This is a genomic window from Paracoccus sediminicola, assembly GCF_027912835.1.
Classification (GTDB): Bacteria; Pseudomonadota; Alphaproteobacteria; order Rhodobacterales; family Rhodobacteraceae; genus Paracoccus; species Paracoccus sediminicola.
Genome location: NZ_CP115768.1, coordinates 3095143 through 3150636, shown reverse-complemented (window position 1 = coordinate 3150636; position 55494 = coordinate 3095143). Strand labels below are relative to the sequence as shown.

Sequence of the window (55494 nt, the reverse complement as noted above, 5' to 3'; positions counted from 1 at the left end):
GCCGTCGATCGTCACCGTCGCGACCTGATCGTTTTCCACCCGCTCGATGAAGTTGGAATAGCTGATCTGCCTGCTGTTCATCTGCGACGCGCCGTCGCTGAACAGGTTGAACAGCATCAGGATCATCAGGAACAGGACGACCCAGAAGGCGATGTTGCGTGCGTTACCCAAAGGGCTTCCTCCGACGGGATTTGGAAAATGCTTTGCCGAGAAAATAGGGATTCGCAGCCGGGGTTCAATGGCCAAGCAGGATTCGGCGGAAATCCGTCATGTTGCGGAGAGGCTCTGCCGACACCCCCTGTTGCGGGGCAAGGGCGGGCAGGACGCGCATCTCGCCGCGCATGACGGCGGGCATCGCCTGCGCCTCGAGATGGGTGTGACCGGCGCTGCGCCAATCCGCGCCGGACAGATCATCGCCAGCTGCAGTCACGGAATCGCCCGGTTGCAGCCCGCCGATCCGCCAGCGATCATCCCAGAGATCGCCGCTCAGCACGCCGCGCAGCGCGGCGGCGGGCTCGCGATGGATCAGCAGGATGCGTCCCGGGTCAAGCACCGCGCCATCCAGTGTGACCCGCGCGCCGTTCTCCAGAGATTTCAGCGCATTCTCGACCCCAGCGCGGCGCGGAGGATAGGCAGCGCCGGTGACGAATCGCACCGCCGCGACGATCAGCCGCCGCCGCAGCTCCATCGCCGCCGCATCGAACGCGGCCCGGTCGAGCCGCAGCGCGCCCGCCTGTGCCTCGGCACCCGCCAGCAGCGGCGCCATCGCCGCATCAAGCGCCGCGCGCGCCGTGGCGAGATGCCCCGCCGATTGCGCCAGCTGCGCTGGATCCAAGCCGAGCGTCGCCATCGCTCGGCGGATTCGCGCGCGTTCAAAGCTCAGATTCTCGTTGCTGGGGTCCTCGATCCAGGTTGCGCCCTGGTGTCTCAGCCAGTCGCGCAGCTCTTCACGGCCGATTTCCAGCAATGGGCGCAGCCACAGCATCCCCTCCGCCTCGCGTCGCGCCGACATTGCCGCCAGCCCGTCAATCCCCGCCCCGCGCGACAATCGCATCAGCAGGGTTTCGGCGACATCGTCCCGGGTGTGGCCAAGCGCCACCGCAGCAATGCCCTGCCTGCGCGCCCATGCGCCAAGCAGCCGCAGCCGCGCCGCGCGGGCATTGGCCATGAGATTGCCGTCATGCGTGAAATCGCGCCAGGGCAGAACCTCATGCGCGATTCCCAGCGTTGCCGCGCTTTGCCCCGCAAACCCGGCCTCCCGAGCCGATTCGGGGCGCAGCCCGTGATCGACCGTCGCCGCACTCAGCCGGACACCCGAGCGCGCGGCCCAATCTGAGGCAAGCCGAAGCAGCGCCACCGAATCACCGCCGCCCGACAGCGCGATGCCCAGATGCGACGCCCCCGCGCTCAGTTGGTCCAGCGCCGCGAAGGCGCGAAGCGTGACCGTTTCGGGAACAGCCGTCACCCGTCCCGGTCCGAGGGCGCAAAATCCTCGCAGCCCGCGTCCGCTTCGAGGGTCGCGGCATCCGTGGCTTCGGGCGCGTCGGGAAAACGGCGCGTCAACTCGCCCAGATACGGACAGGCATCGCTGGCATCGCCAATCTGCGCCACGGCCCGCGACAGCGCGATCAGGCTGCGCGGCGCGAAAGCCCCATCCGGCTCGGCGGAAAAAGCCCGCAGCCAGGCCTCGGCGGCCTGTTCCGTTGCGCCGCCCTCCTGCCGGGCGACGCCCAGCAGAAACAGCGCCTCGGCAGTCAACGGGCCGCCGGCATGAGCCTGAACCAAATGGTCAAGCTGTTCGCTCGCCGCTGCCCATGCACCCTCGTCGATGGCCGCGCGCGCCGCAGCGATCTCGCGCGCCTCTTCTTCGGTCGGAGGCGTGCCATTGCCCGACGGCTCCTCGGGCGGCGGCAGCGTGGCGGTGCTGATGTCCGAGGGCAGATCCGCCGGCGGCGGCACCTGCCCGAGAAGCGCCTCACCCGTGGCCTGCCGACCCAGTTCGCGCGTCATCAGCGCGCCCAGATCGCAATTTTCATCCAGCTCGCACAGGCGGAACTCGATATCGCCCACCCGGTTCGAACCATCCGCGACGACCTTGCGGATGCGGTTCGACAGAAGTTCGGTCTGCTCGGTCAGAATGGCGATGCGCGCTTCGAGCGCGTTCATCCGGTCAATCGCGCTGTCGCCGCCCGCGGCGGAAAACCCCTGCGCCCCAGAAGCAATCAACTCTGCTCTCAGCGATTGCAGATCGGCGGCGACCGCGCGCAGATCCTCCTGCATGTCGGCCAGGGTTGCGGGATCAACGTCCGGGCGGGCGGCCGCGTTCGCCTCTGCCACCTCTCCCGCCAGCTCGACGTTGTCGGGCACAGCCTCCAGCCCTTCGATCAGGGCCGGATCATCCAGCGCGGTCGCGCCGGGCATCTTGACCTCCTGCGCGATGAGCGGCAAGGCCAGCCCCGACATCAAGGCCGCGATAGCCAGGCTGCGCATCAGACGCCTGCTTGGCTCTGCTGGACGACGGTCACGGCGCGGCGGTTTCGCGCCAGGCAAGATGCCTCGGACGCGCAGATCGATGCCGGACGTTCCTTGCCATAGGATACGGTGCTGATCCGCCCGGCCTCGACACCTTTCGACACGAGGTATTCGCGGACCGAGGTCGCGCGCCGCGCGCCGAGGGCGAGGTTGAATTCACTGGTGCCGGGTTCGTCGGCATGGCCTTCGACCGTGGCCCGCGCGCCCTGGTTCTGCGCCAGCCACGCCGCCTGGCGGGTCAGCGTCTGACGGGCATCGTCGGATAAGGTGGCCTGAGTTTCTTCGAAATACACCGTGTCGCCCACCGCCGCGAATTCGGTCCCCGGGTCGGGCGCGACCGGCACCGGATCGCCCGGCAGACGCTGCCCGGCCACATTCACATCGCCCCGATAGACGGCCACGCCACCAGGCCCCGTCACATAGTTGTCGGTCACGGGTGCAGAGACGATCTGCCGGTCACCGGGCATATCGCACGCCGACAGCACCGCCACGGCAGCGATCGTCGTCAAGGTCACTCGCATCTGTCTGTTCCTCGGACTGTTCACGGCAGCAGCGGACCCCAGGCAGGGTCGGATGCCGCGTCATTCAGCGCCACAGGTCGCATGTTTCGCCCCGTTATGTCTACAGAATGCAACCTCGGCGTCGCGTCTTCGCCGCCAGAGCGTGTGAAGATCAACACACGCCCGTTCGGTGCCCAGCTCGGACCGCTGTCGGTTTCGCCCTCGGTCAGCAGACGCTCGCCCGAGCCGTCGGGGCGCATCACGCCGATGGCCGAGCCGGTCTTGCCGCTGCGGGTGAAGGCGATCCGATCTCCGCGCGGAGACCAGGCCGGCTCGCCATATCCCCCGCCGCCATTGCCAAAGCTGATCCGCGTTACCTCGGCTCCGTCGGCGCGCATCACGTAAAGCTGCGAGTTGCCGGAGCGATCGCTTTCAAAGACGATGCGCTGCCCATCGGGTGACCATGACGGCGCGGTGTCGATCGCCGGGCCGTTGGTCAGCCGCTTCACGAATCGCGGATTGGACACGTCCATGATCCAGATATCGGTATTGCCCCCGGTCTCGCGCGAGAAGGCGATCCAGCGTCCGTCAGGCGAATAGCGCGGCGCAAAGCTCATGGCCTGAGGGTCGTTCGTCAGCGGCGTGGCATCCACAGTGTCGATATCCAAGGCCATGATCTGCGGCATCCCGGCGGCAAAGCTGGTGTAAAGCACCGTCTGCCCATCAGGCGAGAATCGCGGAGACAGAGCCAGATCATCCTTTCCGGTCAGCCATTTCACCCCGGCGCCGTCATAATCCATCACGCCGACGCGCTTGATCCGCCGCGTCGCCGGGCCGCTTTCGCCGATAAAGGCGATGCGGCTGTCGAAATAGGGCGCCTCTCCGGTGAGCCGCGTATAGACCTGATCGGCAAGCTTATGCGCCATCCGCCGCCACCCCTCGCGCGGCGCCTCGAACTGGATGCCGTCACCGAGCGGCTGTCCGGCAAACACGTCGAACAGACGGAACCGGACGGAAAGCGCGTCCTCCTCGATCCGGATCACGGCTGTCACCAAGGCCTCGACCTCGGTCGCCTTCCAGCCGACATAATCGATGGCGGCGTTAAAGCTCGTTTCGGGTGCATCCTCGGGCGTGGCGATCTCGAACAGCCCGGTGCCGCGCAGATCTGCGGCGACGACCGAGGCGATGTCCTGTGCCAGATCCCCGGCGGTCGGGCCGCCCTCGATGCGCAGCGCCACCGGCATCGGGCGGGACACACCCTCGGTGATTTCGATGCGCAGCGGCTCGTCCTGTGCCGCCGCGTTCTGCGGCAGGGTCAGGAAGGACGCCAGACCCAGAGTGGCTAGCGCCACCAATTTGCGCAGGAAACCCGTCATTCGAACCCTTCGACACCATCCGGGGTGAATGTCATCTCGACATCGTCCCACTCGTAATATTTGTCTTCGGGCAGATCATAGCCGCCCTGCTCGGCGGCGCAGCGGATCACGGCGCGACGCGCTGCCTCAAAGGCGCGGTCCCGGTCCGGATCGGGTTGCGGATTGTCAACGATGCGGAAGCTGTCGGGATCGGGCATCCCATCGCGGTCCATCTCGAAACCGACCACGACGCGCATCGCAGCGGCGTCGAGGGACAGGTTATCCGGTGTCCAACAGCTCTGGACCGCGTCGCGGAACCCGTCTTTTTCGGCTTCGGTCATCGGCACCGAGGCGATCTCCACCGATTCGCCGCGCTCGATTTCCGAGGGTCGCGTCTCGCCCATTGCATCGGCGAGCGCATCGTCCAGCACATCCGCCTGAATCGCCGAGGCACCCGCCTCGTTCAGCGCATCTGTCAGCACATCCGAGCCGCCGCCTTCGCCCGTGCCCTCCGGAGCGTTCCCATCCACGGGGCTCGGCGTGGCCTCCTGCGCATTCGCCGCCTCGCGTTGAAGCCGTTCAATCTCGGCGAGGCGTTCTGCGAGATCGTCCTCGCGGGCGAGTTCAGCTTCGGCGCGGGCGCGCGCTGCCTCGGCTTCGCGCTCGCGGGCTTCGCGGGCGATCCTTTCCGCTTCCCTCTCCGCTTCCTCGCGGCGTGCGGCCTCGGCCTGACGACGGCGTTCTTCTTCGGCTCGGCGCGCTTCTTCCGCACGGCGTTCTTGTTCTGCCTGACGCTCGGCCTCGGCGCGGCGGCGTTCCTCTTCCAGCCGCTCTTCCTCGCGGCGGCGCGCCTCTGCGGCAAGACGTTCCTGTTCGGCCCGCTCGGCGGCAAGGCGCTCGGCTTCGGCGGCTTCGGCTGCCGCCTGCCGCTCGGCCTCTTGGCGGGCGCGCTCCTCGGCGAGACGACGCTCTTCGGCTTCCCGCGCGGCTGCTTCCGAGGCCAGTCGCTCCTGCTCCCGCCGTTCGGCTTCGGCTGCGGCGGCTTGACGCTCCGCCTCGGCCCGCTCTTCGGCCTCGGCAAGACGCTGCGCCTCCGCCTGGGCCTCTGCTTCGGCGCGCGCCTCTGCCTCGGCCTCGGCGGCTTCACGGGCCGCGAGCACCGCCTCTCGAAGCCCCTCGGGACGGTCCGGCGGAGGCAAAGACCGGGTCAGCGCCAGCTCCGACACGGGCGGCGCTTCGGGTTGCTCGGTCACCGCGGGAGCATCGGGACGGGCCGGAGCCTCGGTCTCGGGGGCGGTCTCGGCCTCGGGCGTCTCCGGCGCTGAATCCGCAGCATCATCAGGCTGCGCGGGTTCGGGCGCGAGCGTTGCCACATCGACCGGCGGGGTCTGGTTTTCGACCTCGCTCAGATCCGGCGCAGGTTCGGCCGTGGTCGCGGGCTCCGGCAGGGTCGTCGCGGTGCTGTCAGGCTGAGGCACATCCAGCGCCAGATCCGGCCCCTCGGGCGCGGTGGTGTCGCCGGGCGCCTCGGGCTGCTCGGGCGCCTCGCCATCGGCCTGACCGACCGGGCCAGCACCACGCGACCGCGCGGCCAGCTCTTCGAAATCCTCGGCCGAGATCGTCACCACCTCGGTGACCTGCTGCGGCGGGTTCTCTCGCGCGGCGAACAGCGCGCCGCCGATCGCCGCCCACAGCACCAGCCCGGTATGGGTGACGCCAGACACCCAGAAACCGACGCGCTCTGCCCGGTCCCGCCTGTGCTCGCGGTCGATCTCATGAGGATCCAGCATCGGATCAGCCGTCCATCCGCGGCCCGCCAGTGTCGGTCACCAGCACGATATCGTTGAACCCGGCTGCGTTCAGCGCACCCATCACCTGAACGACGCGGGCATAGGGAATCGAACCGTCCGCGCGCAGGAAGATCTTGGTCGATTGACGCCCTTCGGCCATTTCGCGCAGCCGGGTGACAAGCTGATCTTCCGCCACGCTGTCTTCCATGAGCATCAGCGGCCCCTCGGCCGGCACCGACACGGTCAGCGGCTCTTGCGGCTCGGCAGCGACGGCATTGGCGGCACTGTCGGGCAGTTGCAGCGGCACGCCCACGGTCAGAAGGGGCGCGGCCACCATGAAGATCACCAGCAGCACCAGCATCACGTCGACGAAAGGCGTGACGTTGATCTCGGCCATGGGCTGGCGGCGGCTGCGTCCGCGGCGTCCGGGCCGGTTGCGCGACTGCACCTGCATGGCTCAGCCCTCGTTCAGCTGGCGCGAGAGGATGGTCGAGAACTCATCCGAGAAATTCTCGTAATTCGCGCCGAGCCGATCCGCATCGGCAATGAACTTGTTGTAGAAGATCACTGCCGGAATCGCTGCCAGAAGGCCGAGCGCGGTGGCCAGAAGCGCCTCGGCGATGCCGGGTGCGACCACGGCCAACGAGGTATCCTGCGCAATCGCGATCTGCTCGAACGCGGTCTTGATGCCCCAGACCGTGCCGAACAGGCCGATGAAGGGCGCAGTAGACCCGATCGTGGCAAGGAAGGACAGCCCGCGCGTCAGCCGCGCCTCTTCCCGGCCGATGGCGACATTCATTGCCCGGTCGATGCGCTGCTGCGTGCCGGGTATCATGCCGCCCGTGTCGTCCTGCGACTTGCGCCATTCGCCCATCCCGGCGGCAAAGATCCGCTCGGCCGCGCTGCGTGGCGTGTCGCCGAGCCGGTCATAGAGATCGTCCAGAGGCTCGCCCGACCAGAAGGCGCGGTCGAATTTCGACGCCTCGGCGCGCGCGGCGGTGAATTTCATCAGCTTCTGCACGATGATCGCCCAGGACCAGAAGGACGCGAGGATCAGCACCACCATGACGATCTTCACGATCAGCGAGGCGCGCATGAAAAGCGCAATCAGCGAAAAGTCGAGTTGTTCCATGATCTGCCCGTAGCTCCGCGGCCGGTTTCCAGCCTTTGGCGGGCCTTCTAGCAGAACTCGCAGGCGGCGACCAACGAAATGCCGTTCAACTTCGCATGAGTTGCGCGAGTTCGCCGGGCAGACGGCGCGGGCGCATATCGGGGCCGAGACAGGCCAGCGTCACCTTGGCCGAAAAAAGCACCGCATCATCGCGCAGAACCTGCTGCACAAGCTCGATCCTTGCCGGGGTGATCCGCTCGGCAGCGGTGGTCACGATCAGCGCATCGTCGAACAGCGCGGGCGCCAGGTAATCCGCCTCGACACGGCGCACGGCAAAGACCAGCCCGTCCGTCGCCTTCAGCGCCGACTGGTCGATGCCCATCTCGCGGATCCACTCGGTGCGGGCGCGCTCGATGAATTTCAGATAATTGGCGTAATAGACGATCCCCGCCAGGTCGGTGTCTTCGTAATAGACCCGGACCGGCCAGCGATGCATCAGTCCCGGCTCCGCACGATCTCGGCGAACTGGCTGAAGAGCTGAGCGTTGGCGCATACGATATTCCCCGCATCGACCACCGGACCCTCGCCACGGATCGCCTCGACGAAACCGCCGGCTTCCTTGACCAGCAGGATGCCCGCCGCCACGTCCCAGGGCTGCACGCCGCGCTCCCAATAGCCGTCGAACCGGCCCGCCGCGACATAGGCCAGATCCAGCGAGGCCGCGCCAAAGCGCCGCACCCCGGCGGTCAGCGGCATCAGCCGGGCCAGATCCTTCAGCGTCGCGGGCAGCGTGCCGCGCCCGCCGAAGGGAACACCGGTGGCGAAGATCGATTCGATCATCTGCCGCCTTCCCGACACGCGCAGGCGCTGGCCGTTCATCCAGGCGCCACCACCCTTTTCGGCCGTGTACAGCTCATCCTTGGCGGCATCGAACACCACCGCGGCAACGATCTCTCCCTTATGTTCCAGCGCGATCGAGACCGCCCAATGCGGCAGGCCGTGCAGGAAATTCGTGGTCCCGTCCAGCGGATCGACGATCCAGCGGCGGGTCGGGTCCTCACCCGCCTCGGCCGGGCTTTCCTCGCCGACCCAGCCGTAATTTGGACGCGCGCCGCGCAGCTCTTCCTTGATGATCTTTTCGGCCTCGCGGTCGGCGCGGCTGACGAAATCGCCTGCACCCTTCACGCTGACCTGGAGATTTTCGACCTCGCGGAAATCCTTGACCAGGCCGCGCCCCGCCTTGCGGGCAGCCTTGATCATCACGTTCATATTGGCGCTCGGCATCGCGCAGCTCCTGCAACTCGGTTTGGCGGGGGTTTAGGGCGATTGGCTTGCAAAGGGAAGCCATAGGCTGCAATTGCCCGCGCCGCCCCGTTCAGGTCAGCGGCCGCTTGACCCGCACCCCCTCTGTCCGGGCGAGGCGCAGGAAATGCTGCATATAGGGCTGCGCGAGATCGCCCTCGCGCGCCGCCGCATAGACCCGCCGCCGCATCCCCTCGGGGCCGAGCCGCAGAAACGCCAGCTCGGGGTTGCCGGCATGGCGGCGCAACACCCAGTCGGGCATCACCGCGACACCGCGCCCCGCCGCGACCAGCATCAGCGCCACATCGGTCAGCTCCACCTGCCGTATCTCGCGCGGCTCGACCCCGGCGGGAGAGAGGAATTGCGAAAACACATCCAGCCGTTCGCGGTCCATCGGATAGACGATCAGGCTTTCATCGGCGAGATCCCCGGGCGTGGCAAAGCCTTTTGCGACCAGCGAATGCCCGGCGGAAACAACCAGCGTCGGCGCATAGTCGAACAGCCCCTCGAACCGGATCCCCGCCAGATCCTCGGGGTCCATCGAGACGACCAGATCCACCTCTTCCCGCTGGAGAGCGGGCAGCGCGGCAAAGGCGAGGCGCTGGCGAATATCCAGATCGACCTCGGGGAATGTCCGGCGAAACTGGTCGAGCACCGGCAGAAGCCAGTCGAAACAAGCATGGCATTCCAGGGCGATATGCAACTGGCCCACCCGGCCCGCCTCCACCCCGCGCAGCTCGGCCTCGGCAGCCTCGATCAGCGGGATAACCTGCTCTGCCAGCCGCAAGAGCCGCATTCCCGCCGCCGAAAGCCGCATCGGACGCGCGCGGCGCACGAACAACTCGACCCCGACCTGATCCTCCAGCGCCTTGACCTGATGGGACAGCGCCGACTGGGTGATGTTCAGCATTTCAGCCGCGCGGGCGAGCCCGCCCTGTTCATGGATGGCGCGGACGGTGCGAAGATGGCGCAGCTCTAGATGCATCGCTCTCATGAAAATCATGCGGATTATGAATTTGTCTCACGCCGCCGCGCGTGGCACAAGAGCGCGAGAAAAAGGAATCCCATAATGAATACGCCCGCTGTCAGTTTCGAGTTCTTTCCTCCGCGCAATCTGGATGCCTCCTTCCGGCTGTGGGACACGGCGCGCGCCCTGTCGCCGCTGCATCCGGATTTCGTGTCGGTGACCTATGGCGCGGGCGGGACAACGCGCAAGCTGACCCATGAGGCGGTGACGGCGCTGTCGAACCATTACGGGCTGAATGTCGCGGCGCATCTGACCTGCGTCGATGCCAGCCGCGCCGAAACGATGGAGATCGTGGATGCCTATGCCGAGTCCGGCGTGCGGGAAATCGTGGCGCTGCGCGGCGATGCCCCAAAGGGGCAGCAGCGATGGGAGGCGCATCCCGATGGTTTCGCGTCGTCTGTCGAACTGATCGAGGCGATCGCTGCGCGCGGCGACATGACCATTCGCGCCGGCGCCTATCCCGAGCCGCATCCGGATTCCGGCGGCTCCAACGCGGCCGATGTGTCCTTCCTCAAGCGCAAGATCGAGGCGGGCGCGTCTTCGGCAATCACCCAGTTCTTTTTCGACGCCGAAACGTTCTTCCGTTTTCGCGATGCCTGCGCCGCCGCAGGAATCGACGCGCCGGTGCTGCCCGGTATCCTGCCGATCCAGAGCTGGAAGGGCGCACGCAAATTCGCCGAGAGCTGCGGCACCTCGGTGCCGGATTGGGCGGTCGAGGCGTTCGAAGAAGCCGGGCCCGAGGGCGAGCAGGCCCTGGCCGAGGAGCTTTGCGTCAAGCTCTGCCGCGATCTGCTTGATGATGGCGTCGGGCATCTGCATTTCTACACGCTGAACAAGCCCGACCTGACGCTCGCCGTCTGCCGCGAACTGGGTGTCACGGCGAACGGCCTCGCCGCCTGAGCCCGCTCGCCGCCTGAGCCCGTCGGGGAAGTGCTTCCAACTGGCGCGGGATCTGGCCTGAAAGCCGCGCCTGGGTCGGGTCGCCGCGCCGTCTGGGCGACGCAGAGGCGATGTTAGGTCATGGCGGACGAAACGCGCGATGCCCAGAAAGCGCGGCGCGTTTAGCCAATGATAACCTCGGTGCTTCTTTCTCCGGATCGCGCATGACGATTGACCCGCGCGGATGTCGGGCGCGGATGCAGCTCATCCCTCTCGGCCAGTGGGTTCGCGGTCATTTCGTCCGGCAAACGGCTCGCCGATCCGGGCGCCCTGCCCGCGCCCAGTTGGGCCGGTCGCGCGGTATCCCGGCTTCCGCTCATGGTCAGTGATGGGTTTGTCCGGCGCGGCGCAGGTAGCGGTCGCGTCGCTTGGCGCGGCGGCCCCCGACATCTTCGGCCAGCGGCGCGAGATGGCCTGCCAGCACCGCCGGACCGTCATAGGGGCGCGCGACCGAGACATGCAGCGCCTCGCTTTCATCCAGCCCTGCCACACGGGGACCGCGGGCCAGGAAGGCCTTGCCCCAGCCACGCCAATTGCCGACCGGCGGCGCGTCGGCGTCGCGGCGGAACCAGCAACGCCAGCCTTCGGGCAGTGGCATCCCCGCCTCTTCCGCCTGTTCCAGCATCCAGACCAGAGGGATATTGGCCAGCGGACGCGCGGCATCGTTCCGCCAGAGCTGGCCGCCGATATCGGAATGGAAGCCGCGGAACCACATCTGTGTGATGGCGCCCGGCGGATGCTCGGCGCTGTTCCACAGGATCGGCCGATAGGCGGCACGATTTTCGTTCAGCGCCAGCGCCTGCACGCCGCGGCGCACATCATGGCCGAGATGCTGGTCGTGAAAGCGGAAGCGCGGTTCGGTCAGCATCCAGAACAGCGGCAGACGGATGCCCAGCGCCATGACTGTGTCGAAAACCCCGACCATCTCGATCGGGGCCGTATCATGGCAGAAGCGGCTGCGGAAATCGGCGCGCAGACCACCGTCGCCCCCGTCGCGATACATGCGCCAGACCGAGCGTATATTGCGCGACGTGGCTGCGTCATGGCGGAGGAGCCCGACTCGGCCGATCATTGCGGCGAGGGAGCGGACGGCGAAGGCACCGCGCGAATAGCCGAGCAGGAAGATCCGGTCGCCGGGCCGGTAGCCCGAAGCGAGCCAGCCATAGCTGTCGCGGATGCGCGCGCCCATGCCGTGACCCATGGCGATTCCCAGCAAGCTGCCCCACGCTTCGAGCTGTTGCCCGGCGGCGTAGCGCACCCGGAGGGAGGCACCGCGCATGGGTCGCAACATCCTGTAAATATTTCCGATATTCGAGTGTCGGCCTTCCATCAGAGAGGCGAAAGTGCCGTCGATCAGCACGATATGGGTGACGGGTGGGCGATCCATGACAACAGCGTAGCACCGATTACTTCAAAGGAAATGAATCGCACGGAAACTCGGTTCCATGTGCGTGAAAACCATGTGAGCGGTTAATCTTTAGCGCCGTAACAGCCGCCGGAAATCGGCGTCACCGCCCGTTCCCAGCCCCGACACCGGACGAGCCTGGCCGCGCCCCGCGACGGTGCGAAAGCGCGGCACGCGGGGCGGGGTCAACCGAGGTTGCGGACCGTGGCGCGGGCCATCTCTCCGAAGCCGTTGAAGCGGGTATTGGTCACAACCGAATAGGCGCCGGCGCCGTGGAAAATCAGATAGTCGCCCTCGGCCACGTCGCCGGGAAGGGTCAGCTCGCCGGGAAGCCGGTCGACGGAGTCGCAGGTCGGGCCGAAAATGACCCGCCCGGTCTCATCGCCGCCGCGCGGGGTGCCGTCGGCGGCGAGAAGCTGGATCCGGTCGATATTGCCGACGATGGGCAATTCGGCCAGCCCGCCATAGACCCCGTCATTCAGGAACACATGCCCGCCATCGCGGACCGCCTTGACGCGGGTAATCAGCGAGAACGCATCGGCGCAGATGCCGCGCCCCGGTTCGCAGACGAGATGGGGCGCATCGGCGCCGAACGCCTCGGCGGTGGTGTCGGAGATGAGGGTGAAGATGTCTTCGAGCGCGGGCTCGACCCCGTTGACCCGATGCGAGGGGAAGCCGCCTCCGACATTCAGCCGCCGCGCCGTCACCCCGGCCATCTCGCATATGTCGCGGGCGGTGCGGATGTAATGTTCCCACGCGCCGGGATCGGTGCATTGCGTGCCGGGATGGAAGGTGAGCGAGGGGATGAAACCTGCCTTCGCCACCCGCGCCAGAAGCTCGGCTGCGTGTTCGGGCGAGGCGCCGAATTTCGATCCGAAATCATAGATCGCGCCCGCCACCGGCAGCTTGAAGCGCGGCGAGATCTCGCAATTCTCGGAGGGCACCATCTCGATCAGCTTGTCGAGTTCGGAACTGCTGTCCACCGACCACGCCCTGACGCCGGCCTGAACTGCATGGGCAATCTCGGCCCGGGCGCGGACCGGGTTGTGGTAATGCCGCGCCGCATCGGGGGCGAGGCGGCCGATCAGGTCGATTTCAGCCGGTGAGGCCACGTCGAAGCCGCTGATCCCGGCCTGCACGAGATTTTCGATGACGCTCTCTTCGGGATTGGATTTCACCGCATAGGTGACCAGCCCGGGGAAGCCGTCGAGAAACCGCCGCGCCGTGTCCTGCAACACGCTTGGCGCGAAGGCCATGACCGGGTTTTCGGGCTGCGTGTTGCGGATGATTTCGGCGGGGTTGTCCCAGACGGTATCGGCTTTCGTCATCACGGCATCCCTGTATCGCAACTGTCGGTGGGCGATCCGCCCGGCGCAGAAATATCGCATCCGCGCCGGGCTTTCAAATGCGAACGCCCCGGTCCAGCCGGGGCGTTGCAACGGCAAGAGGCGAAGGATCAGTCCTCGTCGCGGATCTCTTCGGCCACTTCCTCGCGCTGCTCCAGCTCTTCCTGGCTCAGCGCCGAGACGACGGCGATCTGGTCTTCGGTCATCACGATGGAGACCTCGGAGGGGTCCAGCATGACTTCTTTCTCGCCGAGGCCGAGGAAGCCGCCAACTTCTGCGATGGCGCCGACGATGTCGCCGTTCACGTCCAGGACGAGGTCTTCGACCTCACCGATCTTTTCCCAATCGGCATCAACGGCCTGATAGGCCATCGAGTCGTCCCAGGTGGTCGCGCCGGTCACGTCCACGGTGTAGATATCCGCCCCGTCAAGCGCCTCGGCCCGCAGCAGTCCGGTCTGCATCGCCTCGCCGGGATCGCTGGCGGCAGCCTCCGCCGAGGTGGCAGCCGGGGTCATGTCGTCCGCAGGCGCTTCTTCGGTCGTTGTCTGAGCGACAGCAGCCCCGCCGAGCGCAAGAATCATCGCGGAAGTCAGATAAAGATTTTTCATGGCGATTGTCCTTTCCATGTCTTGGACCGGGACAACCCGCACCGCGCCCGAGTGTTTCATCGGATCACGGAAATGTCGGGGCGGTAAGCAAAGATCAACCGATCCGCGCCGGGTCACGCGCGATGCTGAACAGGTCGATAAAGAGTTGCGCGGCGATCAGATCGCCGCTCGCCTGCGCCGTGCCTTGCGAGATCATTTCGGACAGCGGCGTCTGGCCATAGACGGTGAAGGCCAGCGCATTTCCGGTCCCTGTAAGGATGAAAGGCGCATTGGGCTGCTGCACCGCATCAACGCGCAGCCCGCTGTCAGAGATCCGCGCCTCGAACGCCTCGCTGCCGAAATCGAAGCCGCCGCGCAGTTCGGTCCCGGGCGGGCGGTCGCGGCGCAGATTGACCCCCATCGAGATCATCAGCGCCGAGGGCGAGATGAAGCGGCGCGGATCATGACCGGGGGTGATCAGCGCCCATTCGCACAGCGCCTCGAGCACCGGAAGAAGGCCGCGCCCCATCGGGGTCAGGCTGTAGAGGCCAAGCCGCTCGTCATGGGCGATGACCCCTGCCTCGCGCAGCTGGCCGAGCCGTCCTGTCAGCACGCTGGCGGTGATCCCTGACAGCCCGGCGCGAACCATCTGGAAGCGCTTGGGGGCGAACATCAGCTCACGGACCACCAGCAATGCCCAGCGATCCCCGATCAGGTTCAGCGCGTGGGCGGCGAGGCAGCCATCGTCATAGCGGAGGCGCGGTGATTTGCCGTGTTCAGTCATGTTTTAATACTAACAGTTGCTTTTTAATACTTCAACTGGCACGATGCGATTCGGGAAAACTCTCTGGGGACAGGACAAAAATGACTTTTATCAATGGAATGATTGCGGCGGTGCCGACGAAAGACCGTGAAGCCTATATGGCGCATGTGCAGAAGGCATGGCCGATCTTTCGCGATCTGGGCGCGACCCGCATGGTCGAGGGCTGGGGCGTCGATGTGCAGAAGGGCAAGGTCACCGATCTGCTGAGCGCGGTGCAGGCGAAGCCGGACGAAACCGTCGCCTATAGCTGGATCGAATGGCCCGACCGCGCCACTGCTGACGCCGCCTGGGCAAAGATGATGTCGGGTGAGGCCGGTCAGGAGATGGGCGAGATGCCTTTTGACGGCAGCCGGATGATTTTCGGCGGGTTCGAGCCGATCTATGAACAGGGCAGCCTTGACGGGGCCGGCTATGTGCAGGGTTTCCTCGCAGCCGTGCCCGAGGCGAACCGCGAGGCTTACGTGAAGATGGCCGATGACGCCTGGCCGATGTTCGAACGGCTGGGCTGCGTGGCCAATGTCGAGAATTGGGGCGTGGACGTGCCGCGCGGTGAAAAGACCGACATGTATCGCGCCACGAAGGCCGAGGATGGCGAGGCGGTCATCTTTTCCTGGAACGCCTGGCCCGACCGCGCCACCTGCGACGCGGCCGCCGAACAGATGATGGAGGAGATGAAGGATTTCGATGCCTCCGACATGCCCTTTGACGGGATGCGCATGATGTGGGGCGGGTTCGAGAAGATCTTCGACAGCGCAGAGGCCGGCTGAGGCCCCGAAAAAGGAGCGGACAGATGAGCTTTCACGGAAATCCCTGCTGGTATGAGCTGACCACCAGTCGGGGCAAGCTGAACGATGCCGGGGCGTTCTATGCGCGCGTCCTCGGCTGGGACGTGGTCGATTCGGGGATGGAGGGGTTTGCCTATCATCTCGGGAAGATGGGCGACGCGATGGTGGCCGGGCTGATGGAGATGCCCGAGGATGTCTGCGACATGCCGCCGATGTGGATGATCTATTTCGCCGTCGATGATTGCGATGCGTTCTGCAAGGACGCCGTTTCGCAGGGCGCGACGGTGCATCGCGAACCGGCGGATATTCCGGGCACGGGCCGGTTTGCCATCCTCGCCGATCCGCAGGGGGCGGGGTTCGGTGTGCTGACGCCCGATATGAGCGAGATGCCCGCCGACACGGTGGCGAAGATCGAGGCGGGCGAGATCGCGAGCCCGTTCGACCAGAACAGGGCCGGGCATGGCAACTGGAACGAGCTGATGAGCGCTGACCCCGAAGCCGGTTTCGCCTTCTACGCCGGGCTGCTCGGCTGGGAGAAGGGCGAGGCGATGGATATGGGCGAGATGGGCACATATCAGCTTTTCCGCCGGAAGGGTGCGGATATCGGCGCGATCATGGGGCTGGGCAATGCGCCGGTGCCGTCATGGCTGCCCTATTTCGGGGTGAATGGCAGCGTGGCGGCGAAGGTGGAGGACATCGCGTCGGCGGGCGGCACGGTGCTGCACGGGCCGGTCGAGGTGCCGGGGCCGGCCTGGATCGCGGTAGCGCAGGATCCGCAAGGGGCGGGTTTCGCCGTGGTCGGGCCGGAGGCGTAATGCTGCTCTGACGCGCAACAGAGGGCCAGCGCCCGACCGCGGGGAAACGCTTCTGACCGGGCCGCAGGGGCGCTTTATGGGGCAGCCCCGCTAAGGGCTTGTTTGCTGCGCGGCGGCGGAGAAGCGTCCGCCCGTGGGGCGGTCGGACGCTGGCCCGGCTGCGCTGCGCGCCTTGTTCCGAGCCGGGCGGAATGGTCCGCGCCGATGCGGGTAAGGTCGGGTCTGATTGACAGAACGAAGTTACGAGAGACAAGCCAAGGAGGGTCTCCGATGGAACAGTCCCATGCAGAGATAGAGGCACTTTTGCACGCCCAGTCACGGGATCATGCAGCAGGCGATGCGGCTGCGGTGATGAGCGCCTATCGCAGCGATGCCGTGCTGTTCGACCTTCCGCCGCCTTTGCAGGTCAAGGCCGATGCGGATGGCTTGCAGGAATGGATCGACGGCTGGGACAGCCCGCCGACGATCAGCTATCACGGTCTTAGCATCTCCGTTTCGGGTAAGATGGCGATGGCCTGGGGCTTCGTGCATACGAAATTTCGCCGAAATGGCGAGGACGGCGGATTCTGGACCCGAGCCACCTGGAGCTTCCGGCGGGAGGCACGCGGCTGGAAGATCGTCCATCACCACAACTCGGTCCCGTTCTACATGGATGACAGCCAGCGTGCGGCGCTGGATCTGGAGCCCGGCAGCGGCAAAGCGCAGATATATTGACACGTGCAGAGGAGCGCGCTCGATGAACGTCAAGCGAACAGAATTGATGACGATGATGGCTGTTGCCGCGCTGGCACCGCCCGCTTTTGCCGAGACGGTCAGCACTGGCGGGCACGAGGTCTAATACGAAGTTCACGGCGCGTTGTCTGCGGATACGGTTCCGGTGCTGGTCCTGCATGGCGGGGCGATGAATATCCAGTCCAGCTTCGGCGATCTGATCCCGGCCTTGTCCGGGGACCGCGCCGTGATCGGGGTAGAGCAGCAGGGGCACGGCCACACCCCGATCCATGAAGGACCATTCACGCTGGAGACGATGCGCAGCGACACGCTCGCCGTTCTCGACGCGCTGGAGATGGAACGTGCGCATGTGATCGGATTCTCAATGGGCGGAATGCTGGGGCTGGAACTGGCGGTAAATGCGCCGGAGCGTGTTGCCTCGCTGACGGCGATTTCGGCCAGCCAGAATGGCGGTGGCATGTTGCCCGATCTGGTCGAGATGAACCGCGATCCCACGCATCAACCATCGCCCGAGGTCGCAGCGCTGCTGCCCAGCGAGGAGGAATTCGCGCGGATGGCCTCCGATATGGCCGAGATGAACCCCGGCGGTGCCGCGGCGTTTGATCAGATGATGGCCAAGACCGGAGCCCTCGTCGCCTCTGACTGGGGGTGGACAGATGAGGAGTTTGCCGCGATCCCGGCGCCGGAGCAGATCCTGCTGGGCGACAACGATTTCGTGAGGCTGGATCATGCGCTTCATATGCGGCAAGCGATCCCGGAGGCGTGGCTGGCCGTGCTGCCCGAGACGACCCACATGAACATTTTGGCGCAGCCGGAGCTGCCGATTCTGTTGAAACGGCGGATCTCGTCCGCAGAATGGCCTTGAATATCATGGGCGAACGCCTCGAGGGTCAACAGAGGCCAGTGTCCGACCGTGGGTCGACGCCGGTGGCCGGACCGGTTTGGGTTTTATGGCTCAGATCCGCTGAACATCCGTTCTGTGCGTAGAGCCTTGCTCCGATCCGGGAGCACTCAAACCGTGGCGGCGCGGCGCTTGTTCAGCGCGATGCGGCGCAGGAAGGCGGCGATAAAGATCGCGGTCAGGACCAGCACGATGGTCGCCGCCGGGGCGCTGTCGAAATAGAAGCTGGCATAGGTGCCAAGCAGCATCCCCGCGACATTCACCGCGACCGACACCGCCAGCATCTGCCCGAAGCTGCGGGTGACCAGAAAGGCGATGGCGCCGGGCGCGATCAGCAGGCCGACGGCGAGGATCAGCCCGGTCGCGCTGAGCGTGGCGACGATGCTCAGCGACAGGATGGTCAGCAGCCCGTAATGCAAAAGCCCCACCGGCAGGCCGGAGGCCCGCGCCTGCGCCGGATCGAAAGCATGCAGCATCAGGTCTTTCCATTTCAGCAGCAGCGCGGCGCAGACCAGCGCAGAGATCCAGCCCGCATTGATCAGATCGGCGGCGCCGATGCCCAGCATATTGCCGAACAGGATATGATCGAGGTCGATATTGCTGCGCACCGTCACCACCATGACGATGCCCAGCCCGAACATCCCCGAAAACACCACACCCATCACCGTGTCCTGCTTCACGCGGCTGTTCTCGGCCAGATAACCGGTGGCCAGCGAGGTCACCATGCCCGCCGCGAAGGCACCGAGGATCAGCGGCAGACCCAGCAGATAGGCCAACACGATACCGGGCAGCACGGCATGGCTGACCGCATCGCCCATCAGCGCCCAGCCTTTCAGCACCAGAAAACAGCTCAGCAACGCGGTGGGCGGGGCGACCAGCAGGCAGATCAGGAACGCCTTGTTCATGAAGGGAAAGGCGAAAGGATGCAGCAGGGTCTCGATCATGGCATCGGCTCCAGCGCGGCGGCGGCGCGGCGGCGGGCGGCCAGCATCCCGTGTTTCGGCGCCCAGATGAAGGCGGCAAGGAAGATCAGCGTTTGCAGCACGACGATGATGCCGCCGGTGGCTCCGTTCAGGAAAAAGCTCGCATAGGCGCCGACGAAACAGGTCACGGCGCCGATGGCGACCGAAGTCAGGATCAGCCGGGGAAAACGGTCGCAGAGCAGATAGGCGGTGGCGCCCGGCGTCACCACAAGCGCGATGACCAGAAATGCGCCGACCGTCTGCATCGCCGCCACGATACAGGCCGAGAGCAGCACGAAGAATAGGAATTTCAGCAGCCCGGCGCGCAGCCCGATGGAACGTGCATGGCTTTCGTCGAAGAACACCACCATCAGGTCCCGCCATTTCGCGCTCAGCACGATCAGCGAGACGATGCCGATGATGGCCATTTGCCGGGTCTCGGCAGGGGTGACGGCCAACAGGTTGCCCATGGTGATGGCTTGCAGGTTGACCGAGATCGGGTTGATCGAGACGATGAACAGGCCAAGCCCGAAAAACGCGGTGAAGATCAGCCCGATCACCACGTCGACCTTCAGCCCCGAGCGATCCGACAGGAACAGCATCGCCCCCGCCGCCAGCCCGCCCGACAGGAAAGCCCCGGCAGCCAGCGGGAGGCCCAGCAGATAGGCGCCCGCCACGCCCGGCACGACGGAATGCGACAGCGCATCCCCGATCAGCGACCAGCCCTTGAGCATCAGATAGGCCGAGAGAAACGCGCAGACCGCGCCGACCAGTGCCGCGACCAGCATGGCGCTGAGCATGAAGCCATAGGTGAAGGGATCGAGCAGCAGGCTCATTCTGAACCGCCTTCAGCGTCGCGGAGGCGCGCGGCGTCGCTCGCGGCCTCGTCGCGGCGCTGCATCTGTTCGCCGTAATGGACCAGCGGGCGCTCATCGTCGGAATAGATCGTCACCGCGCGGGCGTCGTCATCGTCATGCAGCGTGTCTCCGCCCAGCGTGAAATGCCGCAGCACGCCGCCGAACGCTTTTTCCAGATTGGCATGGGTGAAGGTGGTCTCGGTCGGGCCGTATTCCAGCACCGTGCCCTTGATGAGTACCACGCGGTCGCAGAACTCGGGCACCGAGCCGAGATTATGGGTCGAGACCAGCATCACCCGGCCTTCGTCGCGCAGCTCGCCCAGCAGGCGGATGATCTGCTCCTCGGTCTTCACATCGACGCCGGTAAAGGGCTCGTCCAGCAGGATGACCTGCCCATCCTGCGCCAGCGCGCGCGCCAGGAAAACGCGCTTCTTTTGGCCACCGGACAGCTCTCCGATCTGGCGGTGGCGGTAATCCTGCATGTTGACGCGAGCAAGCGCAGCCTCGACGGCCATGTGATCGGCCTTCGACGGGATGCGCAGGAAATTCATCTTCCCATAGCGGCCCATCATCACCACATCCTCGACCAGCACAGGGAAGGACCAGTCGACCTCCTCGGATTGCGGGACATAGGCCACGAGATTGCGTTTCAACGCCTCGCGCACGGGAATTCCCAGCAGGCGGATCTCTCCGGCGGCCTCTGGGACAAAACCCATGATCGCCTTGAACAGCGTCGATTTGCCCGCCCCGTTTACCCCGACCAGCGCGGTGACCGTGCCGCGCGGGATGGCGAAGCTGGCATGGCGCAGCGCGGTATGGCCGTTGCGATAGGTGACGGTCACGTCACGGGCGCTGATTCCGCCCTCTGGGGAGTCGTCGTAATGCTTCATGATCCGGCTCCGTCTTCCAGCCCGTCGGCGATGGTTTCCGCAGTGACGCGCAACAGGTCGAGATAGGTCGGGACCGGCCCGTCCGGGGCCGAGAGACTGTCCACATAAAGCTCGCCCCCGTAATGCGTCCCGGTTTCGCGGGCGATCTGGCGGGCGGGCGCGGTGTTGACCGTGCTTTCGCAGAACACGGTGGGAATGGAATTGTCGCGCACCCCGTCGATCACGCTGCGGATCTGCTGGGGCGTGCCCATGCGGTCGGCGTTCATCGGCCAGAGATAAAGCTCTTGCAGGCCGAAATCGCGGGCGAGATAGGAAAACGCGCCCTCGCAGGTGACCAGATAGCGGCGATCCTCGGGCAGCGCCAGAATGCGGTCGCGGATCGGGCCGATCTCGGCCCGGAGGCGCTGCTTATAGTCGTCGGCATTGGCGAGATAGGTCGCGGCATTGGCCGGGTCGTGATCGCCAAACGCTGCAGCGATATTGTCGATATAGATCAGCCCGGTCTCGATCCCCATCCACGCATGCGGGTTCGGATTGCCCTGATAGGCGCCCTGCGCGACCGGGATCGGAGTGATGCCGTCGGTCAGCGTTACCGAGGGGATGTCGCCGAGATTGGCGAGGAACTGCTCGAACCAGATTTCCAGATTCATGCCGTTGCGCAGGATCAGATCCGCGCCCTCGGTGCGGACGAAATCGCGCGGAGTCGGCTGATAGCCGTGGATCTCGGCGCCGGGCTTGGTGATCGAGACCACATCCGCCGCCTCGCCCGCGACGTTCTGCGCCATCTCGGCCAGCACGGTGAAGGTGGTCACCACTTTCAGCCGGTCACTGTCCTGCGCCGCCTGTTGCGCCGTCGCCTGCCCTGCCATCAGCAGCGCGGCGGCAAGCCAGTTGGACAAAGCGGTCGGTCGCGCCATGCGGGTTCCCCTGATTGCGTTGGCTTCTGTAAATGCAATTCATTCGCAATAGTCAAGCGCAAATGAGAGGCAGTCGCATCTCCTTGTCACAACGCCGCGCAGCCGCTAGACCGGGGACACGGCAATTGCGGACAGGGTCATGAGCGCAGAGAATACTGATTTCGCCAAGGCGCTGCGCGAGGCCGGGCTGCGCGTGACGCAGCAGCGTCTGGTGCTGCTGTCGATCCTGATGGATGCCGTCGATCACCCCAATGCCGACGAACTTCTGAACCGTGCGCGCGAGGCCGATGATTCGGTATCTCTGGCGACGGTCTATCGCACCATTTCGACGCTGGAAGAGGCCGGTCTGATCCGCAAGCTGTCCTTCGAGAACGAGCCGGCCCGCTATGAGATCGCGCCGGTGGCCGAACATGACCATATCGTCGATATCGACACGGGCGAGATGATCGAGCTGGCCAGCGATGAGATCAACCGGCTTCGGGCCGAGCTTGCCATGCGCCTGGGATATGAAATCGTCAGCCAGCACACGCTGATCCGCGCCCGCAAGATCCGCCGCGACTGAGCAGCCCCTAGCCGCGATAAAGGGCGCGGAACCGTTCCAGCGCGGCGGCGAAATCGTCGCGCAGGGCGGGGTCGGGCCGGATCTCGGCCGAGATGGCAGGCGGGGTGCAGATGGCCGCCGGATCGGCGCCCGTCGCCGCCATCAGCCCCAGCCGGGCGGCCCCGAAGGCGGCGCCGAAATCGCCGCTTTCAGGAAGCTGCACCGGCAGATCGAGCGCGGTCGCCACCGCTTTCAGCCAGTATTGCGACCGCGCCCCGCCGCCAAGCGCCAGCAGAGATCGCGGGTCGGCCCCCGCCTCGCGCAGAGCGGCGAGGCTGTCGGCGAAGGCGAAGGCCACGCCCTCCATCACCGCCTGAGTCATTTGCGCGCGGTCGCTGCGCGCCGAAAGACCGTGGAAGCTGGCGCGGGCGCGGGCATTGTTGTGCGGGGTGCGCTCGCCCGAGAGATAGGGCAGGAAGCTGACCCGCCCCGGCGCGCGCAGATCGGGACCGAGCTCGGCGGTCAGATCGGCAGGTTCGCGGCCCGAGACGGTGGACCACCAGCTCATCGCGGCGGAGGCTGACAGGATCACCCCCATCTGCTGCCAGCGCCCGGGCAGCGCGTGACAGAAGGTGTGGACAGCGCTTTCGGGGCGCGGCGAATAACGGTCGGTCGCGGCAAAGAGCACGCCCGAAGTGCCGAGCGAGACAAAGCCCTGCCCCTCGATCACGGTGGCGGCCCCGATGGCGGTGGCGGCATTGTCGCCGGCCCCGCCTGCGACGGGGATGCCGGGCGGCAGCCCCAGCTCGGCCGCGATGCCGGGACGCAGACGGCCCGAGACCTCGTTGCCCTCGATCAGCGCCGGCATCTGGTCGCGGCGCATTCCGGTCTTGTCCAGCAGGCGGTCGGACCATGCCCGCGCCCCGACATCGAGCCAGCTCGTCCCGGCGGCATCCGACATCTCGGAGACAAGCTCGGTGGTGAGCCAGAGCCGCAGATAATCCTTGGGCAGCAGCACGGTGCGGATGCGGGCGAAGTGTTCCGGTTCCTGTTCGGCCATCCAGACCAGCTTGGGCGCGGTGAAGCCGGGAAAGACGATATTGCCGGAAATGGCGCGGAAATCGGGGTCGGCATCCAGTCGCGCCGCCTGCTCATAGCTGCGCGAATCGTTCCAGAGGATCGCCGGGCGGATGACGTCCAGCGCGTCGTCGAGAACCACCGCGCCATGCATCTGGCCGGAAAGGCCGATGCCCCGCACCGCGGAAAGATCGCGGTTCCGGGCAAGATCGGCCATCGCGCCGCGCGTCGCCTTCAGCCAGTCGGCGGGGTCCTGTTCGGACCAGCCGGTCTGCGGGCGCGACACTGAAAGAGGCCCGGTCGCCACGCCGGTCACGCGCTGATCTCCGTCGATCAGCAACAGCTTTACCCCGGAAGTGCCGAGGTCGATCCCGAGATACATGCGCGCCCCTGCTCAGACTGTGGTCATCATCCCACGCAGAGTTTCAGGCAATTCCTCTGCCGCCGCAATGACCGCATCGGGAGAAAGCGCCCGCACCCGGATCTCCAGCCCCGATGCCTCGGCATGGCTGCCGCCGGTCAGCGCGACGACGCGCATCCCGGCGGCCTGAGCGGCCTCGATCCCGGCGGGGCTGTCCTCGATCACGATGCAGTCGCGGGGTGCCACGCCCAGCCGTTCGGCGGCGAACAGGAACAGGTCCGGCGCGGGTTTGCCGCGCGCCACCTGGGTCGCCGAATAGACATGCGGGGCGAAATGGTCCCACAGCCCGGTGAGTTTCAGCGTCTGCGCCAGCCGCGGCAGGGTCGACGAGGACGCGACCGCCTTTGGTCCGCCCGGCAGCTTGGCCAGCGCCTCGGCCATGCCGGGCAGCGCCCTCAGCTCGTCCTCGAAACGTGCGGCAAGCCGGGTGCGAAATTCGGGCAGAAACGGCGTTGCGTCGGTGCCATGTTCGCGCGCCACGATGCTGACGATTTCAGCGATGGGGCGGCCGATCATGCGGGTGAATATCTCGGCATCGGTGATCCGCGCCCCGGCAAGCCGCAAGCTGCGCCCGAGCTCGGTCACCGAGAGGGTTTCGCTATCGACGAGCACCCCGTCGCAATCAAAGATAAATGCCGTCATGTGTCGAGGTAACGGCACAGCGTGGCCTCGGTTCCGTCAGCCCAGAGCGCGGTCAGCCAGCGCGAAAACGCCTCTGCGAAAACGGGATTCTTGCCGACATCGCCGTAGATCTCGGACATGCCGAGCCAGTGTCCGGGCGAATTGCGCGCCGCCTGCGCGGCTTTGGTCAGGCGTTCCCAGTTCGGGTCGTTGGGTGCGATCTCGGCGCCCGAGTCGGTGGTTCCGGCGCAATAGCGGCACCAGAGCGCCGATTCGAGCGCCAGCCCCTCGATCCCCTGCCCCGCCGCGATGCGATCGGCGATGGTCGGCACGATGAATTTCGGCTGCCGATTCGAGCCGTCGAGGCACAGCCTGCGCACGGTGTCGCCGATCTTGGGATTGGCGCAGCGTTTCTTGACCTTGGCGAAATAGGCCTGAAGGTCGGTATTGGGCACGGGCGGGACGGCGGGGATGATCTCTTCCTGTTCGATCTTGTCCAGAAACCCGCGCACGAATTCGTTTTCCATCGCCTCATGGACGAAATGGATATCCATCAGCCCGGCGGGATAGGCCATCACGGCATGGCCGCCATTGAGGATGCGGATCTTCATCAGCTCATAGGGGGTGACGTCCTCAACGAATTCGACGCCGACATCTTCCAGGGCCGGGCGTCCGGCAGGGAAGTTGTCCTCGAGCACCCACTGAATGAAATCCTCGCAGAAGACGGGGCTGCCATCCTCGACCCCCATTTCCCGGATGAGAGCGCGTTCGCGATCCGAGGTGGCGGGCGTGATGCGGTCCACCATGCCATTGGGGAAGGCAACATGCCCCTCGATCCACGCGGCCAGCTCCGGGTCGGAGAGGCGGGCGGTTTCGACGACGGCCTCGCGTGCGATGACGCCGTTATGGGGAATGTTGTCACATGACATGACGGTGAAGGGAGGAATTCCCGCATCACGCCGCGCCTTCAACCCCGCGACCAACAGACCGAACACCGTGCCGGGAGATGCAGGGTTCTGTCCGTCCGCCACGATTGCGGGATGGGCGGGGTTGAAATGTCCGGTTGCGGCGTCGATGAAATATCCGCCCTCGGTGATGGTCAGGCTTGCAATCTTCGTGTCCGGATCCACGAGACGCGCAATGACTGCGTCCGGGTCTCCGGGGGCGAGATAGCCGATCAGCGCGCCGATGACGCGGGGATCGGATGCCTCGGCGGATTGCTCCACGACCGTGTAAAGAAAATCCTGTGACGCGAGAATATCGCGCGCGGCCGCGTCGGCGGGCATGACCCCGGCGCCGATAATGGCGAAATCATGACCCGCCCCGGCATTCATCAGCCGGTCGAGATAGACCGCCTGATGGGCACGGTGAAAATTGCCGAGACCGAAATGGAGAATCCCGCCGCTGAGCGCCGCCCGGTCGTAAGACGGGGTAGCGACGGGCAGATCGGGCAGGTTGGCGCTGTTCAGTTTCATCTCAGCTCATCCAGTTTCCGCCGTCCACATTGAAACACTGGGCGACGATGTAATCGGCTTCGGGCGTGGCGAGGAAAATCGCCATGCCGGTCAGATCTTCGGCGGTGCCCATGCGGCCATAGGGGACGGCGGAACCGACCTCGGCCTTCTTCTGGCCGCGGGGCTTGTTTTCATATTCGGCGAATTTGGCATCCACGCCGTCCCAGTGCGCGCCATCGACCACGCCGGGCGCGATGGCGTTGACGTTGATGCCGTGGGCGATCAGGTTCAGCCCGGCGGATTGCGTCAGGCTGATGACGGCGGCCTTGGTCGCGCAATAGACCGCGACCAGAGGCTCGCCGCGCCTGCCCGCCTGCGAGGCCATGTTGATGATGGTGCCGCGTCGGCCGGTGTCGATCATGTGGCAGGCGACGGCCTGCATGGTGAACAGCGTCCCCGCGACATTGACCGAGAACAGCCGGTCATAGCTGTCGCGGGTGATCCCGGTGATCGGGGCCAGATCGAACAGGGCGGCGTTGTTGATGAGGATGTCGATCCCGCCCATCCGCGCCGCAGCCTCTGCCACCCCGGCCTCGATGCCCGGCTGGTCGGTCACATCCATCACCACCGGCAGCGCTCCGATTTCCGAGGCCGCGGCGCGAACGCCCTCGGCATCGATATCGGCGATGGCCACCGTCGCGCCCTCGCGCAGATAGGCTTCCGCAAAGGCCCGGCCGATGCCGCGCGCGGCCCCGGTGATCAGTGTTGTCTTCCCCTGCAAACGCATCGCGATGCCCCCCTGCCCGGCCCTACGCAGCCAGACCGTCCTGACCGAAGCGATAGATCCGGCCCTCTTCCGGGGTGAGCCAGATCCGGTCGCCATGGCTGACCGGGAACTCGCCCTCGGCCCGCGCGATGACATGTTCGCCGCTGTCGAGATCGACATGCAGGAACGTGTCCGAGCCGAGATGTTCCGCCACGCCGACCGTGCCGGCAAACGCCCCGTCAGTGGTCGACATCTGCCAGTGCTCGGGGCGCACCCCGATGGAATGCGCGCCATGGCGCTGGGCCGCCTCGCCCTCGATGAAGTTCATGTTGGGCGAGCCGATGAAGCCGCCGACGAATTTGTTGGCCGGGCTGGAATAGAGTTCCAGCGGCGAGCCGACCTGTTCGATCCGGCCCGCGCGCAGCACCACGATCTTGTCGGCCATGGTCATCGCCTCGACCTGATCGTGGGTGACATAGATCATCGTCGTGGCGAGCTTGTTGTGCAGATCGCTGATCTCTACCCGCATATTGACCCGCAGCGCGGCGTCGAGATTCGACAGCGGCTCATCGAACAGGAAGGCTTCCGGTTCGCGCACGATGGCCCGCCCGATGGCGACGCGCTGACGCTGACCGCCGGAAAGCTGGCCCGGCTTGCGGTCCAGATAGCTGTCAAGGTTCAGGATCTTAGCGGCCCGTTCGACGCGGGCCTGCTGCTCGGCCTCGGGCATCTTTGCCATCTTCAGCGGAAAGGCGATGTTCTTGCGCACCGACATATGCGGGTAGAGCGCATAGGACTGGAACACCATCGCCAGCCCGCGCCTGGCCGGACCGGCCTGGGTCACGTCCTGACCGTCGATCAGGATCTGACCCGAGGTCACATCCTCCAGCCCGGCGATGAGCCGCAGCAGGGTGGATTTCCCGCAGCCAGAAGGACCGACGAAGACGACGAACTCACCCTCGTTGATTTCAAGATCGACACCGGGGATGACCTCGACATCGCCGAAGGATTTGCGGACATTCTTGAGCGTGATGGAACCCATCTGTCGTTCCTCCTTATTTCACCGCGCCGAAGGTCAGGCCACGGACGAGTTGTTTCTGGCTGAACCAGCCCATGATCAGGATCGGCGCAATCGCCATGGTCGAAGCGGCAGAGAGCTTTGCCCAGAAGAGACCCTGCGGGCTGGAGAAGGATGCGATGAAGGCCGACAGCGGCGCGGCATTCGTGGTGGTGAGCTGGATCGTCCAGAACGCTTCGTTCCATGCCAGGATGATGTTCAGCAGCACCGTCGAGGCGATACCCGGCACCGCCATCGGCGTGAGCACATGCACGATCTCCTGGCCCAGCGTCGCACCGTCCATCCGCGCGGCCTCCAGGATCTCGCCGGGGATTTCGCGGAAATAGGTGTAGAGCATCCAGACCACGATCGGCAGGTTCATCAGCATCAGGATGATGACCAGCCCGATCCTTGTGTCCATCAGCCCCGTCTGCAGAAAGATGAGATAGATCGGCACCAGCACCGCCACGGCGGGCATCATCTTGGTGGACAGCATCCACATCAGGATGTTCTTGGTGTGCTTGCTGGGCGAAAACGCCATCGCCCAGGCCGAGGGCACCGCCACGATCAGCGCCAGAAGCGTCGAGCCGACCGCGATCACCACCGAGTTGATGAAGGGGCGGACATAGTCGTTCTGGGTCTGCACCTCCTGATAGCTCTGGAAGGTGAAGGACGGGATCAGGTCGAACCCGGCAATCGCCTCCTGCTCGGTCTTCAGGCTGGTGATGATGGTGTAGAGGATTGGGAAAAAGATCAGCAGCGCCACGATCCAAGCGGCGATGGTCCATCCGACCTTGGTGCGGGTTGGGACTGCACGAGCCATGAGTTCTCCTCCCTCAGTCCAGGTTCTTGCCGACGGCGCGCATAAGGAAGATGGCGACGATATTGGCGAGGATGACGGCGATGATCCCGCCGGCGGCGGCCATGCCCGCGTCGTAATCCAGCCGCGCGGCGCGATAGATCAGATAGGTCAGGTTGGTCGAGGCATTGCCCGGCCCGCCACCCGTCGTCACCAGGATCTCGGCATAGATGCTGAGCAGGAAGATCGACTGGATCAGGATGACCACGGTGATCGCCCGCGACATATGCGGCAAGGTCAGATAGCGGAAGCGGTTCAGCGCTGATGCGCCGTCCATCTCGGCCGCTTCCATCTGCTCGCCATCCAAAGATTGCAGCGAGGTCAGCAGGATCAGCGTCGCGAAGGGCAGCCATTGCCAGGCCACGATCAGGATGATCGAAAACAGCGGATACTGCGCGAACCAGTCCACCGGGCTGGCCCCGAGGAACTGCGCCACATCGGCCAGCACGCCATAAGAGGGGTGCATGATCATGTTCTTCCAGATCAGCGCCGCAACCGGCGGCATGACGAAGAAGGGCGAAATCACCAGAATACGCACGATCCCCTGCCCGAAGATCGGCTTGTCGATCAGCATGGCGATCAGGATGCCGCCGCCGACAGTGATGACCAGCACGCCGAGCACGAGGACCAGCGTGTTGACGATGGCTTCCCAGAATGCGGGATCGGTGACGAAGAATTCATAGTTGAGCCAGCCGATCCATCCCTCGGGCGTCGGCGAATATTGCAGGCGGAAATCCTGAAACGAATAGAACAGCGTCAATCCCAGCGGGACGATCATCCAGATCAGCAGCAGAATGATCGCGGGCGCGTTCATGAGCCGGGCGAGGCCCTGAGTCTGGCGCGTGGCCATGGCATGTCCTCCGATCGGCGCGGGGAAAGCCGCGCGGTCTCAGCCAGCGGGTGCCGCCCGGCACAAGACCGGGCAGCAGGGGCGATGGGGATCAGTAACGGGCGCGTCGCATTTCGCGCTCTGTGTCCGACTGGGCCGAGGCAAGCGCCTCTTCAGCCGAACTCTGCCCGGCAAGCGCGGCAGCGAAAAGCTGGCCGACAGCCGTGCCGATGCCCTGGAACTCGCGGATCGAGACGAACTGACCGCCGGTATAGGGCACCTCCTGCACAGAAGGCGACTTGGTGTCGGCGGCCTCGATCGCGGCGAGGGTGGTTTCCGCGAAGGGCGCGGCCTCCTGATACTCGGCGCTCTCATAAAGCGAGCTGCGGGTGCCCGGAGGTGCGGCGCGCCAGCCCTGCGCTTCGGCGATCATGTTGGTGTAGTCCTTGCTGGTCGCCCAGGCGACGAATTTCTTCGCCGCATCCGGCGCGTCCGACGAGGCCGGGATGGCGAGGTTCCAGGACCACAGCCAGTTGCCATGATTGTCGACGCCTTCCTTGTTCGGAAACTTGGCGAAGCCGACGCTGTCCGCGACCTGCGACTCGTCGGGATCGGTCACGAAGCTCGCCGCCACCGAAGCGTCGATCCAGATGCCGCATTTGCCCTGCTGGAACAGAGAGAGATTCTCGTTGAAACCGTTCGAGGACGCGCCGGGCGGGCCGTAATTGGTCATCATGTCCAGATAATCGGTCAGCGCAGCGCTCCATTCCTCGCTGTCGAATTGCGGGGTCCATTCCATGTCGAACCAGCGTGCGCCATAGCTGTTGGCCATAGCGGTCATGAAGGCCATGTTCTCGCCCCAGCCCGGCTTGCCGCGCAGGCAGATGCCGTAGACCTCGTTGTCCTTGTCAGTCATAGCCTCGGCGGCGGCGCGGATCTCGGTCCAGCTCGGCTCGGCGCTGATGGTCACCCCGGCCTGTTCGGCCAGGTCGGTGCGATACATCACCATCGCCGATTCGGCGTAGAACGGCACCGCATAAAGCGTGCCATCGACCGACAGGCCGTCGCGCACGGCAGGCAGCAGGTCGTCGGCATCGTAACCTTCGGGCAGGTCGTCCAGAGCCAGCAGCCACTCGCTTTCGGCCCAGATCGGCACTTCGTAATTGCCGATGGTCACCACGTCATACTGGCCGCCATTGGTTGCGATGTCGGTGGTCACCCGCTCGCGCAGGATGTTTTCCTCCAGCGTGACCCATTCCAGCTCGATATCCGGGTTCGCCTCGGTGAAGTCGCCGGTCATCTGCTGCATGCGAATCATGTCGCCGTTATTGACGGTCGCGATGGTCAGCGTCTCGGCCGCGACAGGGGCAGCGAGGGCCATGGTGGCGCAGGCGCCCATCAGGGCGCGGAATTGATATGTCATATTGTCCTCCTCCGTGCACGACAATTGCTCATGCGATGGGCAAATGCTCACACAACTGGCGGATCTTGTCAAATCCAAACTCGTCGTGGCGACGAAAACGCGCTAGGTAGGTCCACCGGAAGGAACCCGATGACACGAGACTCCGACAGGCTGGATCAGGCGGCGCGGGCGGCATGGCTGTCCTGGGTCGGCGGCATGACGCAGGATGAAATCGCCCGCGAGATGGGAATCTCGCGGCAGGGCGCGCAGCGTCTGACCGCGCAGGCCATGGCGGCGGGGATCGTGAAGGTCCGCATCGACCACCCGCTGGCCGATTGTCTCGACCTGGGCGCAAAGCTGCGCGAGCGCTTCGGGCTGCGTCGCGCCGATGTGGCCCCGGCGCTGACCGGTCAGGCCGGTGTCGCGATGCTGATCGCCGAGCTGATCGAATCGCTTCTGTCGCGAGAGGCTCCGATGACGCTGGCCATCGGGAACGGCCGGACCCTGCGCTCGGGGGTGTTGCAGATGTCGCATCTGGACTGCCCGCAGCATAATATCGTCTCGCTGACCGGGAATATCGCGCCGGATGGCTCGGCGGCCTATTACAACGTCCTGTTCTCGCTGTCCGAGATCGTCACCGCCAGCAGCTTCCCCCTGATGGTTCCGGTCATCGCCGCCTCGTCCGAGGAACGCGACGCGTTGCATCGCCAGCCCGGAAATACGCGGGTGATGGCGCTCGCCGCCGCGGCAGAGGCCGCAATTGTCGGGATCGGCGATCTGGGCCCGAACGCGCCGCTGATGGCTGACGGGTTCCTGAGCCCGGATGAAGTTGCCGCGCTGTCCGAGGCCGGCGGGGTCGGAGAGATCCTGGGCCATGCCTTCGACGCGCATGGCCGGTTGCTGCCTCGCGATGTAAGGGTCGCCTCGGCCCGCATGCCGGACCCGGAGGGGCGGCTGATCGTCGCTGCCGTGCAGGGCGCGCATAAGCGGGCCGCCACGCTGGGCGCGCTGCGCGGCGGGCTGGTCAACGGGCTGATCACCGATGAGCCGATGGCGCGATGGCTGCTGGACCAGCCCGAAACCGCGGCCTGACGCCTTTCCGCTTGGCCGGGCCGGGCCGGGCGTTTATCCCTTCCCTTCGACACTGACCACGGAGCGACCGATGAAACACGCCCTCGCCGCCGCCCTGATCGCCCTCGCCTGCCCCGCAGCTGCCGACACGACAGTCGGCCTGTTGCTGCCCGCCTCGGGCAATTACGCGGCGCTCGGTCAGGATATCGAGGACGGCTTCCGCATGGCCATTGGCGGGGCCGGGCGGGACGACATCACCATCCTGCGCGAGGACACCGAGGCGAAGCCGCAAACCGGACTGACCCGCGCCCGCAAGCTGATCATGCAGGACCGCGCGGATGTGCTGGTGGGCGTGGTGTCCTCGGCGGTGCTGGGGGCGGTGCGCGACGTGGTGGACGGCTCGGGCACGCCGCTGATCGTCGCCAATGCGGGGAACAGCGACGCGACCGGCAAGGATTGCTCGCCCTATATCACCCGCGTCAGCTTCTCGAACGATCAGCTGAACCGGCCGATGGGCGAGTGGATGGCGGCCGAGGGGATAGGCTCTGTCTATACGCTCGCCCCGGATTATGCGGCGGGACAGCAGATGATCGGGGCGTTCTCGGACGCGTTCGAGGCTGGCGGCGGAGAGGTGATCGGCGGCGACTTCACCCCGTTCGGCCGGACCGAGGATTTCGGACCGTATCTGGCAAAGGCGCAGGCATCCGGGGCCGAGGCGCTTTACGTCTTTTATGGCGGTGCGGATGCGATCAGCTTCGTGAAGCAATATGACAGCTTCGGTTTGCGCGACCAGATGCCGCTATACGCCGTGGGTTTCCTGACCGCGCCGCTTTACCTGCGCTCGCAGGGCGAGGCGGCGGAGGGCGTGATCGGCGCGCTGCATTATCTGCCTTCGCTGGACACGCCCGAGAACGCCGCCTTCGTCGATGCCTATCGCGCCGCGCATGACGGAGACCTGCCTTCCGAATATGTCGTTGCCGGTTATGACGCGGGGCGGCTGCTTCTGGGCGCGCTCGACAGCGGGGCCGCGGGGCGCGAGGAGTTGGCCCGCGCTTTGCCGCAAGTGGCCTATACCGGCCCGCGCGGCCCGTTGGAGATCGATTCGGCGACCAATAACATCGTGCAGAATGTCTATGTCTTCGAAACCGTCAGCAAGGACGGCGAAATGACCCATCGCCTGCTCGACACGATCGAGGCGGTGCGCGACGCCCCGAATGGTTGCGAGATGGGCTGAGTGTCGGTTTTCTGGACCCTTCAGGCGCTGAACGCGCTGCAATACGCGGCGCTGCTGTTCCTGATTTCGGCCGGGCTCTCGGTCAGCTTCGGACTGATGGGGTTCGTGAACCTTGCCCATGGCGCGCTGTATATGCTGGGCGCCTATATCGGGGTTTCGATCGCTGGCGGCGTCGGGTTCTGGACAGCGCTGATCGTCGCGCCGCTGGCGATCGGCGCAATCGGCGCGGCGCTGCATCAGGGTTTGCTGCGCCGGATCGCAGGGGCCGGACCGATGCCGCAGGTGTTGGTCAGCTTCGGGCTGGTCTTCCTTGCCGTCGAGGCGGTCCGCATCATCTGGGGCGATGTGCCGCTGACGCTGGACGTGCCAAAGGCTCTCTCGGGGACGCGCATAATTCTCGACACCGCATATCCGTCCTATCGCCTGTTCGTTATCCTTCTGGGCGGCGCGGTCGCGCTGAGCCTGTGGGCCGGGATGACCCGCAGCCATCTCGGCGCGGCGATCCGCGCTGCGGTCGAAAACCGTGATATGGCCCGTGCGATCGGCATCCGCACCGAAAGGCTTTTCCTGGCTGTCTTTACCCTTGGCGCGTCGCTTGCCGGGCTGGGCGGAGTCATTGCCGCACCGATCCTCTCCGTCAGCCCCTCCATGGCGGTGACCGCGCTGATCCCGGCCCTGATCGTCACGGTAATTGGCGGGCTGGGATCGATCCCGGGCGCGATGCTGGGCGCGGTGATCGTCGCCGCGATCGAGGTGTTCGGCGCTGCGCTCTGGCCCGATGCGAGTGCGGTGCTGATCTATGCCGCCCTCGCCGCCGCGCTGATCTGGCGGCCCGAGGGGTTGCTGAGCGCTGGGCGCGCGCGCTGATGTTCCGGCTGAGCGCGATGCGTGCCGGCGCCTTTGCCGCCACCGTAACGGGTCTGGCCATATGGTCGCTGGCGGGTGGCTTTTTCGCCCGCGAGATCGTTGCCGAAATCGCGGTGCTTGCGATCCTCGTCATCGCGCTCGATCTTGCTGCGGGATTTGGCGGAATGGTGTCGCTGGCGCATGGCGCGATCATGGGGGTTGGCGCCTATGGCTATGCGCTGGCCGCGCAGGCCGGGCTGCCCGTCTGGAACGCGTCGGCGTGCGGTATCGCAGTGGCTGCGCTGTTTGGCGGCGCGATGGGCGCGATCTGCATGCGCACCCGGGGGATCTTTTTCATCATGGCGACGCTCGCCTTCGGACAGATGGCGTGGAGCTTTGTGTTCCGCAGCGACGCCTTGGGAGGCGATAACGGGCTGGGCGGTGTGCCGCGCCCTGCTGTGCCGGGGCTTGAAACAGACGCACCGCTGGGCTTCGCGATTTATGCTCTGGCACTGCTGGTGCTGGTTTTCGCCCTGACCGCCGCGTTTCTGCGCAGCCGCGCGGGGCGCATGCTCGAGGCGCTGCGCGACAATCCCGACCGCGCCGCCGCGCTGGGGATTTCGGCATCGCGTTACCGGATCGGGGCCTTTGCGCTGTCCTCTGCGCTGGCGGGCGTCGCGGGGGTGCTTGCCGCGCAGCATATCCAGTTCGTCTCGCCTGAATTGCTGGTCTGGACTGCCTCGGGCGAGGCACTGGTGGTGCTGATCCTCGGCGGGATCGGCACGTTGACCGGCCCGGTGATCGGCGCGGCTTGCTTTGTGCTCCTGAAGCATTGGGCTGCCGGATGGACGGATCACTGGCATCTGGTGATCGGTGCGCTGCTGATCCTCGTCGTGCTGGCTGGGGGTCGGGGAATCTACGGAGAGTTCGAGGCGCGGCGTCATGCTTGAGCTGGAAGGTCTGAGCAAAAGCTTCGGCGCGGTCGAGGCGATCTCGGGACTGTCGCTTCATGTCGCGGCGGGCGAGCGGCTGGTGATCCTCGGGCCGAACGGGGCGGGCAAGACGACGCTGATGCGGCTGATCTGCGGAGAATTGCGGCCCGATGAGGGGCGCATCCGTCTTGCCGGGCGCGACATCACCACCGCCGGAGCCGCGGCGAGCGCGCGCGCTGGCATCGGGCGCGGCTTCCAGCATCCCTCCCTTTTCGAAAGCCTTACTCTGGCGGAGAACCTCGTCATCGCCGCCGCCGCGCGCAGGGGCGATGCGGCCCCCCGCCGCGATCCGCTGCGCGATGACGCGCTGCGCGCCGAGGCAGAGCGGGTCGCCGATCTGGTCGGGCTTCGCCATCTGGAACAACGCGTCGCTGCGGCCGATCACGGCACGAGACGGCGGCTGGATCTCGCATTGGCTCTCAGCGGCGATGCGCGGCTGATCCTGCTGGACGAGCCTGCCGCGGGGATCGGTCCGGGCGGCGCGGCAGAGCTGCACAGGCTGATCGCCAGCCTGCCGCGTGAACCGGCCATGGTGGTGATCGAGCATGATCTGGATTTGGCCTTTGCCATTGCCGACCGCATCGCCCTGATGGATCGGGGGCGCATCGTCTTTGACGGCGCCCCCGACGCGGCACGCGCCGCGCTGAAAAGCCAGCATCATGCTTGAGCTGTCCGAAGTCAGCGCAGGTTACGGGCCGGTTCAGGCGCTGTTCGGGCTGGATCTGCGCGTGGCGCAGGGCACGCTGCACGCGCTGCTCGGCCGCAACGGGGCGGGCAAGACCACCGCGCTGCGGCGGATCATGGGGCTTTTGCCGCATCAGGGCGGGCGGATCATGTTTGACGGGCAAGAGATCACTCGCTGGCCGACCCCGCGCATCGCCCGCGCCGGGATCGGCTTTGTGCCAGAACGGCGTGAGGTCTTTGCCAGCCTCACACTTCGCGAAAACCTGACGCTCGCCGGGCGGATCGGGCGCGGAAGTTGGGATGTAGAGCGGGTTCTGGCGCTGTTCCCGCAATTGGAGGCGCGGCTTGATGCCCGCGCCGGCGTGCTCTCGGGCGGCGAGCAGCAGATGCTGGCCATCGGCCGCGCCCTGATGCTGTCGCCCCGGCTGCTTCTGCTGGATGAACCCACAGAGGGGCTTGCCCCGCCAATGGTCGATGCGCTGCGCGAAGCGCTTGCGGCACTTCGGGAGAATGGGCTGACCCTCCTGATGGTCGAGCAGAATATCGGCTTTGCCAGCACGCTCGCCGATCGGGTCACGCTGGTCTCTCGCGGTCAGGCCGTATGGACGGGGGAGGCGGCAGAATTCGCCGGGGCGCAGGAATTGCGGCAGCGTCATCTTGGTGTCTGAGCGGCGCGCGCAAATCTGGTTTGCCACAGAAGAGACCGGGCCTGCCCCCTTTCGCATGTTGCAGCAGGCGCTTATATCCCCCGCTCAATCAACGGAGTTTTCCTGATGGGCTATCGAATCGCCGTCGCCGGAGCTACGAGCAATCTCGGCCATGAGATCCTGAACATTCTCGCCGAGCGTGAATTCCCCGCCGATGAGGTGGTGGCGCTGGGGCCGCGCCGCTCATTGGGAACCGAGGTCAGTTTTGGCGAAGAAACGCTCAAGACCCGCGATGTCGAGAATTTCGACTTCGAAGGTTTCGACATGGCGCTGTTCGCGATGGAGAGCGATGAGGCGCGTAAACACGCCCCATCCGCCGCCGCCGCGGGCTGCGTCGTAATCGATTGTTCAGAGGCGTTCCGTATGGACCCCTCCGTGCCCCTGGTTGCGCCCGAGGTGAACGCCGCGGCAATCGGCGGCTATCGCGAAAAGATGATCGTATCCTGCCCCGATGCCGCCAGTTCGGCCCTGGTCGCCGCGCTGAAGCCGCTGCATGACCGGGCACGGGTGCGCCGCACGGTGGTGTCGACCTATCAGGCCGTGTCCGGGGCCGGGAACGCTCAGATGGACGAGCTGTGGAACCAGACCAAGGGCATGTATGTGCCGGGTCAGGAGGTCGAGCCGAACCAGTTCCCGCGGCAGATCGCGTTCAACGTGATCCCGCAGGTCGGCGCCTTCATGGAAGACGGCTCCAGCCGCGCCGAGTGGCAGATCATGGCCGAGACCAAGAAGATTCTGGACCCGGCGATCCGGCTGTCGGTGACCTGTGTCCGGGTGCCGGTCTTTGTCGGCGATGCGGAATCGGTGAATGTCGAGTTCGAGGATTTTCTTGACGAGGATGAGGCGCGCGACATCCTGCGCGAGGCGCCCGGTCTGTTGCTGGTCGATAAGCGCGAGGATGGCGGCTATGTCACGCCGGTCGAGACGGTCGGCGATTTCGCGACCTTCGTGTCGCGGCTGCGGCAGGACCCGACGGTTGAGAACGGGCTGAATATGTGGCTCGTCGCCGATAATCTGCGCAAGGGCGCGGCGCTGAACGCGGTGCAGATCGCCGAGATCCTCGGCCGCGAGCATCTGCAAAAGGGCTGAGCCGCCGCATCGGGGGCGCTGCCCCCGCACCCCCGGGATATTTCCGTCAGGATGAAGAGCGGGCGCGTTCGGCGGGCGGTGCCGTCTCAGGGCCGGGTGGCGAGGGGGCGGCTTCGGCAGGTTCCGCGTCGTCCTTGGCAAGAATGCGTATGGCGCTGCGAAAGGCATCCGCCGGGGCGTGGGCCAGCGTCACCGCGTCGGTGCCCGCATGATCTTCCAGATGACGCGCAACGATGCGATGCCCAAGCCCATAACCGCCCCAACGGCGGATGCTCTTGCCGCTGCCGAAGAACCATTCCGAATGGTCATAGCCAAGGCGCGACCATTCGTTGAGCGCGCGCCGCGTCAGACCGGCGGCTGGGGTGACGGCGTCCCAGGGGTCGGGCTTTCCGCCGAGGACCTGCAAGACGAAATGTCCGGCCAACCCTTCGCTGACCAGCGCCTCGCCCAGCGATTTGCCATATCCGGGCCCGTCCCAGCGCAGCAGGTGGTGCAATTCGTGGACAAGGATGCGGATCAGGCTGTCGCGATCGAAGCGCGGCGGGTCCACGGTCAATCGAATCTCTCCTGGCCCGGGCGCCGCGCCCGCCGCCCCCCAGCCGGTGATGACGGCATCGCCCGAACGGATGACCAGATCGAAATCGGGCAGCGCGACATGTTCCGATGCCTGCCCAATCGCCTCGCGCGCGGCAGCGCGGATATCGGGCATCACGCCGGTCAGACCGTGACGGGCGTTGAGGAAATGGATGTTCCAGACAGTCATGCCCTTATTTCGCAACTGCCGCCGCGTTGCGCCACGTCAAAAATGACGGTTTGAGCGGAAATCGGCAGATATGCGCGGGACAGGCGGCGGGCCGCCCCCTTGCACGGATCAGATCTCCGGCACCAGCACCTCGCGCTTGCCGACATGGTTTGCCGATGAGACCACGCCCTGATCCTCCATCTGTTCGACAATCCGGGCGGCCTTGTTATAGCCGATGGCGAGTTTGCGCTGGATGTAGCTGGTCGAGCATTTGCGATCCTTGGCCACGATCATCACCGCCTGATCGTAAAGCTGATCATCCCCATCCGCCGAGTTGCCGAGGCCCAGAACCGCGTCGATATCGCCCGCGACCTCGTCCTCGGGGCCGTCCACCACGCCGGATTTATAGCTGGGCGGGCCGAAGCTCTTCAGGTGGTTCACGACCTCTTCGACTTCCTCATCGCTGACGAAAGGCCCATGGACACGGGTGATGCGAGAGCCGCCGGCCATGTAAAGCATGTCACCCTGCCCCAGAAGCTGTTCGGCCCCCTGTTCGCCCAGGATGGTGCGGCTGTCGATTTTCGAGGTGACCTGGAAGCTGATCCGGGTCGGGAAGTTCGCCTTGATCGTGCCGGTGATGACATCGACCGATGGGCGCTGCGTGGCCATGATCAGATGGATGCCGGAGGCCCGCGCCATCTGCGCGAGACGCTGGATACAGGCCTCGATCTCCTTGCCCGCGACCATCATCAGATCGGCCATCTCGTCGACGATGACGACGATATAGGGGAAGGTTTCGGGCTGGAATTCCTCGGTTTCGAAGATCGGCTCGCCGGTATCCTCGTCGAAGCCGGTCTGGACGGTGCGCTTGAACATCTCGTCCTTGGCCAAGGCCTCGCGGACGCGGCCGTTATAGCCCTCGATATTGCGGACGCCCATCTTGGACATCTTGCGGTAGCGCTCCTCCATCTCGGCGACGACCCATTTCAGCGCCACGACGGCCTTTTTCGGATCGGTGACGACGGGCGAGAGCAGATGCGGGATGCCGTCATAGACCGAGAGTTCCAGCATCTTCGGGTCGATCATGATCAACCGGCACTCATCCGGCGTCAGCTTATAGAGAAGCGACAGGATCATGGTGTTGATCGCCACCGACTTGCCCGAACCCGTCGTCCCCGCGATCAGCAGGTGAGGCATCTTCGCCAGATTGGACACAACAGGACCGCCGCCGATATCCTTGCCCAGCGCCAGCGGCAGCGGATAGGACGCGTCGCCATAGGATTTGGCCGACAGGATTTCACGCAGCAGCACCTTTTCGCGCCGCGCATTGGGCAGTTCGATCCCGATCACGGTCCGGCCCGGCACGGTCGACACACGCGCCGACAGCGCCGACATCGACCGGGCGATGTCATCCGACAGCCCGATCACGCGGCTGGCCTTCAGCCCCGGCGCGGGTTCCAGTTCATACAGCGTCACCACCGGGCCGGGATGAACGGCGGTGATCTGGCCTTTCACGCCATAATCGTCCAGCACGGCTTCCAGCATCCGCGCGTTTTCGGCCAAGGCCTCGTCCGAAAGCTGAAGCCGCTCGATCGTGCTCGCGGCGGTCAACAGCGAGAGAGGCGGCTTCTCATAGTCGCCGCTGGCCTCGTCGAAGCCGAGCGTGGGCTGCGCCTCGGCCCGTGCCTGGCGCGAAGGCTGGGCGGTCTTGTGCGCGGGCGGCACAACCACACGCGGCGTGCCGGCGCCGAAGGGGTGCGGCTCGGCAGGCTCGACCGGCTCGGCCTCGTCATCCGCCGGATCCTCGAGCGCGACCTCCTGCCGGCTGGCGTTCAGGCGCTGCGTGACCGAGCTGAGCAGGCTGTTGCCGCGCTTGGATATGGCATCGCTGATCCGCGACTGCACCTCGTCATCGGAGGGCGCGGTGGCATCATGCGCTTCGGCTTCGACCAGTTCGGAATCGCTCTCCCAATCATCGGCAGAGGCGCGGCGGCGGAACAGGCCGCGCCGGGATTCTCCGGTCGGCTCGGCCTCGGTCTCTGCGCGGCTCTTGCGGTCGGCGGCCCGGGCTTTCACACCGCGCGCGGCCCCGACCGCACCGGCCGCGCCCCGGCCCAGAAGCCGCAACAGCGCATCGTAAGCGGTGACCAGCCCGGTGCCCAGCCAGCGGATCAGGCGACGCGCCTCGATCAGGTCGAAGCCCAGCACGAAGCCATAGAACAGCACCGCCGCCACGGCCGTCAGCAGCGCGGCCAGCTTCAGCGAGGCCGCAGCGCCAAGCGGCAGCATGGTCATCAGCCCGCCCATCATCATGTCGCCGAAATGACCGCCCAGACCATAGCTCTCCTGCCAGTCGGCAGCCGGCACGAGCGAGGCGCAATAGACGGAACCGAAGGCCACGGCGATGGGCAGGAACACCGCGCGCATGACCCGTTCCTCGCCCTTGTGCAGCATCAGCCGCAGGCCCCAGACCAGCGCGCCCAACACCAGGCCCCAGGCGCTGTAACCGGCGATCATCATCAGCGGCGCGGCGATATAGGCCCCGAAGCGGCCCAGCAGATTGACCGGCGACTGATCGGTGGCGGCGAGGAAGCTCGGATCGTCGGGCGACCAGCTATAGAGGATCAGCGCCAGCACGGCGGCCAGCACCACCAGCCCCGCCCCGACCAGCTCCTTGCCGCGCCGTTCCAGCGCCGCTTGCGTGCTCTGATCGAACAGCGGATCGCGTTGTTTCGCCTGCCAGCTCGCCATGAATCCTGCCCCTACTCGTATAATGTCTGCTTCAGGCGTTCGAGCGCCTGTTCGGTTTCGTCCTCCGCCGCGACCAGAGCCGTGCGGATATAGGCCTGCCCCGGGTTCTCTCCCGCCACCTCACGCGAGAGATAGGCGCCCGGCAGCACCTGGATCCCGGCCTCGCGCCACAGCGTCACGGCAGCCTCTTCGCCGTCCTCGACCGGAAGCCACAGGAAGAAGCCGCCCTCCGGCCCGCGATAGCCCGGCACATTGCCCAACACGCGGTCAGCCACAGCGTATTTGCGATGATACAGCTCGCGGTTCTCGGTGACGTGGGTTTCCGCGGACCAGGCATGCGCGCTTACGGCCTGCGCGGGCAGCGGCATCGGCGCACCGGAATAGCTGCGCAGGCGACGCAGCTCGGCGATATGCGCCCGCGCCCCCGCTGCAAAGCCCGAGCGCAGCCCGGGCAGGTTCGAGCGTTTGGAAAGCGAGTTGAACATCACCACCCGATCCGCCGCGCCCATCCGCGTTGCCACGGCCAGAGCGCCGGGCGGCGGGGTATCGCGATAGATCTCGGAATAGCATTCATCGGAGAAGATCAGGAAATCGTGCTTTTCGGCCAGCGCAATCAGCCGCTCCAGATAGTCCTCGTCCGCCACCGAGCCCTGCGGGTTGGCGGGAGAGCAGATATAGGCGATGGCGGTGCGATCCAGCGTCGCATCCGGCAGGGCGGCAAAATCGGGCAGGAACCCGTTATCTGCGGTGGCGGCGACAAAGACCGGCTCGGCGCCGACCGCAGCGGCGGCGACGGCATAGACCTGATAGAAAGGATTCGGGATCAGCACCGCGGGTTGCTGTCCGTTCTTCCTTTCCGGGCAGAGCGCCAGCGCCGCGTTGAACAGACCCTCGCGCGTTCCGTTGAGACTGGTGATCTGATCGGGCGCGACCTCGATTGCGTGGCGGCGCGCGATCCAGCCCGAAATCGCCTCGAGCAACGCGGGTGTGCCCTCGTTCGGAGGGTATTTGCCGAATTGGGCGACGGTCTCGGCCATGACGGGCGCCACGAAATCCGGCAAGGGATGACGCGGCTCTCCGATGGTCATCACCATCGGGTCGCCGCCGGGTTCGATACCCGACAACAGCGCGCGCAGGCGCGGAAATGCGTATTCCGGCAGGTTCGAAAACCGCTCGGGATGTGCCATGACTGCCTCTCAGATCGGGGTCGTAGCGCCCCGTTATGCATTGAGATTACCCAATGCCGGTCGTTCCGTCCAGTCAGTCTAGCCGGAAAGCGCGGCTTCCATGGCGCGAGCGGTCCGAAGAAGCCGCCGGTCCCCGCCCGCCGGACCCATTGCCATGATCCCGCAGGCCGGGCGCGCGGTCGGCAGAGTCACCGCGGGAAGCCCAAGCAGATTGCCGATCCGCGTGTTGCGCAGGGTCAGCAGGTTCTCCGAGGCAAAGAACGCGGCATCCGCCAGCAGTTTCTCGCGATCCGGCGGCAGGATCGGAACGGTCGGGAGGATCACCGCATCGAAGCCTGCGACGCTCTCGGCCCAGGCCGCGCGCAGCCGGTGAAGCGTTTCCCACCCGGCGACGAAATCCGGGGCCGAGACCTCTCGCCCGGCCTGGAACCGCGCCAGCATCGGCGGATACATCGCCTCGGGCGCCTCTTCGATATGGGCCTTCCATATTCCATAAGCCTCGGGCGCGAAAAGCGTCGGGGACAGCGCCATCGCCTCGGCCACACAGGCCGGTGCCGCGCGCGAAATGGAGGCACCGCCACGGGCCAGCGCTTCAACTGCCTCCTCGAAGGCGGCGACCGGCGCTTCGCGCGCATCCTCGAACGGTACGCCGTCCAGCACCATCAGCTTCAGCGGCCGCCCCTCCGCGCCCTCCAGATCGACCGGAGGCGCGGATGTGATCGCCGCAAAAAGCGCCGCGCAATCCTCGACGGTGCGGGCCAGCGGGCCGGCGACATCAAAACGCGGGCAAAGCGGCACCACGCCCCGCGACGATACCGCCCCGTGGCTTGGCTTGAAGCCGACCAGCCCGTTCCAGGCCGAAGGTGCTCGGATCGAGCCGCCCGTATCCGAGCCGATCGTCGCCGCTGCCAGACCCAGCGCCACCGACACCGCCGAGCCAGAGCTGGACCCGCCCGGCGCCAGCGCCGGATCCAGCGCATTGGGCGGGGTCGCGGTCATCGGGTTCAGCCCCAGCCCGGAAAAGGCCAGCTCGGTCATATGGGTCTTGCCAAGACAGATCAGCCCCGACAGGTCGGCATTGGCCAGAATTTCGGCATCGCGTTCCGGTGTACGTCCCTTCAGCAGCGCCGAGCCTGCTTCTGTTAACACGCCGGCGCTGTCCACATTGTCCTTCCAGCTGATCGGCACCCCGTCCAGCAGGCTCAGCCGTTGCTCTGACTTGGCGCGGTCATGGGCAGCGATTGCCTCGGATCTTGCGCGTTCCGGGGTCATGCGCGCAAAGATCAGCTCGCGGTCGGGATGTTTTTCCGCTGCGTCAAGATAGGCGTCGGTCAGATCGACCGGCGAGACCAGCCCCGCCATGATCGCCCGTCCCTGCTCGCATGCGGGTTTCGTCAGCCAATCCATTCCAAACTCCCCCAAAATTCTGCCCTGACGCTAATCGTTGACGCAGCGGAGGTCCACGCTTTTGCCGCATGGACGCCACCGGGGCGGCAGCTTAGACTCCGCGGCATGAGAACCGAATTCGATATCGTGATCGCTGGCGGCGGGCTGAATGGCCCCGCGCTCGGGCTGGCATTGGCAGGCGCCGGGCTTGATGTGGCCGTGGTGGACGCCGCGCCGGAACGCGATCGGGCACAGAGGGGCTTTGACGGCCGGGCCTATGCGCTGGCCCTTGCATCGGTCAGGCTGCTTGGCGGGATCGGGGTCTGGGACCGCGTCGCAGATCAGGCCCAGCCGATCCGCAAGGTCGTCGCCCGACAGGGGCGTGGCGGCGAGACCGGACCGTTCGGGCTCTTCTTCGACGCCGCCGAGATCGAGGAAGGTCTGCTGGGTCAGATGCTGGAAGACCGTTTCCTCTATCGCGCGCTGATGGACGCGATGCAGGAACGTTTGACGCATGTCCCGGCAACGAAGGTGACAGGACAACAGGCCATGCCAGGCGGGATCGAGATCACGCTGTCGGATGGCAGAACGCTGCGCGCGCGGCTTCTGGTCGGGGCGGATGGGCGCGCCTCTGGCGTCGCTCGGCGGGCCGGAATTTCCCGATCCGGATGGGATTACGGGCAGACGGCGCTGGTTTGCGCTCTGGAACAGGAATTTCCCCATCACGGCACCGCGCATCAGGTCTTTCTGCCCGGCGGCCCGCTGGCGGTGCTGCCGCTGCCCTCAGACCGGTCCTCGATCGTCTGGTCCCTGGGGAACAGCCAGGCCAAGGCCATCGCGTCGCTGGACGATGACTATTTTCTCGCCGTGCTCTCTCCGCATCTGCGCGAGATCACCGGCGCAATCGCGCTGACCGGGGCGCGATTCTCCTATCCGCTGAGCCTGTCGCTTTCCAACCGTTACATCGCCGAGCGGGTGGCTCTGATCGGCGACGCGGCGCATGGCGTGCATCCGATCGCCGGTCAGGGGCTGAATCTCGGCCTGCGAGACGTGGGCGCGTTGGCGGAATGCGTGGCCGATGCCGCGCGCCGGGGAGAGGATATCGGCTTTGACACCGTTCTCGACCGTTATCAGGGCTGGCGCAGCTTCGACTCGACGACGCTCGCGCTGGGCATGGATGGCGTCAACACGCTATTTTCCAACGACAATCCGCTGCTGCGCGCCGCGCGCGGTCTCGGGATGGGTGCGGTGAACGCAGTTCCGGCGCTGCGTCGGCATTTCATGCGCAGCGCTGCGGGGCTCAATATCGATCCGGTGCCGAGGCTGCTCGCGGGCAAGGCGCTTTAATCCGCCTTGAGCTGCCGCGCCTCGTCGATCAGCATGATCGGAATTCCGGCGCGGATCGGAAAGGCCAGACCCGCCGCGCGCGAGACCAGCTCTTGCCGCTCGGCATCATAGCGCAGCGCCGAATGCGTCGCCGGGCAGACCAGAGCCTCAAGCATGTGCCGGTCGAATTCCGGCGCCTCGGCCGGAGCGCGGGGCCGCGTGTCCTCGGCATCGCTCACTGCATCACCTCATCGTTTTCGCCGTGGCGGAGTTCGTATTCCAGCAGCCCCTCCAGCAATTCGCGCCGGGCGCTCAGCGTTGCCGATTCCAGCAGGGCCTGCTTGTCCTGCACCTCCAGCGGCAGCGCCATGGCCAGCGAATTCACCAGCAGCTCGGCCTCGGCCTCGTCCGCTGCTTCCCAGTCGGTCGAAAGATCATTGGCGTCCATATAGCGCTTCATCAGCCCGAGAAAACGGTCGCGGTCCCAGTCCGGATCTTCCTCGGCATCATCGCGGTCGCCATCATAGCCCGACCAGTCGATCTGGCCGGTCGGATAGGCATGAAACCCCTGTTCGGCCTCGGCCAACCGAAAACGCTGAACCTGCCCGAGCGAGATCAGATAGCGCCCGTCATCCTGTTCCGAAAACCCGACCACGCGGCCCGCAGACCCGATCTCGGCCAGCGTCTCGCCGTCTTCGTCGAGCGGCTGGATCATCCCGATCAGCCGATGCGGCGTCTTCAGCGCGTCCTCGACCATCTGAAGATAACGCGGCTCGAAAATATCCAGCGGCAGCCTCGTGCGCGGCATGAGCACGGCGCCGGGCAGGACGAATAACGGGATCGTGGCGGGCAGATCAAAGCTGCGCCGCGTCATGCGAATATCAGGCTGGACAGGCGGCGGCGGCCCTTCTGGGCGATGGGATCGGTCGGTTTCAACGCGTCGAAAATGGTGATGAGCTGGGTCTTGGCGGCTCCGTCATTCCATTCACGGTCGCGCCGGAAGGATTCCAGAAGCTGATCAATCGCAGCTTCGACATGGCCCGCCGCATGCAGCGCGGTGGCATAGTCGAACCGCGCCTGCTGGTCGGCGGGATCGGCCTCGACCTTCGCACTCAGATCGTCCAGCGGCCCCGCGCTCGCCGCCTGTTCGGCCAGTTGCAACTGCGCCCGCGCCGCCTCGACCGGTCCGGCAGAGGCGATTGCCGCGGGCACCTGTCCCAGCGTCTGCGCCGCCTCGTCCGACTTGCCGCCCGCCATCTGAGCGCGGATCAGCCCGCCCCAGGCCTCGGCGTTCTCGGGCTCTTCGCCGATGATCGCCCGGAACGTCTCGGCGGCGTCGTCATGCGCGCCCTCGGCCAGCATCGCCTCGGCCGCTTCTAAGGCCTCGCCCAGACCGCCATCATCGCCCGAAAGCTGGGTCAGCTTGTCGATGAAGCTCTTGAGCTCGGATTGCGGCAGCGCGCCCTGAAACGCATCGACCGGCTGACCCTGCCAGAACGCATAGACCGTGGGGATGGACTGCACCCGAAGCTGGCTTGCGATCATCTGGTTTTCATCGACATTGACCTTGGCCATGACCACGCGGCCCTTGGCTTTGGCAACCTCGGCTTCGAGCGCGGGACCCAGAGTCTTGCACGGCCCGCACCACGGCGCCCAGAAATCGACGATCACCGGGACCTGCATCGACTTCTCGACGACTTCCTTCATGAAATCGGCCTCGGTCACATCCTTGATGATGTCGCCCTCAGCCGGTGCGGCGCTGTTCTCTCCGATCAGCATCTCTGCCATTTCAACCTCGAATCCATGTTTGCCGACAATATGGGGCGTAAGAGCGCGCGGTGAAAGGGGCGCTTACAGATCGAAGCTGGCAAGGACCGGCACATGATCCGAAGGCTTCTCCCAGCCGCGCACCGGACGCAGGACACGGCTGCCGTGGCCGGCATTGGCGATATCGGGCGTCGCCCAGACATGATCCAGCCGCCGCCCGCGATCCGACGAATCCCAGTCGCGGTTGCGATAGGACCACCAGCTGTAAAGCTGCCCTTCTGGGATATCCTTGCGGGTGATATCCACCCATTTCCCGGCGTCCTGCGCCGCGCCGAGATGCTCGACCTCGATCGGGGTGTGGCTGACCACTTTCAGAAGCTGCTTATGCGACCAGACGTCATCCTCGCGCGGGGCGATGTTGAAATCCCCGACCATGATCGAGCGTTCCGGGCGTTCCTCATGGAACACGTCGCGCATCTCGGTCAGGAAATCGAGCTTCTGGCCGAATTTCTCGTTGACCTCGCGGTCGGGAATATCGCCCCCTGCCGGGATATAGAAATTATGGATCACCACGCCGTTTTCCAGCCGCGCCGCGACGTGTCGGGCATGGCCCATTCGGGCGTAATCCCGGTCGCCCGCATCCTCCAGCGGAAGCCGGGACAGGATCGCCACGCCGTTATAGCCCTTCTGCCCGCGCGCCACCATATGCTCATAGCCGAGCGCGCGGAATCCCTCTACCGGGATCTTGTCGACCGGGGATTTGCACTCTTGAAGGCAGAGAATATCGGGGGCCTCTTCACGCAGCAGGCGCTCGACCAGCCCGGCCCGCAGCCGCACCGAATTGATGTTCCAGGTGGCGATGGTGAACATGGACAACCTTTCTGTTGGGCGCCAGACCGTAACGACGGCGTTCCTGACTGTCGAGACCAGGATAAATTTCCTTTGCCTGAGACGTGTTAGCCGATAGAACCCGGCCATCGCGACTGAAGAGGCACGGCGGGCGAATGACGATCGATGAGGCATTGAGCAAGGGCGGTGCCGGCAGGTTCCAGAAACGACTGCTGGCGATTTTCGGTCTGGTCTGGGCAGCCGATGCGATGCAGGTCATCGCGGTTGGCTTTGCAGCGCCCTCGGTCGCGGTCACTTTCGGGCTGGACCGGGCCGTCGCGCTTCAGATCGGGACGCTGTTTTTCCTTGGCATGTTCGTCGGCGCCTTCGTCTTTGGCCGCGTGGCCGACCGGTTGGGGCGGCGCAACGTGCTGCTGCTGACTGTCGCCGCGGATGCGGTGTTCGGCCTCGCCTCGGTCTTCGCCGGAGATTTCACCCTGTTGCTGGCGCTGCGCTTTCTGACTGGCGTCGCTGTCGGCGGCACGCTGCCCGTCGATTACGCCATGATGGCCGAGTTCCTGCCGCCGAAGAATCGCGGTCGCTGGCTGGTGCTTCTGGAAGGCTTCTGGGCCGTCGGCACCATCGTCGTCGCGCTGACCGCCTGGCTCGCGGCCTCATATGGCGCAGAGGCCCCCTGGCGCTGGATCTTTCTCATCGCCGCCCTGCCCGCGCTGATCGGCATCTTCCTGCGGATCTGGGTGCCGGAATCGCCGATGTATCTGCTGAAAACCGGGCAGCAGGACAAGGCGCGGCGCGTCGTCAACCGCGTGCTGGTCACAAATGGCGCGGCAAAGCTGTCCCACGATACCGAACTGACGCTTGCCGCCCCGCCCGAAGGCGCGCCGAACTCGATCCTCTCGGACAGTCTGCGGATACGCACATTCGGTATCATGGCGGTGTGGTTCCTCGTCTCGCTCAGCTATTATGGCGTGTTCATCTGGGTGCCGGGCTGGCTCGCCGGCGAAGGCATGGGCTGGGTGCGCGGCTATGGCTTCCTCGTGATCCTCGCGCTGGCCCAGATCCCCGGCTATGCGCTGGCCGCTTACGGGGTCGAACGCTGGGGCCGCCGCGCCACGCTGATGGGATTCCTGCTGGCTTCGGCGGCGGGTTGCTTCCTGTTCACCCTGTCGCTGAATCCGGGGCTGGTGGCGATCTCGCTGATCCTGATGAGCTTCGCGCTGCTGGGAAGCTGGGGCGCGCTTTACGCCTTCACGCCGGAACTCTACCCGACCAATTTGCGCGGCACCGGCATGGGCACCGCCTCGGCCATCGCGCGTCTGGGTGGGCTGTTTGCGCCGACGCTGCTGACCTTCGCCTTTGCCAAGGGCTTCGGCTTCGCCATCGGGGTCTTCGCGGCTCTGCTGGTTCTGGCGGCTGTAGCACTGCTTCTGGTGAAGACCGAGACCCGCGACCGCGCCATCGGCTGAAACCCGGATCACATCCAAACCCGCCACCCCGAGCGATTCGGCACCGTTTTCCCCGCGCTGCGACGCGGCGGAGCGATGCAGACATGCAACACACCCTCCCCAACCGATGCAGCGCCAGCGCCAACTGCACGGCGAGTGAGGGGGAGGAAAATTAACCAATTCCAGTCCCTGCGAGGAATTTCGCATTCTCCGGTCGCGGGCAATGCGCCGAGCCTCCATCGCAGCGCCCGAAAAATTCCCGGCAAATAAAAGGCCGGATCATAGAATGAACTGTTCAGCGCCCCTAGATATACTCAAGTATCGATCGTCCCGGCATTCCCGGCAACGCTTGGCCCGACATCCCGGTCGCAGCCTCGCCGGAGCCGGCCCCGCACCGAACGCCACCGACGACGTGGCGCCAACGACGCTGACCGACCATGCCCCCCAATCTCATCATCAATCCGAATTTCGACGGCAACTCGCTGACCGGCTGGACGACGACGGGAGATGCCAGCACCTACGCGGGCAGTCAGGAGCTTGCGGTTTTCGACAAAAGCTCGAACAGCGGCGGCAGCATCGCGCAGAACGTGACGGTCGAAGCCGGTAAAAGCTACGATTTCAGCTTTGATTTCGGCTTCGCCGTCAACCGTGTGTCCGGCGGCAGCGCCAATGTCAGCTATACGATCGAAGCCGTGGACGCCAACGGCAATGTCGGTCCGGTGATCGCGCAGGGTCAGAGCACGGACAGCACCGGCACCGATTACCGCCTCAGCTCAGCAGCGGATACGCCGGTGGCAACCCAATTCACCGTTCCCGCGGGTGTGACAGAGATCCGCGTCACCATCTCGGGCGGTGTCAGCAACAGCACTAGCCGCGACGCAGTTGTCGATGACGTCTATCTCGGGGTGGTCTGCTTTACCGCCGGCACGATGATCGCCACCCCGGACGGCCCGCGCGCAGTCGAGACACTGGCCGAAGGCAGCATGGTCACCACACTGACCCATGGCGACCAGCCCATCCGCTGGATCGGCCACCGCCATCTCAGCCCCGCCGAGCTTGCCGCGAAACCCAATCTGCGCCCGATCCGCATCCGCCGCAGCGCGCTGGGTCCCGGGATTCCCGCGCGCGACATGGTCGTGTCTCCGCAGCATCGGATGCTTGTCTCTTCGGCCATTGTGCATCGCATGTATGGTGCGAATTCCGTGCTGATCGCGGCGAGGAAGCTGCTGCCGCTGCATGGCGTCGAGGAAATCACTGCCGACGCGCCCGTCGATTACTGGCATTTCCTCTGCGACCGCCACGAGATCGTCACCGCCGACGGCGCTCTGGCCGAGACGCTTTATCTTGGCACTCAGGCCTTGCGGAACATGACCGACGAAGCGCGGCACGAAATCCACGCGCTGTTCCCCGATCTGTTGCGCGGATGGGAGGCCCCGCCAGCTGCCGTCTTTGCCGAGGGCAAGCGCAGCAAGAGGCTGGTCGCGCGGCATCTCAAGAACGCCAAGCCCCTCGCCGAACCCTTTACCCCTTCTCCGCGCGCCGCGCGGCGCGGCTCCCGCGGCTGAGCGCATGAAAAAACCCCGGCTTGCGCCGGGGCCAGTTCGAGACAGGGAGGGTGTGGCCGTATCCCCGAACCACTGGGCTTCGCGGACATAACCCCGACACATAGCGCCGGTTCCCGCCCTGTCACAATTTTCACGCCACCAGCCGATACCCGCCGCTTTCGGTGACCAGAAGCCGCGCATTGGACGGGTCCGGCTCGATCTTCTGGCGCAGCCGGTAGATATGGGTTTCCAGCGTATGGGTGGTCACCCCGGCATTATAGCCCCAGACCTCGTGCAGCAGCACATCGCGCGCCACCACGCCATCCTGCGCACGGTAGAGATATTTGAGGATGTTGGTCTCTTTCTCGGTCAGTCGGATCTTCCGGTCCCGCTCGTCGATCAGCATCTTCATCGACGGCTTGAACGTATACGGTCCAAGCTGGAAGATCGCGTCCTCGGATTGCTCATGGGTCCGAAGCTGCGCCCGCAGCCGGGCCAGCAGCACCGGGAACTTGAACGGCTTGGTGATATAATCATTCGCTCCGCTGTCGAGCCCGAGGATCGTGTCGGCATCGGTGTCGTGCCCGGTCAGCATCACGACGGGGCATTTGACGCCCTGCTTGCGCAGGCGCTTGCACAGCTCGCGCCCATCCGTATCGGGCAGGCCGACATCCAGCACCACGAGATCGAAAATCGCCTCCTTGCAGCGCTCGACCGCCTCGGCGCCCGTGCCCGCCTCGAACACATCGAATTCCTCCGTCGCGACGAGTTGCTCGGCCAGCGCCTCGCGCAGGTCTTCCTCGTCATCCACCAGCAGTATCTTCTTCAGTCCGGCCATGCTCTTGCCTCCAGTAACGTTGTCGCGCACAAGCTGTATTGCGCCGGACGCCCCGTCCAGTGATGTTGCGAGATCCTCACGCGCTGTTGTCGCCGGGGCGAGAAATGTTTCAGTTTGTTTCAGAATGAGCCTGCTACCGACCCTCTCCGAACGGATTTCCCGCGCCCGCGCCGAGCTGCGCATGGGGCTGGCGGTCGGCATTGATGGCTGGCTCGTCGCCGCGGTCGAGACGCTGCGCCCGGATCGTCTGGCAGCCATGTGCGCGCTCGGCACCCCGGTTCTGGCGATCACCGCACGGCGCGCCGAGACGCTGAAGGCGCGCGCCTATGACGTCGATCTGGCCCGCATCGCGCTGCCGGATGGGGCCGGGCTCGACTGGCTGCGCGCGGTGGCCGACCCCTCTGCCGATCTCATGAACCCGATGAAGGGTCCCTTCACCAGCCTGCGCGGTGGCGATGCCGCGCCGCATCTGGCCGCCATCCTGCTGGCGAAATCGGCAAAGCTCCTGCCCGCGCTGCTGATGGTCGAGGCAGAGACCCCCGCCGGACTCTCGCATCTCGTATCGGCCCCGTTGACTGCCGCTCTGGCAGAGGAATCGCTGCTGCATCCGGTGGCGGCTGCGCGGCTGCCGCTCGAATCCTCCGAAAGCGCGCGCCTGCATATCTTCCGCCCCGAGGATGGTGGCGCCGAACATTACGCCGTCGAGATCGGTGACCCGCCCCGCGACGGAATCCCTCTGGTGCGGCTCCACTCGGCCTGTTTCACCGGCGATGTGCTGGGCAGCCTGAAATGCGATTGCGGCCCGCAGCTTCACACCGCGCTTCAGCGCATGGGTGAGGCCGGATCTGGCGTGCTGCTTTATCTCAACCAGGAAGGGCGCGGCATCGGGCTCGCCAACAAGATGCGCGCCTATGGCCTGCAAAATCAGGGGTTCGACACGGTCGAGGCCAATCACCGCCTCGGCTTCGAAGATGACGAACGCGATTTCCGCATTGGCGCGGGGTTGCTGCGCGCGATGGGCTTTGCGCGGGTGAGGCTGATGACGAACAATCCGCGCAAGGTCGCGATGCTGGAATCGCACGGCATCGAGGTGGTCGACCGCGTGCCGCTGATCCTGCCGCCGAATCGGTTCAATCGCGGCTATCTCGCCACCAAGGCCAAGAAATCCGGCCATCTGCTATGAGTCCCGACGACATCGTGCTGACCCCGCGCGGCCTGCGCTTTCTGGGTCGCCATCTGCCCTGCAGCATCGGTCGCGGCGGAGTCACCACCGACAAGCGCGAAGGCGACGGCGCCACCCCGGCAGGGCTGCATTGCATCACCGGGCTGTGGTATCGCCCGGACCGCCTGCCCGCGCCGACGCGCTGGGCGCGCCCCATCGGTCCCGGCGATCTCTGGTGCGACGAAAGCGGCCATCCGCTTTACAACCGTCATGCCCGCCTGCCGCTCGCCGCGTCACATGAAAGGCTGCGCCGCGCCGATCCGCTTTACGATCTGGTGCTGACGACGGATTGGAACTGGCCCGATGCCAAAGTCGGCAAAGGCTCGGCGATCTTCCTGCATCAATGGCGCCGGCCGGGTTATGTCACTGCGGGCTGCATCGCCGTTGCGCGTCGGGATCTGATCTGGCTGGCCCGCCACGCGAGGCCGGGGACAAGGCTCATCGTTCCATCTTCGGTGCCCAAATACCTGTTTACACGCCAAAGCGCACCGCAGACCCGCATCTGACGGGCTCAGCCCCGGTCGGAATAATCCCGCGCGCCGAAAATCGCACTGCCGACGCGAATATGGGTCGCGCCCTCGGCAATCGCCGCCTCAAAATCCGCGCTCATCCCCATGGACAGCCGATCCAGCCCCGCCGCCTCGGCGAGTTCGCGGAGCATGACGAAATGCGGTCGCGCCTCTTCGGCCTCGGGGGGGATGCACATCAGCCCCTGCGGGGTCAGCCCCAATTCGTGGATCTGATCCAGAAAACCCGGCAGCTCGTCGGGCAGGATGCCCGCCTTTTGCGGCTCGTCCCCGGTATTCACCTGCACGAAAAGCTCGGGCGTATTGCCGTCATGCGCGGCGAGCGCATTGGCCAGCTTGCGCGCCAGCGACATGCGGTCCAGCGTGTGGATCGCATCGAACAGCCCGGCCGCCGCCTTGGCCTTGTTGGATTGCAGCGGCCCGATCATATGCAGCCGGACGCCGCCGTAACGCTGACGCCAGCCGGGCCATTTGCCCTGCGCCTCTTGCACGTAATTCTCGCCAAAGACGCGATGACCCTGTTCCAGCACCGTCTCGACGCGCGCATCGGGCTGCACCTTGCTGACCGCGATCAGCTCGACCGAGCCCTCTGGCCGCCCTGCCGCCCGTTCCGCGGCAGCGATGCGTTGTCTGATCTCTTGCAGTCCCATGGGCGCGACAGTTCCAAAAGAAAAGAGCGGGCGCAAGGCCCGCTCTTTCCGTGACGTCTGATCGGTTGGGATCAGAAGTTGAAGGACAGACCGAAGTCAGCCAGGGTGTTGTTGTACTCTTGGGTGCCGTTGTCGACCGAAGCGTCAACGATACCACCTTTGATGGTCGCGCCACCGCCCAGATCGTAGGCAGCGCCGATACCGAAGGCGTGGCCGTCGACGTCGATGTTGTCGAACTCGTTCCGGCGATAGAAGGCCGACACGGCGACACCATTCGACATCTCATAGCCGGCGCCCAGACCGTACTGGTCGAAGTCCAGCTCATCGTTGTCCGACGAGGTGCTCAGCCAAACGCCCTTCAGGGTGATGCCGCTGATCGAGGTCCCACCCGAGATACCCCAGCTCTCCGAGTCGGCGTCAAAGCCCAGCGGGCCGACGACGGTCGAGTAAACGCCGGAGTCTTCGATGATGAACGGGTTGACGGTGTAGTCGGCCTTTTCGTAACCGATACCGAAGGTGTAGCCGCCCAGGTCGTAGCCGACACCGAGAGCCCAGGACTGCGTATCACGCTCAGCGTCGGTGTTGCCATAGAAGGCATCCGAGAACGAAGCATACAGATTGGCGTTGCCGATGCTGTATTCATACAGCAGGCCAGCGTCCGAGCCATAGGTCTCATCAATGCCGTCATTGTCCAGGTCGGCGGTGTAGGACAGCTCTTCCGAGGTCGCGTAGGCAAACTCGTTCCAGTAGTCGAGACCCGACAGGCCGACTTCCGGCAGGTCGCCAACGGCTTGTTCCAGAGCGCCGTCGATATCGCCGGCGGTCAGCTTGCCATAGGCACCCGACACATAGATGTCGCCCGAGGTGGCGGAGTTGTTGTCGCCAGCGTTAGCGGCCTGGTCCGAACGCAGGTTGGCGCCGAACGAGATGCCGGCCGGCGATTCGCCGGTCAGGCTGAACTTGACGCGAACGCGGTTGACGACGTTCCAGGAGTTGTCGCCGGTGTAGCCGGTGTCGCTTTCATAGCGCAGGCCCAGACGGCCGTCGCCGGACACGGCGACTTCTGCGGCGGCGACGCCAGCGGTCATGACGAGCGCGGTGGTCGCAAACAGAACCTTTTTCATGGTGTTCCCTCTTGTCTCTCGGTGTTCCCCCAAGGCCGCATAAGTGCCGCTTGGGTATGACTGATGTGTCGCTCGTTCATTCCGTCAATGCAATTAAAACGCCTTTCACTTTACGGGATTGCCGGTTTTGTGGTGCGAATTGGTCACACCCGAGTGATCGCCCGCCACAGGGTCGCGCTCGGGAAAAGCTTGTCCGCCCCGCCTCTTCCGCGCTAATGAGCAGCAAGGCCGCAAGGCCGCTGCAATAAAAGGACAGTGCCATGACCCGTTTCGCCTTTCGCTGCGCCGCGACACTCGCCCTGACCACGTCGCTGGCAGCCTGTGGCGGCGGCGGCATCTTCGGCGGCGGGTCGAACGCACAGACCGACCCGACGCAAGAACGGCGGCAATCCACGATCTGGGACCTCTTCGGCAATAACAACGATTCCAACAAGGCCGTCGCGGTCAATAAATACCTCTGGAATGCGAGCCTCGAAGTGCTGAATTTCCTGCCCGTGCAATCGGTCGATCCCTTCACCGGGGTGATCGTCACCGGCTACGGCACGCCCCCCGGCGGCGGGCGCAGCTATCGCGCCACCATCCAGATCACCGACCCGGCCCTGGACGCGCGTTCGCTGAAACTGTCGCTTCAAGGTGCCGGCGGCGCGGCGGTCGCGCCGGGCACGGTTCGCGCGGTCGAGGACGCGATCCTCACCCGTGCCCGCCAGCTCCGCGTGGCCGACGGGCGGCTGTAAGTAGGGACTTACTTCTCACGCCCGCGAGCGTTAAACCCTTCGGGCATTACAACGCCCGGAGACCCCATGCCCTACGATCCCGCAACCAGCGAAAAGCACTGGCAGGACGCCTGGAGCCAGGCCGACAGCTTCAAGGCCGTGCGGGACGACCGGCCCAAATACTATGTGCTGGAGAT

At 65.6% G+C, this 55494-nt stretch carries 58 protein-coding genes (2 of these 58 cut by a window edge); 20 read left to right on the top strand and 38 right to left on the bottom strand.

Annotation, left to right across the window (positions count from 1 at the left end; all coding sequences use genetic code 11):
* The 11 genes from ftsH to PAF18_RS15415 form a co-directional block, all read right to left on the bottom strand.
* Positions 1–171, bottom strand: the 5' end (the start) of a protein-coding gene (ftsH, locus tag PAF18_RS15465) for an ATP-dependent zinc metalloprotease FtsH (RefSeq protein ID WP_271116578.1). Its footprint begins 1731 nt before the window's first position; 171 of the gene's 1902 nt are visible here — the first part of the coding sequence; the start codon lies at positions 169–171; its stop codon lies beyond the left edge, outside the window.
* A gap of 64 nt (positions 172–235) precedes the next feature.
* Positions 236–1465, bottom strand: a complete 1230-nt coding sequence (gene tilS, locus PAF18_RS15460) for a tRNA lysidine(34) synthetase TilS (protein ID WP_271116577.1) — start codon at positions 1463–1465, stop codon at positions 236–238.
* On the bottom strand, positions 1462–2490 hold the full coding sequence (locus PAF18_RS15455; protein WP_271116576.1) for a tetratricopeptide repeat protein: 1029 nt from the start codon (positions 2488–2490) through the stop codon (positions 1462–1464). The genes tilS and PAF18_RS15455 overlap by 4 nt, the downstream gene beginning before the upstream one ends.
* On the bottom strand, positions 2490–3053 hold the full coding sequence (locus tag PAF18_RS15450) for an OmpA family protein (RefSeq protein ID WP_271116575.1): 564 nt from the start codon (positions 3051–3053) through the stop codon (positions 2490–2492). Before PAF18_RS15450 ends, PAF18_RS15455 begins: the two co-directional genes overlap by 1 nt.
* Positions 3054–3073: 20 nt before the next feature.
* Positions 3074–4408 (bottom strand): Tol-Pal system beta propeller repeat protein TolB, encoded by a 1335-nt coding sequence (gene tolB / locus PAF18_RS15445; protein WP_271116574.1) that lies wholly within the window; start codon positions 4406–4408, stop codon positions 3074–3076.
* Entirely contained in the window at positions 4405–6177 is a 1773-nt protein-coding gene (locus tag PAF18_RS15440) for a hypothetical protein (protein WP_271116573.1), read from the bottom strand. The genes tolB and PAF18_RS15440 overlap by 4 nt, the downstream gene beginning before the upstream one ends.
* A gap of 4 nt (positions 6178–6181) precedes the next feature.
* Positions 6182–6631, bottom strand: a complete 450-nt coding sequence (locus PAF18_RS15435) for an ExbD/TolR family protein (protein WP_271116572.1) — start codon at positions 6629–6631, stop codon at positions 6182–6184.
* Between the two features lie 3 nt (positions 6632–6634).
* Positions 6635–7309 (bottom strand): protein TolQ, encoded by a 675-nt coding sequence (gene tolQ / locus PAF18_RS15430; protein ID WP_271116571.1) that lies wholly within the window; start codon positions 7307–7309, stop codon positions 6635–6637.
* Between the two features lie 85 nt (positions 7310–7394).
* Positions 7395–7787: a tol-pal system-associated acyl-CoA thioesterase gene (gene ybgC, locus PAF18_RS15425; protein ID WP_271118157.1), complete on the bottom strand. Its 393-nt coding sequence runs from the start codon at positions 7785–7787 to the stop codon at positions 7395–7397.
* Positions 7784–8572: an inositol monophosphatase family protein gene (locus PAF18_RS15420; protein WP_271116570.1), complete on the bottom strand. Its 789-nt coding sequence runs from the start codon at positions 8570–8572 to the stop codon at positions 7784–7786. Before PAF18_RS15420 ends, ybgC begins: the two co-directional genes overlap by 4 nt.
* A gap of 91 nt (positions 8573–8663) precedes the next feature.
* Entirely contained in the window at positions 8664–9575 is a 912-nt protein-coding gene (locus PAF18_RS15415; RefSeq protein ID WP_271118156.1) for a LysR family transcriptional regulator, read from the bottom strand.
* Between the two features lie 84 nt (positions 9576–9659).
* Between PAF18_RS15415 and metF the strand changes: the two genes are divergently transcribed.
* Positions 9660–10517, top strand: a complete 858-nt coding sequence (gene metF / locus PAF18_RS15410) for a methylenetetrahydrofolate reductase [NAD(P)H] (RefSeq protein ID WP_271116569.1) — start codon at positions 9660–9662, stop codon at positions 10515–10517.
* 361 nt (positions 10518–10878) lie between these two features.
* On the opposite strand, the gene PAF18_RS15405 is transcribed toward metF, so the two are convergent.
* The 4 genes from PAF18_RS15405 to PAF18_RS15390 all read right to left on the bottom strand — a co-directional run bounded on the left by PAF18_RS15405 (position 10879) and on the right by PAF18_RS15390 (position 14678).
* Complete coding sequence (locus tag PAF18_RS15405; RefSeq protein WP_271116568.1) at positions 10879–11943, bottom strand: T6SS phospholipase effector Tle1-like catalytic domain-containing protein; 1065 nt, start codon at positions 11941–11943, stop codon at positions 10879–10881.
* A 203-nt stretch (positions 11944–12146) separates the two neighbouring features.
* Positions 12147–13289: a type III PLP-dependent enzyme gene (locus tag PAF18_RS15400; RefSeq protein ID WP_271116567.1), complete on the bottom strand. Its 1143-nt coding sequence runs from the start codon at positions 13287–13289 to the stop codon at positions 12147–12149.
* A gap of 128 nt (positions 13290–13417) precedes the next feature.
* Positions 13418–13915 (bottom strand): PRC-barrel domain-containing protein, encoded by a 498-nt coding sequence (locus PAF18_RS15395; protein WP_271116566.1) that lies wholly within the window; start codon positions 13913–13915, stop codon positions 13418–13420.
* 94 nt (positions 13916–14009) lie between these two features.
* Positions 14010–14678, bottom strand: coding sequence for a winged helix-turn-helix transcriptional regulator (locus tag PAF18_RS15390; RefSeq protein ID WP_271116565.1), 669 nt, complete (start codon positions 14676–14678; stop codon positions 14010–14012).
* Between the two features lie 80 nt (positions 14679–14758).
* Between PAF18_RS15390 and PAF18_RS15385 the strand changes: the two genes are divergently transcribed.
* The 4 genes from PAF18_RS15385 to PAF18_RS15370 all read left to right on the top strand — a co-directional run bounded on the left by PAF18_RS15385 (position 14759) and on the right by PAF18_RS15370 (position 17914).
* Entirely contained in the window at positions 14759–15484 is a 726-nt protein-coding gene (locus tag PAF18_RS15385; RefSeq protein WP_271116564.1) for a DUF1428 domain-containing protein, read from the top strand.
* Positions 15485–15507: 23 nt separating this feature from the next.
* Entirely contained in the window at positions 15508–16317 is an 810-nt protein-coding gene (locus PAF18_RS15380; RefSeq protein WP_271116563.1) for a VOC family protein, read from the top strand.
* Positions 16318–16587: 270 nt separating this feature from the next.
* On the top strand, positions 16588–17031 hold the full coding sequence (locus tag PAF18_RS15375; RefSeq protein ID WP_271116562.1) for a YybH family protein: 444 nt from the start codon (positions 16588–16590) through the stop codon (positions 17029–17031).
* 142 nt (positions 17032–17173) lie between these two features.
* Positions 17174–17914 (top strand): alpha/beta fold hydrolase, encoded by a 741-nt coding sequence (locus PAF18_RS15370; protein ID WP_271116561.1) that lies wholly within the window; start codon positions 17174–17176, stop codon positions 17912–17914.
* Between the two features lie 146 nt (positions 17915–18060).
* Here the strand turns inward: PAF18_RS15370 and PAF18_RS15365 are convergent, their stop codons facing one another.
* From PAF18_RS15365 to PAF18_RS15350, 4 genes are read right to left on the bottom strand one after another with little or no spacing between them, the layout of a single operon-like run.
* The gene (locus PAF18_RS15365; RefSeq protein WP_271116560.1) at positions 18061–18894 is read right to left on the bottom strand and encodes a metal ABC transporter permease; all 834 of its coding nucleotides are present in this window, start codon (positions 18892–18894) and stop codon (positions 18061–18063) included.
* Positions 18891–19748, bottom strand: a complete 858-nt coding sequence (locus PAF18_RS15360) for a metal ABC transporter permease (RefSeq protein WP_271116559.1) — start codon at positions 19746–19748, stop codon at positions 18891–18893. The genes PAF18_RS15365 and PAF18_RS15360 overlap by 4 nt, the downstream gene beginning before the upstream one ends.
* Entirely contained in the window at positions 19745–20659 is a 915-nt protein-coding gene (locus tag PAF18_RS15355; protein WP_271116558.1) for a manganese/iron ABC transporter ATP-binding protein, read from the bottom strand. The genes PAF18_RS15360 and PAF18_RS15355 overlap by 4 nt, the downstream gene beginning before the upstream one ends.
* Entirely contained in the window at positions 20656–21576 is a 921-nt protein-coding gene (locus PAF18_RS15350) for a metal ABC transporter substrate-binding protein (protein WP_434802228.1), read from the bottom strand. Before PAF18_RS15350 ends, PAF18_RS15355 begins: the two co-directional genes overlap by 4 nt.
* A 139-nt stretch (positions 21577–21715) precedes the next feature.
* Between PAF18_RS15350 and PAF18_RS15345 the strand changes: the two genes are divergently transcribed.
* A complete protein-coding gene (locus tag PAF18_RS15345; protein WP_271116557.1) occupies positions 21716–22138 on the top strand; it encodes a Fur family transcriptional regulator in 423 nt (140 codons plus the stop codon).
* A gap of 7 nt (positions 22139–22145) precedes the next feature.
* Here the strand turns inward: PAF18_RS15345 and xylB are convergent, their stop codons facing one another.
* From xylB to PAF18_RS15305, 8 genes are all read right to left on the bottom strand, one after another.
* Positions 22146–23576, bottom strand: a complete 1431-nt coding sequence (xylB, locus tag PAF18_RS15340; protein ID WP_271116556.1) for a xylulokinase — start codon at positions 23574–23576, stop codon at positions 22146–22148.
* A 12-nt stretch (positions 23577–23588) separates the two neighbouring features.
* Positions 23589–24257 (bottom strand): HAD family hydrolase, encoded by a 669-nt coding sequence (locus tag PAF18_RS15335; protein WP_271116555.1) that lies wholly within the window; start codon positions 24255–24257, stop codon positions 23589–23591.
* Positions 24254–25711 carry a mannitol dehydrogenase family protein gene (locus PAF18_RS15330; RefSeq protein WP_271116554.1) on the bottom strand — a complete coding sequence of 486 codons (1458 nt, stop codon included), beginning with the start codon at positions 25709–25711 and terminating at the stop codon, positions 24254–24256. Before PAF18_RS15330 ends, PAF18_RS15335 begins: the two co-directional genes overlap by 4 nt.
* A gap of 1 nt (position 25712) precedes the next feature.
* Positions 25713–26477: an L-iditol 2-dehydrogenase gene (locus PAF18_RS15325; RefSeq protein ID WP_271116553.1), complete on the bottom strand. Its 765-nt coding sequence runs from the start codon at positions 26475–26477 to the stop codon at positions 25713–25715.
* A 22-nt stretch (positions 26478–26499) separates the two neighbouring features.
* Positions 26500–27498: an ABC transporter ATP-binding protein gene (locus tag PAF18_RS15320; protein WP_271116552.1), complete on the bottom strand. Its 999-nt coding sequence runs from the start codon at positions 27496–27498 to the stop codon at positions 26500–26502.
* A gap of 13 nt (positions 27499–27511) precedes the next feature.
* Positions 27512–28336 (bottom strand): carbohydrate ABC transporter permease, encoded by an 825-nt coding sequence (locus PAF18_RS15315; protein WP_271116551.1) that lies wholly within the window; start codon positions 28334–28336, stop codon positions 27512–27514.
* A gap of 13 nt (positions 28337–28349) precedes the next feature.
* The gene (locus PAF18_RS15310) at positions 28350–29222 is read right to left on the bottom strand and encodes a carbohydrate ABC transporter permease (protein ID WP_271116550.1); all 873 of its coding nucleotides are present in this window, start codon (positions 29220–29222) and stop codon (positions 28350–28352) included.
* Positions 29223–29313: 91 nt separating this feature from the next.
* Positions 29314–30624, bottom strand: a complete 1311-nt coding sequence (locus PAF18_RS15305) for an ABC transporter substrate-binding protein (protein WP_271116549.1) — start codon at positions 30622–30624, stop codon at positions 29314–29316.
* 129 nt (positions 30625–30753) lie between these two features.
* Between PAF18_RS15305 and PAF18_RS15300 the strand changes: the two genes are divergently transcribed.
* From PAF18_RS15300 to PAF18_RS15270, 7 genes are all read left to right on the top strand, one after another.
* Positions 30754–31695, top strand: a complete 942-nt coding sequence (locus PAF18_RS15300; RefSeq protein WP_271116548.1) for a sugar-binding transcriptional regulator — start codon at positions 30754–30756, stop codon at positions 31693–31695.
* A gap of 70 nt (positions 31696–31765) precedes the next feature.
* Complete coding sequence (locus PAF18_RS15295) at positions 31766–32908, top strand: ABC transporter substrate-binding protein (protein WP_271116547.1); 1143 nt, start codon at positions 31766–31768, stop codon at positions 32906–32908.
* Positions 32909–33775: a branched-chain amino acid ABC transporter permease gene (locus PAF18_RS15290; RefSeq protein ID WP_271116546.1), complete on the top strand. Its 867-nt coding sequence runs from the start codon at positions 32909–32911 to the stop codon at positions 33773–33775.
* A complete protein-coding gene (locus PAF18_RS15285; protein WP_271116545.1) occupies positions 33775–34704 on the top strand; it encodes a branched-chain amino acid ABC transporter permease in 930 nt (309 codons plus the stop codon). Before PAF18_RS15290 ends, PAF18_RS15285 begins: the two co-directional genes overlap by 1 nt.
* Complete coding sequence (locus PAF18_RS15280) at positions 34697–35413, top strand: ATP-binding cassette domain-containing protein (protein ID WP_271116544.1); 717 nt, start codon at positions 34697–34699, stop codon at positions 35411–35413. Before PAF18_RS15285 ends, PAF18_RS15280 begins: the two co-directional genes overlap by 8 nt.
* The gene (locus PAF18_RS15275; RefSeq protein WP_271116543.1) at positions 35406–36098 is read left to right on the top strand and encodes an ABC transporter ATP-binding protein; all 693 of its coding nucleotides are present in this window, start codon (positions 35406–35408) and stop codon (positions 36096–36098) included. Before PAF18_RS15280 ends, PAF18_RS15275 begins: the two co-directional genes overlap by 8 nt.
* A gap of 105 nt (positions 36099–36203) precedes the next feature.
* On the top strand, positions 36204–37226 hold the full coding sequence (locus PAF18_RS15270) for an aspartate-semialdehyde dehydrogenase (protein WP_271116542.1): 1023 nt from the start codon (positions 36204–36206) through the stop codon (positions 37224–37226).
* Between the two features lie 46 nt (positions 37227–37272).
* Here the strand turns inward: PAF18_RS15270 and PAF18_RS15265 are convergent, their stop codons facing one another.
* The 4 genes from PAF18_RS15265 to PAF18_RS15250 form a co-directional block, all read right to left on the bottom strand.
* Positions 37273–37989 (bottom strand): DUF2268 domain-containing putative Zn-dependent protease, encoded by a 717-nt coding sequence (locus PAF18_RS15265; protein WP_271116541.1) that lies wholly within the window; start codon positions 37987–37989, stop codon positions 37273–37275.
* A gap of 108 nt (positions 37990–38097) precedes the next feature.
* On the bottom strand, positions 38098–40719 hold the full coding sequence (locus PAF18_RS15260; protein WP_271116540.1) for a DNA translocase FtsK: 2622 nt from the start codon (positions 40717–40719) through the stop codon (positions 38098–38100).
* A gap of 11 nt (positions 40720–40730) precedes the next feature.
* Positions 40731–41906, bottom strand: a complete 1176-nt coding sequence (locus PAF18_RS15255; protein WP_271116539.1) for an aminotransferase class I/II-fold pyridoxal phosphate-dependent enzyme — start codon at positions 41904–41906, stop codon at positions 40731–40733.
* A 78-nt stretch (positions 41907–41984) separates the two neighbouring features.
* Positions 41985–43313: an amidase gene (locus tag PAF18_RS15250; protein ID WP_271116538.1), complete on the bottom strand. Its 1329-nt coding sequence runs from the start codon at positions 43311–43313 to the stop codon at positions 41985–41987.
* Positions 43314–43418: 105 nt separating this feature from the next.
* Between PAF18_RS15250 and PAF18_RS15245 the strand changes: the two genes are divergently transcribed.
* The gene (locus PAF18_RS15245) at positions 43419–44639 is read left to right on the top strand and encodes a UbiH/UbiF/VisC/COQ6 family ubiquinone biosynthesis hydroxylase (RefSeq protein ID WP_271116537.1); all 1221 of its coding nucleotides are present in this window, start codon (positions 43419–43421) and stop codon (positions 44637–44639) included.
* Here PAF18_RS15245 and PAF18_RS15240 read toward each other — a convergent pair.
* The 4 genes from PAF18_RS15240 to PAF18_RS15225 form a co-directional block, all read right to left on the bottom strand.
* Positions 44636–44794: a Trm112 family protein gene (locus PAF18_RS15240; RefSeq protein ID WP_271118154.1), complete on the bottom strand. Its 159-nt coding sequence runs from the start codon at positions 44792–44794 to the stop codon at positions 44636–44638. The two genes, PAF18_RS15245 and PAF18_RS15240, sit on opposite strands and share 4 nt — an antisense overlap.
* 59 nt (positions 44795–44853) lie before the next feature.
* Positions 44854–45492, bottom strand: coding sequence for an LON peptidase substrate-binding domain-containing protein (locus PAF18_RS15235; protein WP_271116536.1), 639 nt, complete (start codon positions 45490–45492; stop codon positions 44854–44856).
* The gene (gene trxA, locus PAF18_RS15230; RefSeq protein WP_434802227.1) at positions 45489–46406 is read right to left on the bottom strand and encodes a thioredoxin; all 918 of its coding nucleotides are present in this window, start codon (positions 46404–46406) and stop codon (positions 45489–45491) included. The genes PAF18_RS15235 and trxA overlap by 4 nt, the downstream gene beginning before the upstream one ends.
* A gap of 63 nt (positions 46407–46469) precedes the next feature.
* Entirely contained in the window at positions 46470–47255 is a 786-nt protein-coding gene (locus tag PAF18_RS15225) for an exodeoxyribonuclease III (RefSeq protein WP_271116535.1), read from the bottom strand.
* 134 nt (positions 47256–47389) lie between these two features.
* Here PAF18_RS15225 and PAF18_RS15220 point away from each other — a divergent pair, with 134 nt between their 5' ends.
* Positions 47390–48700, top strand: a complete 1311-nt coding sequence (locus tag PAF18_RS15220; protein ID WP_271116534.1) for an MFS transporter — start codon at positions 47390–47392, stop codon at positions 48698–48700.
* A 416-nt stretch (positions 48701–49116) separates the two neighbouring features.
* Positions 49117–50244, top strand: a complete 1128-nt coding sequence (locus PAF18_RS15215) for a Hint domain-containing protein (RefSeq protein ID WP_271116533.1) — start codon at positions 49117–49119, stop codon at positions 50242–50244.
* Between the two features lie 130 nt (positions 50245–50374).
* Here the strand turns inward: PAF18_RS15215 and PAF18_RS15210 are convergent, their stop codons facing one another.
* Positions 50375–51061, bottom strand: coding sequence for a response regulator transcription factor (locus PAF18_RS15210; protein ID WP_271116532.1), 687 nt, complete (start codon positions 51059–51061; stop codon positions 50375–50377).
* Between the two features lie 124 nt (positions 51062–51185).
* Here PAF18_RS15210 and ribA point away from each other — a divergent pair, with 124 nt between their 5' ends.
* On the top strand, positions 51186–52244 hold the full coding sequence (ribA, locus tag PAF18_RS15205) for a GTP cyclohydrolase II (protein WP_271116531.1): 1059 nt from the start codon (positions 51186–51188) through the stop codon (positions 52242–52244).
* A complete protein-coding gene (locus PAF18_RS15200) occupies positions 52241–52789 on the top strand; it encodes a L,D-transpeptidase family protein (RefSeq protein ID WP_271116530.1) in 549 nt (182 codons plus the stop codon). Before ribA ends, PAF18_RS15200 begins: the two co-directional genes overlap by 4 nt.
* Before the next feature lie 5 nt (positions 52790–52794).
* Here the strand turns inward: PAF18_RS15200 and PAF18_RS15195 are convergent, their stop codons facing one another.
* Positions 52795–53460 (bottom strand): YggS family pyridoxal phosphate-dependent enzyme, encoded by a 666-nt coding sequence (locus PAF18_RS15195; protein ID WP_271116529.1) that lies wholly within the window; start codon positions 53458–53460, stop codon positions 52795–52797.
* Positions 53461–53531: 71 nt separating this feature from the next.
* The gene (locus tag PAF18_RS15190; protein WP_271116528.1) at positions 53532–54584 is read right to left on the bottom strand and encodes a porin; all 1053 of its coding nucleotides are present in this window, start codon (positions 54582–54584) and stop codon (positions 53532–53534) included.
* A gap of 260 nt (positions 54585–54844) precedes the next feature.
* On the opposite strand from PAF18_RS15190, the gene PAF18_RS15185 reads away from it, so the two are divergent.
* Positions 54845–55318, top strand: coding sequence for a DUF3576 domain-containing protein (locus PAF18_RS15185; RefSeq protein WP_271116527.1), 474 nt, complete (start codon positions 54845–54847; stop codon positions 55316–55318).
* A 66-nt stretch (positions 55319–55384) separates the two neighbouring features.
* Positions 55385–55494, top strand: the 5' portion of a protein-coding gene (gene leuS, locus PAF18_RS15180) for a leucine--tRNA ligase (RefSeq protein ID WP_271116526.1). The gene runs 2428 nt beyond the window's last position; the window shows 110 of its 2538 coding nt (coding positions 1–110); it begins with the start codon at positions 55385–55387; the stop codon falls past the right edge of the window.

Coding starts and splice junctions, on each gene's coding strand:
- PAF18_RS15295 (WP_271116547.1), top strand. CDS start 31,766: ATGAAACACGCCCTCGCCGCCGCCCTGATCGCCCTCGCCTGCCCCGCA.
- PAF18_RS15315 (WP_271116551.1), bottom strand. CDS start 28,336: ATGGCTCGTGCAGTCCCAACCCGCACCAAGGTCGGATGGACCATCGCC.
- PAF18_RS15240 (WP_271118154.1), bottom strand. CDS start 44,794: ATGCTTGAGGCTCTGGTCTGCCCGGCGACGCATTCGGCGCTGCGCTAT.
- PAF18_RS15350 (WP_434802228.1), bottom strand. CDS start 21,576: ATGGCGCGACCGACCGCTTTGTCCAACTGGCTTGCCGCCGCGCTGCTG.
- PAF18_RS15200 (WP_271116530.1), top strand. CDS start 52,241: ATGAGTCCCGACGACATCGTGCTGACCCCGCGCGGCCTGCGCTTTCTG.
- PAF18_RS15355 (WP_271116558.1), bottom strand. CDS start 20,659: ATGAAGCATTACGACGACTCCCCAGAGGGCGGAATCAGCGCCCGTGAC.
- PAF18_RS15390 (WP_271116565.1), bottom strand. CDS start 14,678: ATGACTGAACACGGCAAATCACCGCGCCTCCGCTATGACGATGGCTGC.
- PAF18_RS15280 (WP_271116544.1), top strand. CDS start 34,697: ATGCTTGAGCTGGAAGGTCTGAGCAAAAGCTTCGGCGCGGTCGAGGCG.
- PAF18_RS15195 (WP_271116529.1), bottom strand. CDS start 53,460: ATGGGACTGCAAGAGATCAGACAACGCATCGCTGCCGCGGAACGGGCG.
- PAF18_RS15395 (WP_271116566.1), bottom strand. CDS start 13,915: ATGAAAAATCTTTATCTGACTTCCGCGATGATTCTTGCGCTCGGCGGG.
- trxA (WP_434802227.1), bottom strand. CDS start 46,406: ATGGCAGAGATGCTGATCGGAGAGAACAGCGCCGCACCGGCTGAGGGC.
- PAF18_RS15285 (WP_271116545.1), top strand. CDS start 33,775: ATGTTCCGGCTGAGCGCGATGCGTGCCGGCGCCTTTGCCGCCACCGTA.
- PAF18_RS15420 (WP_271116570.1), bottom strand. CDS start 8,572: ATGCCGAGCGCCAATATGAACGTGATGATCAAGGCTGCCCGCAAGGCG.
- PAF18_RS15365 (WP_271116560.1), bottom strand. CDS start 18,894: ATGATCGAGACCCTGCTGCATCCTTTCGCCTTTCCCTTCATGAACAAG.
- PAF18_RS15260 (WP_271116540.1), bottom strand. CDS start 40,719: ATGGCGAGCTGGCAGGCGAAACAACGCGATCCGCTGTTCGATCAGAGC.
- PAF18_RS15330 (WP_271116554.1), bottom strand. CDS start 25,711: ATGAAACTGAACAGCGCCAACCTGCCCGATCTGCCCGTCGCTACCCCG.
- PAF18_RS15185 (WP_271116527.1), top strand. CDS start 54,845: ATGACCCGTTTCGCCTTTCGCTGCGCCGCGACACTCGCCCTGACCACG.
- PAF18_RS15345 (WP_271116557.1), top strand. CDS start 21,716: ATGAGCGCAGAGAATACTGATTTCGCCAAGGCGCTGCGCGAGGCCGGG.
- PAF18_RS15210 (WP_271116532.1), bottom strand. CDS start 51,061: ATGGCCGGACTGAAGAAGATACTGCTGGTGGATGACGAGGAAGACCTG.
- PAF18_RS15265 (WP_271116541.1), bottom strand. CDS start 37,989: ATGACTGTCTGGAACATCCATTTCCTCAACGCCCGTCACGGTCTGACC.
- PAF18_RS15190 (WP_271116528.1), bottom strand. CDS start 54,584: ATGAAAAAGGTTCTGTTTGCGACCACCGCGCTCGTCATGACCGCTGGC.
- PAF18_RS15440 (WP_271116573.1), bottom strand. CDS start 6,177: ATGCTGGATCCTCATGAGATCGACCGCGAGCACAGGCGGGACCGGGCA.
- PAF18_RS15415 (WP_271118156.1), bottom strand. CDS start 9,575: ATGCATCTAGAGCTGCGCCATCTTCGCACCGTCCGCGCCATCCATGAA.
- PAF18_RS15375 (WP_271116562.1), top strand. CDS start 16,588: ATGGAACAGTCCCATGCAGAGATAGAGGCACTTTTGCACGCCCAGTCA.
- PAF18_RS15335 (WP_271116555.1), bottom strand. CDS start 24,257: ATGACGGCATTTATCTTTGATTGCGACGGGGTGCTCGTCGATAGCGAA.
- PAF18_RS15275 (WP_271116543.1), top strand. CDS start 35,406: ATGCTTGAGCTGTCCGAAGTCAGCGCAGGTTACGGGCCGGTTCAGGCG.
- PAF18_RS15380 (WP_271116563.1), top strand. CDS start 15,508: ATGAGCTTTCACGGAAATCCCTGCTGGTATGAGCTGACCACCAGTCGG.
- PAF18_RS15215 (WP_271116533.1), top strand. CDS start 49,117: ATGCCCCCCAATCTCATCATCAATCCGAATTTCGACGGCAACTCGCTG.
- PAF18_RS15305 (WP_271116549.1), bottom strand. CDS start 30,624: ATGACATATCAATTCCGCGCCCTGATGGGCGCCTGCGCCACCATGGCC.
- PAF18_RS15435 (WP_271116572.1), bottom strand. CDS start 6,631: ATGCAGGTGCAGTCGCGCAACCGGCCCGGACGCCGCGGACGCAGCCGC.
- PAF18_RS15235 (WP_271116536.1), bottom strand. CDS start 45,492: ATGACGCGGCGCAGCTTTGATCTGCCCGCCACGATCCCGTTATTCGTC.
- tolQ (WP_271116571.1), bottom strand. CDS start 7,309: ATGGAACAACTCGACTTTTCGCTGATTGCGCTTTTCATGCGCGCCTCG.
- PAF18_RS15450 (WP_271116575.1), bottom strand. CDS start 3,053: ATGCGAGTGACCTTGACGACGATCGCTGCCGTGGCGGTGCTGTCGGCG.
- ribA (WP_271116531.1), top strand. CDS start 51,186: ATGAGCCTGCTACCGACCCTCTCCGAACGGATTTCCCGCGCCCGCGCC.
- PAF18_RS15300 (WP_271116548.1), top strand. CDS start 30,754: ATGACACGAGACTCCGACAGGCTGGATCAGGCGGCGCGGGCGGCATGG.
- PAF18_RS15255 (WP_271116539.1), bottom strand. CDS start 41,906: ATGGCACATCCCGAGCGGTTTTCGAACCTGCCGGAATACGCATTTCCG.
- PAF18_RS15245 (WP_271116537.1), top strand. CDS start 43,419: ATGAGAACCGAATTCGATATCGTGATCGCTGGCGGCGGGCTGAATGGC.
- PAF18_RS15310 (WP_271116550.1), bottom strand. CDS start 29,222: ATGGCCACGCGCCAGACTCAGGGCCTCGCCCGGCTCATGAACGCGCCC.
- PAF18_RS15360 (WP_271116559.1), bottom strand. CDS start 19,748: ATGAGCCTGCTGCTCGATCCCTTCACCTATGGCTTCATGCTCAGCGCC.
- PAF18_RS15320 (WP_271116552.1), bottom strand. CDS start 27,498: ATGGGTTCCATCACGCTCAAGAATGTCCGCAAATCCTTCGGCGATGTC.
- PAF18_RS15250 (WP_271116538.1), bottom strand. CDS start 43,313: ATGGATTGGCTGACGAAACCCGCATGCGAGCAGGGACGGGCGATCATG.
- xylB (WP_271116556.1), bottom strand. CDS start 23,576: ATGTATCTCGGGATCGACCTCGGCACTTCCGGGGTAAAGCTGTTGCTG.
- PAF18_RS15325 (WP_271116553.1), bottom strand. CDS start 26,477: ATGCGTTTGCAGGGGAAGACAACACTGATCACCGGGGCCGCGCGCGGC.
- PAF18_RS15385 (WP_271116564.1), top strand. CDS start 14,759: ATGACTTTTATCAATGGAATGATTGCGGCGGTGCCGACGAAAGACCGT.
- PAF18_RS15270 (WP_271116542.1), top strand. CDS start 36,204: ATGGGCTATCGAATCGCCGTCGCCGGAGCTACGAGCAATCTCGGCCAT.
- tolB (WP_271116574.1), bottom strand. CDS start 4,408: ATGACGGGTTTCCTGCGCAAATTGGTGGCGCTAGCCACTCTGGGTCTG.
- metF (WP_271116569.1), top strand. CDS start 9,660: ATGAATACGCCCGCTGTCAGTTTCGAGTTCTTTCCTCCGCGCAATCTG.
- PAF18_RS15220 (WP_271116534.1), top strand. CDS start 47,390: ATGACGATCGATGAGGCATTGAGCAAGGGCGGTGCCGGCAGGTTCCAG.
- PAF18_RS15405 (WP_271116568.1), bottom strand. CDS start 11,943: ATGGATCGCCCACCCGTCACCCATATCGTGCTGATCGACGGCACTTTC.
- PAF18_RS15400 (WP_271116567.1), bottom strand. CDS start 13,289: ATGACGAAAGCCGATACCGTCTGGGACAACCCCGCCGAAATCATCCGC.
- PAF18_RS15455 (WP_271116576.1), bottom strand. CDS start 2,490: ATGCGCAGCCTGGCTATCGCGGCCTTGATGTCGGGGCTGGCCTTGCCG.
- PAF18_RS15225 (WP_271116535.1), bottom strand. CDS start 47,255: ATGTTCACCATCGCCACCTGGAACATCAATTCGGTGCGGCTGCGGGCC.